The sequence below is a fragment of the Hymenobacter coalescens genome, assembly GCF_054783195.1.
Genome location: NZ_BAAGRA010000014.1, coordinates 113205 through 170875, shown reverse-complemented (window position 1 = coordinate 170875; position 57671 = coordinate 113205). Strand labels below are relative to the sequence as shown.

Annotated in this window: 46 protein-coding genes (2 of these 46 cut by a window edge); 17 read left to right on the top strand and 29 right to left on the bottom strand. The window is 65.1% G+C overall.

Annotated features, from left to right (window positions below; all coding sequences use genetic code 11):
* On the top strand, positions 1-1270 hold the final stretch of the coding sequence (locus tag ACYVKQ_RS09895; protein ID WP_460577994.1) for a S8 family peptidase. It extends 1526 nt beyond the left edge of the window; the window shows 1270 of its 2796 coding nt (coding positions 1527-2796); the start codon falls outside the window, past its left edge; it ends in the stop codon at positions 1268-1270.
* A gap of 190 nt (positions 1271-1460) precedes the next feature.
* Here the strand turns inward: ACYVKQ_RS09895 and ACYVKQ_RS09890 are convergent, their stop codons facing one another.
* Together ACYVKQ_RS09890 and ACYVKQ_RS09885 are read right to left on the bottom strand one after the other, a co-directional pair.
* Complete coding sequence (locus ACYVKQ_RS09890; protein WP_460577993.1) at positions 1461-2771, bottom strand: Y-family DNA polymerase; 1311 nt, start codon at positions 2769-2771, stop codon at positions 1461-1463.
* Between the two features lie 13 nt (positions 2772-2784).
* Complete coding sequence (locus tag ACYVKQ_RS09885; protein WP_460577992.1) at positions 2785-3267, bottom strand: LexA family protein; 483 nt, start codon at positions 3265-3267, stop codon at positions 2785-2787.
* Between the two features lie 292 nt (positions 3268-3559).
* Between ACYVKQ_RS09885 and ACYVKQ_RS09880 the strand changes: the two genes are divergently transcribed.
* Positions 3560-3754 (top strand): hypothetical protein, encoded by a 195-nt coding sequence (locus tag ACYVKQ_RS09880; RefSeq protein WP_460577991.1) that lies wholly within the window; start codon positions 3560-3562, stop codon positions 3752-3754.
* A 143-nt stretch (positions 3755-3897) separates the two neighbouring features.
* On the opposite strand, the gene ACYVKQ_RS09875 is transcribed toward ACYVKQ_RS09880, so the two are convergent.
* Positions 3898-4431, bottom strand: coding sequence for a metal-dependent hydrolase (locus ACYVKQ_RS09875; RefSeq protein WP_460577990.1), 534 nt, complete (start codon positions 4429-4431; stop codon positions 3898-3900).
* A gap of 213 nt (positions 4432-4644) precedes the next feature.
* Between ACYVKQ_RS09875 and ACYVKQ_RS09870 the strand changes: the two genes are divergently transcribed.
* Complete coding sequence (locus tag ACYVKQ_RS09870; RefSeq protein ID WP_460577989.1) at positions 4645-7212, top strand: T9SS type A sorting domain-containing protein; 2568 nt, start codon at positions 4645-4647, stop codon at positions 7210-7212.
* A 116-nt stretch (positions 7213-7328) separates the two neighbouring features.
* Here the strand turns inward: ACYVKQ_RS09870 and ACYVKQ_RS09865 are convergent, their stop codons facing one another.
* Together ACYVKQ_RS09865 and ACYVKQ_RS09860 are read right to left on the bottom strand one after the other, a co-directional pair.
* Positions 7329-8015: a DUF2459 domain-containing protein gene (locus ACYVKQ_RS09865; RefSeq protein ID WP_460577988.1), complete on the bottom strand. Its 687-nt coding sequence runs from the start codon at positions 8013-8015 to the stop codon at positions 7329-7331.
* Between the two features lie 181 nt (positions 8016-8196).
* Positions 8197-11028 carry an MSEP-CTERM sorting domain-containing protein gene (locus ACYVKQ_RS09860; protein ID WP_460577987.1) on the bottom strand — a complete coding sequence of 944 codons (2832 nt, stop codon included), beginning with the start codon at positions 11026-11028 and terminating at the stop codon, positions 8197-8199.
* A gap of 179 nt (positions 11029-11207) precedes the next feature.
* On the opposite strand from ACYVKQ_RS09860, the gene ACYVKQ_RS09855 reads away from it, so the two are divergent.
* A complete protein-coding gene (locus ACYVKQ_RS09855) occupies positions 11208-11618 on the top strand; it encodes a hypothetical protein (protein WP_460577986.1) in 411 nt (136 codons plus the stop codon).
* 175 nt (positions 11619-11793) lie between these two features.
* On the opposite strand, the gene ACYVKQ_RS09850 is transcribed toward ACYVKQ_RS09855, so the two are convergent.
* From ACYVKQ_RS09850 to ACYVKQ_RS09830, 5 genes are all read right to left on the bottom strand, one after another.
* Complete coding sequence (locus ACYVKQ_RS09850; RefSeq protein ID WP_460577985.1) at positions 11794-12045, bottom strand: hypothetical protein; 252 nt, start codon at positions 12043-12045, stop codon at positions 11794-11796.
* 96 nt (positions 12046-12141) lie between these two features.
* Complete coding sequence (locus ACYVKQ_RS09845) at positions 12142-13131, bottom strand: ABC transporter ATP-binding protein (protein ID WP_460577984.1); 990 nt, start codon at positions 13129-13131, stop codon at positions 12142-12144.
* Between the two features lie 54 nt (positions 13132-13185).
* On the bottom strand, positions 13186-14172 hold the full coding sequence (locus ACYVKQ_RS09840) for an XAC2610-related protein (RefSeq protein ID WP_460577983.1): 987 nt from the start codon (positions 14170-14172) through the stop codon (positions 13186-13188).
* A gap of 305 nt (positions 14173-14477) precedes the next feature.
* Entirely contained in the window at positions 14478-15230 is a 753-nt protein-coding gene (locus ACYVKQ_RS09835; RefSeq protein ID WP_460577982.1) for a porin family protein, read from the bottom strand.
* A gap of 109 nt (positions 15231-15339) precedes the next feature.
* Positions 15340-17637, bottom strand: a complete 2298-nt coding sequence (locus ACYVKQ_RS09830) for an aconitate hydratase (protein ID WP_460577981.1) — start codon at positions 17635-17637, stop codon at positions 15340-15342.
* 184 nt (positions 17638-17821) lie between these two features.
* Between ACYVKQ_RS09830 and ACYVKQ_RS09825 the strand changes: the two genes are divergently transcribed.
* Positions 17822-19126 carry a peroxiredoxin family protein gene (locus tag ACYVKQ_RS09825; protein WP_460577980.1) on the top strand — a complete coding sequence of 435 codons (1305 nt, stop codon included), beginning with the start codon at positions 17822-17824 and terminating at the stop codon, positions 19124-19126.
* 178 nt (positions 19127-19304) lie between these two features.
* Here ACYVKQ_RS09825 and ACYVKQ_RS09820 read toward each other — a convergent pair whose 3' ends face one another.
* Positions 19305-19898, bottom strand: coding sequence for a GNAT family N-acetyltransferase (locus ACYVKQ_RS09820; protein ID WP_460577979.1), 594 nt, complete (start codon positions 19896-19898; stop codon positions 19305-19307).
* A gap of 215 nt (positions 19899-20113) precedes the next feature.
* Between ACYVKQ_RS09820 and ACYVKQ_RS09815 the strand changes: the two genes are divergently transcribed.
* On the top strand, positions 20114-20611 hold the full coding sequence (locus tag ACYVKQ_RS09815) for a hypothetical protein (RefSeq protein WP_460577978.1): 498 nt from the start codon (positions 20114-20116) through the stop codon (positions 20609-20611).
* Positions 20612-20776: 165 nt separating this feature from the next.
* Positions 20777-21907 carry an MBL fold metallo-hydrolase gene (locus tag ACYVKQ_RS09810; RefSeq protein WP_460577977.1) on the top strand — a complete coding sequence of 377 codons (1131 nt, stop codon included), beginning with the start codon at positions 20777-20779 and terminating at the stop codon, positions 21905-21907.
* Positions 21908-21988: 81 nt separating this feature from the next.
* Here ACYVKQ_RS09810 and ACYVKQ_RS09805 read toward each other — a convergent pair whose 3' ends face one another.
* Positions 21989-23908: an ATP-binding protein gene (locus tag ACYVKQ_RS09805; protein WP_460577976.1), complete on the bottom strand. Its 1920-nt coding sequence runs from the start codon at positions 23906-23908 to the stop codon at positions 21989-21991.
* 150 nt (positions 23909-24058) lie between these two features.
* On the bottom strand, positions 24059-25450 hold the full coding sequence (locus ACYVKQ_RS09800; protein ID WP_460577975.1) for a cytochrome P450: 1392 nt from the start codon (positions 25448-25450) through the stop codon (positions 24059-24061).
* 208 nt (positions 25451-25658) lie between these two features.
* On the opposite strand from ACYVKQ_RS09800, the gene ACYVKQ_RS09795 reads away from it, so the two are divergent.
* Positions 25659-25973, top strand: a complete 315-nt coding sequence (locus tag ACYVKQ_RS09795) for a hypothetical protein (RefSeq protein ID WP_460577974.1) — start codon at positions 25659-25661, stop codon at positions 25971-25973.
* A 90-nt stretch (positions 25974-26063) separates the two neighbouring features.
* Here the strand turns inward: ACYVKQ_RS09795 and ACYVKQ_RS09790 are convergent, their stop codons facing one another.
* Both ACYVKQ_RS09790 and ACYVKQ_RS09785 read right to left on the bottom strand, forming a co-directional pair.
* Entirely contained in the window at positions 26064-27311 is a 1248-nt protein-coding gene (locus tag ACYVKQ_RS09790) for a serpin family protein (RefSeq protein WP_460577973.1), read from the bottom strand.
* Positions 27312-27486: 175 nt separating this feature from the next.
* Complete coding sequence (locus ACYVKQ_RS09785; protein WP_460577972.1) at positions 27487-28476, bottom strand: polyprenyl synthetase family protein; 990 nt, start codon at positions 28474-28476, stop codon at positions 27487-27489.
* A gap of 208 nt (positions 28477-28684) precedes the next feature.
* Here ACYVKQ_RS09785 and ACYVKQ_RS09780 point away from each other — a divergent pair, with 208 nt between their 5' ends.
* Together ACYVKQ_RS09780 and folK are read left to right on the top strand one after the other, a co-directional pair.
* The gene (locus ACYVKQ_RS09780; protein ID WP_460577971.1) at positions 28685-29554 is read left to right on the top strand and encodes an alpha/beta hydrolase family protein; all 870 of its coding nucleotides are present in this window, start codon (positions 28685-28687) and stop codon (positions 29552-29554) included.
* A gap of 69 nt (positions 29555-29623) precedes the next feature.
* Complete coding sequence (gene folK / locus ACYVKQ_RS09775) at positions 29624-30139, top strand: 2-amino-4-hydroxy-6-hydroxymethyldihydropteridine diphosphokinase (protein ID WP_460577970.1); 516 nt, start codon at positions 29624-29626, stop codon at positions 30137-30139.
* Between the two features lie 20 nt (positions 30140-30159).
* On the opposite strand, the gene ACYVKQ_RS09770 is transcribed toward folK, so the two are convergent.
* From ACYVKQ_RS09770 to ACYVKQ_RS09755, 4 genes are all read right to left on the bottom strand, one after another.
* Positions 30160-31338 (bottom strand): hypothetical protein, encoded by a 1179-nt coding sequence (locus ACYVKQ_RS09770; protein ID WP_460577969.1) that lies wholly within the window; start codon positions 31336-31338, stop codon positions 30160-30162.
* 61 nt (positions 31339-31399) lie between these two features.
* Positions 31400-32284, bottom strand: coding sequence for an ACP S-malonyltransferase (gene fabD, locus ACYVKQ_RS09765; RefSeq protein ID WP_460577968.1), 885 nt, complete (start codon positions 32282-32284; stop codon positions 31400-31402).
* A 113-nt stretch (positions 32285-32397) separates the two neighbouring features.
* Positions 32398-32718 (bottom strand): hypothetical protein, encoded by a 321-nt coding sequence (locus ACYVKQ_RS09760; protein WP_460577967.1) that lies wholly within the window; start codon positions 32716-32718, stop codon positions 32398-32400.
* A gap of 65 nt (positions 32719-32783) precedes the next feature.
* Entirely contained in the window at positions 32784-35648 is a 2865-nt protein-coding gene (locus tag ACYVKQ_RS09755; RefSeq protein ID WP_460577966.1) for a T9SS type B sorting domain-containing protein, read from the bottom strand.
* 247 nt (positions 35649-35895) lie between these two features.
* Here ACYVKQ_RS09755 and ACYVKQ_RS09750 point away from each other — a divergent pair, with 247 nt between their 5' ends.
* The 7 genes from ACYVKQ_RS09750 (at position 35896) to ACYVKQ_RS09720 (ending at position 43453) form a co-directional block, all read left to right on the top strand.
* Complete coding sequence (locus ACYVKQ_RS09750) at positions 35896-36570, top strand: succinate dehydrogenase cytochrome b subunit (RefSeq protein ID WP_460577965.1); 675 nt, start codon at positions 35896-35898, stop codon at positions 36568-36570.
* Positions 36571-36591: 21 nt separating this feature from the next.
* Positions 36592-38526, top strand: coding sequence for a fumarate reductase/succinate dehydrogenase flavoprotein subunit (locus ACYVKQ_RS09745; RefSeq protein WP_460577964.1), 1935 nt, complete (start codon positions 36592-36594; stop codon positions 38524-38526).
* An 87-nt stretch (positions 38527-38613) separates the two neighbouring features.
* Positions 38614-39369, top strand: a complete 756-nt coding sequence (locus ACYVKQ_RS09740) for a succinate dehydrogenase/fumarate reductase iron-sulfur subunit (RefSeq protein ID WP_460675464.1) — start codon at positions 38614-38616, stop codon at positions 39367-39369.
* 142 nt (positions 39370-39511) lie between these two features.
* Complete coding sequence (locus ACYVKQ_RS09735) at positions 39512-40039, top strand: NADPH-dependent FMN reductase (protein ID WP_460577963.1); 528 nt, start codon at positions 39512-39514, stop codon at positions 40037-40039.
* Positions 40040-40358: 319 nt separating this feature from the next.
* Complete coding sequence (locus ACYVKQ_RS09730) at positions 40359-41162, top strand: MbnP family protein (protein ID WP_460577962.1); 804 nt, start codon at positions 40359-40361, stop codon at positions 41160-41162.
* Positions 41163-41175: 13 nt separating this feature from the next.
* The gene (locus ACYVKQ_RS09725) at positions 41176-42234 is read left to right on the top strand and encodes a cytochrome-c peroxidase (RefSeq protein ID WP_460577961.1); all 1059 of its coding nucleotides are present in this window, start codon (positions 41176-41178) and stop codon (positions 42232-42234) included.
* Between the two features lie 238 nt (positions 42235-42472).
* Complete coding sequence (locus tag ACYVKQ_RS09720; protein WP_460577960.1) at positions 42473-43453, top strand: cytochrome-c peroxidase; 981 nt, start codon at positions 42473-42475, stop codon at positions 43451-43453.
* Positions 43454-43536: 83 nt separating this feature from the next.
* On the opposite strand, the gene ftsZ is transcribed toward ACYVKQ_RS09720, so the two are convergent.
* The 10 genes from ftsZ to ACYVKQ_RS09670 form a co-directional block, all read right to left on the bottom strand.
* On the bottom strand, positions 43537-45111 hold the full coding sequence (gene ftsZ / locus ACYVKQ_RS09715) for a cell division protein FtsZ (RefSeq protein ID WP_460577959.1): 1575 nt from the start codon (positions 45109-45111) through the stop codon (positions 43537-43539).
* A gap of 133 nt (positions 45112-45244) precedes the next feature.
* Entirely contained in the window at positions 45245-46627 is a 1383-nt protein-coding gene (gene ftsA / locus ACYVKQ_RS09710; RefSeq protein WP_460577958.1) for a cell division protein FtsA, read from the bottom strand.
* A gap of 84 nt (positions 46628-46711) precedes the next feature.
* Positions 46712-47476 carry a cell division protein FtsQ/DivIB gene (locus ACYVKQ_RS09705; protein ID WP_460577957.1) on the bottom strand — a complete coding sequence of 255 codons (765 nt, stop codon included), beginning with the start codon at positions 47474-47476 and terminating at the stop codon, positions 46712-46714.
* Positions 47460-48902, bottom strand: a complete 1443-nt coding sequence (gene murC / locus ACYVKQ_RS09700; RefSeq protein ID WP_460577956.1) for a UDP-N-acetylmuramate--L-alanine ligase — start codon at positions 48900-48902, stop codon at positions 47460-47462. Before murC ends, ACYVKQ_RS09705 begins: the two co-directional genes overlap by 17 nt.
* Before the next feature lie 25 nt (positions 48903-48927).
* Positions 48928-50079: an undecaprenyldiphospho-muramoylpentapeptide beta-N-acetylglucosaminyltransferase gene (murG, locus tag ACYVKQ_RS09695; RefSeq protein ID WP_460577955.1), complete on the bottom strand. Its 1152-nt coding sequence runs from the start codon at positions 50077-50079 to the stop codon at positions 48928-48930.
* A 66-nt stretch (positions 50080-50145) separates the two neighbouring features.
* Complete coding sequence (locus ACYVKQ_RS09690) at positions 50146-51324, bottom strand: FtsW/RodA/SpoVE family cell cycle protein (RefSeq protein WP_460577954.1); 1179 nt, start codon at positions 51322-51324, stop codon at positions 50146-50148.
* Positions 51325-51403: 79 nt separating this feature from the next.
* Entirely contained in the window at positions 51404-52786 is a 1383-nt protein-coding gene (gene murD / locus ACYVKQ_RS09685) for a Mur ligase family protein (RefSeq protein ID WP_460577953.1), read from the bottom strand.
* A 4-nt stretch (positions 52787-52790) separates the two neighbouring features.
* On the bottom strand, positions 52791-54011 hold the full coding sequence (gene mraY, locus ACYVKQ_RS09680; protein WP_460577952.1) for a phospho-N-acetylmuramoyl-pentapeptide-transferase: 1221 nt from the start codon (positions 54009-54011) through the stop codon (positions 52791-52793).
* A gap of 252 nt (positions 54012-54263) precedes the next feature.
* Positions 54264-55754 (bottom strand): Mur ligase family protein, encoded by a 1491-nt coding sequence (locus tag ACYVKQ_RS09675; RefSeq protein ID WP_460577951.1) that lies wholly within the window; start codon positions 55752-55754, stop codon positions 54264-54266.
* A 32-nt stretch (positions 55755-55786) separates the two neighbouring features.
* Positions 55787-57671: the 3' portion of a penicillin-binding protein gene (locus ACYVKQ_RS09670; protein ID WP_460577950.1), read on the bottom strand. It continues 455 nt past the right edge of the window; 1885 of the gene's 2340 nt are visible here — the last part of the coding sequence; the start codon falls outside the window, past its right edge; its stop codon occupies positions 55787-55789.

The following is a 57671-nucleotide window of genomic DNA, read 5'->3' as shown; positions in this document are numbered from 1 at the left end:
CACGGCCGTAGCCCCGGTGCAGCTGCGCGTGGCGCCCGGCACGCCGCCCAATACCCGGGCCGTGCTGCGCTGCCGCTTCACCGCCGCGGGCGGCTACCAGGACGACCACTTTGTGGTGCTGGAACTGAACCCCGATTACGTGGTGCTCACCGCCGGCGACCTGCACGTGACCGTAACCAGCCGCGGCAACCTTGGCTACGACGGCACCAACAACGAAATCGGCGCCAGCATTACTTACCGCAACTCGCCGGTGCTGCTGTCGGAGGGCGGGCTGCTGGTAGCCACCGGCCCCACCAAAGTGGCCGACCGCCTGCGCGGCGCTCCGCTCTACACCACCGATGCCGACTTCTTCACCCGCCAGGCCATTCGCCTGCGGCCGGTGCTTGCGGGCGAGCAGGCCACCGGGGCCTTTCAGGATTCGCTGCCGAGCCTGACGCGCGGCCGCACCCTCGGCGTGCAGGTGCGGCAGCGGGCCCTGGCCTGGTCGGCCCCCACCGCCGACCGCGACTACGTCATCGTGGAATACACGCTGCGCAATGCTTCGGCCGATACGCTCAAGCCTTTGCACGCCGGCCTGTTCATGGATTGGGACCTGCCCGCCGAAGGGGGCCGCAACGTGGCCGCCTGGGATTCCACGCGCCTGCTGGGCTACGTAGCCGGCGCCCAGCGGCCGGGCCTGTACGCCGGGGTGCGCCTGTTGCGCCCCGGCCTGCGGCCGGCCGCCAGCTACTACGCGCTGAACAACGCCGCGGCGGCCGGTTCCCCTGTTTACCTGGGCGACGGGTTTTCCTCGGCCGAGAAGTTTCTGACCGTGAGCAACGGCACGCGTCAGCGCACGGCCGGCGGCGCGCTGGGCTCCGATGTGTCGCACGTGGTGGGCGCGGCCCTGGGCCGCCTGGCCCCCGGCGACTCCGTCACGGTCACGTTTGCCGTGCTGGCCGCCCCCACACTAGCCCAGCTGCAGGCCGCGGCCGACGCCGCTCAAGCGCGCTACCAATTGGTCCTGCCCAACCGGACGGCCGCCGCCCGGCCCAGCTGGCAGGTCTACCCCAATCCGGCCCGGGCGTTGCTGCGCGTGCAGCTTCCGGCTGGAGCAGCCGGCTCCCAGCTGACGCTGCTTAATGCCCTGGGGCAGGCCGTAGGGCAGTGGCGCCCGACGCAGGCCAACCCGACGCTCGACGTACGCCAGCTGCCAGCCGGGCTATACTTGCTGCAGTGGCAGGCCGCCTCCGGCGAAAGATTCACGCAGCGCGTGTTGCTGGAACGCTAATTCCGGCCGCCCGTGGGCAGCGTGGCCGCTTGGTCGCTCATTTTCTGCTTGGGCCTGGCTTCAGGACGGACACCATGTCCATCCTGAAGCCAGGCCCGCTGCTTAGAGCAGGTTTGGATGTTGCAGAAAATGCAGACGACCTGCTGAGCTTGTCGAGGCAAGACCCGCAACGAAAATTCCCAGTTTGCTCCTAGCAGTTGATGCACCACAGCTTATTCCAGTCAGTGGTGTACGCGGCCGACATCAGCTGTTGGCGGCCACGCCAGCGGCTGTCGTCGGTGCCGGCGGCGGCGTAGCGCACCGTGTTGCGGCCGAAACGGGCATTCAGCGCATCGAGGCGGGCCATCAGCTGCTGGCTTAGCTGCAGCTGCGCGGCGGTTTGCCCAAACAAGCTCAGCTGCGCCTGCCCGGCGGGCTCCACGCCGCTCAGCGTCACGCCGGCCCGGTGGTAGAGCGTGCCCGGTCGCAACAGTTGCCGCAGCCGCCGCAGCGCGGCCCGCGTCAGTTCCCCGGTGTCACTGGTGGCTACGGGCAGCGTCACGACGGCCGTGTGCGTACGCGGCCCGGGGCCGGGTGCGTGCCGGTCGGTGCCCAGCATGACGAGGACGGCGTGCGCGGCCAGGCCGTGGCGCCGCAGCTTCTCGGCGGCGCGCCCCACAAAGGTGGCCACCGCCTCGCACAGCACGTCCTCGGCGCTTTGGGGACGGCCAAACGAGCGGGTGCAGCTCACGCTGTGCCTTGCCCGGGCGGGCTGGCCGGGCTCCAGCGTCAGCTCGGCCGCATCAAAATCCAGGCAGGGCTGCCCGTTCAGCTCCTGCCACAGCCGCACGCCCACCACGCCGCCCAGGTGACGACGAACCCAGCTTTCGGGGGCAGCCGCCAGGTCGGCGGCGGTGTGCAGCCCGGCGGCCTGCAGCTTCGGCCCGTAACGCCGCCCAATGCCCCACACGTCGCCAATGGGCGTCTGCTGCAGGGCGCCGCGGCACTGCTCGGCGGTTTCGAGTACCAGCACCCGTTCTTCCGGCGGCCGCTTGCGGGCCAGGCGGTTGGCCAGCTTCGCCAGCGTTTTGGTGGACGCCACGCCGATGGCCGTGGGAATGCCGACCTGCTGCTGAACCGCCTGCCGAATGCGCTGGGCGTGCGCCGTCAGTCCGTCAGCGGCGCAGTAAGTCATGCCGCTCAGGTTCAGGAAGGCCTCGTCGATGGAATACACGTCGACTTCGGGCGCGAAGTCGCTGAGCACCCGCAGCACCCGCCGCGACATGTCGCCGTAGAGCGCGTAGTTCGAGGAAAACACGCGCACTCCGTGCTGCTGCAGCCGCGCCCGGGCCAGGTGGTACGGCTCGCCCATCTGAAAGCCCAGGGCTTTGGCTTCGTCGGAGCGCGAGATGAGGCAGCCGTCGTTGTTGCTGAGCACCACCACGGGCTGCTCCTGGAGCCGGGGCTGAAAAACCCGCTCGCAGCTCACGTAAAAGTTATTGCAGTCGACCAGCGCAATCATGACCAGGGCGCGCCTACGGGCGTTTGCGGCCGCGGGCCACCTGCGCCAGCGTGCGGCTCAGCCGGGGCCGAAAGGCGTGGATGACGTGCGTGACCACCCCGAAAACAACCAACGTGCTGTCCTCCTGCAGCCGGATGATGGGGTAGCGCGGGTTGTCGGGCTCCAGCCAGGTCTGCGTGCCCTGTCGGCGCAGGCGCTTGACGGTATGTTCCCCGTCGAGCACGGCCACCACGATGCAGCCGTCCTGCGGCACCAGGGCCCGGTCGACGGCAATGATGTCGTCGTGGCGGATGCCGGCGCCGGTCATGGAGTCGCCCGATACCCGGGCCAGGAAGGTGGAGGCCGGATGACTGAACAGCATCTCGTGCAGGTTCAGCGGGGCATCGAGGTGGTCGTCGGCCGGCGAGGGAAACCCGGCGGGCACGGCGCAGGCGAAGAGGGGCAGCGTCAGGCCGGCCCAGTCGGTGCTAACAGAAAATGGGGCAATGCGCGTCATAAAGCGGGCCGGCCCCCACTTGTCCGTTGGCCGACGCCGCTATTTACTAATTTTTTTAGCATTTAGTTTTACAAGGGCGTTTGAAAAGTTCCGTGATGGTTGACTTTTTTTCTATGAACCCCAACTCCATCTTCTTTACATCCCATTAAAACAGAATTAATGGGACGATTTTCTTCTTATTTTTCTACCTAATATTTTTAGTTTATCTGGAATATCCTTATTTTTGGATATGCGCAGAACGAAGAAGAGTCAGCTTCCAACTCCCCTCCCCGTCCAGCAGTATGCCCGTTGCGTGGACGCCACCCGCCGCCCCTCGGACCACATCGGCGACTGGCCTGCCAAAGGCCAGGTATACCCGGTGGAGTACCGCACCAACGCCCGCACCGGCGAGCCGCAGGTGCACGTGCTCGGTTTCTACGCCGAGCGGCCGTACGGGGCTTTTGCCACCCGGCGCTTCGAGCCGCTGGCCGAGGTGTGGCTGAACTAACGCCCCTTTTGCTCCTTGTTCCACGATCCGGCCGCCTTGTGCGGCCTTTTTCTTTGACACGGGCCAAGGAGCGTCAAAGCCCTGGAGCCTGAACGCGGCCGCACACTGACCGCGCCCGCCGCAAAGCCCCCAGCTTGGATTAATCAGTTTGGGCGGCGTGCCCGTACCCCCACGGCGGCGGCCAGGGCCAACAAGGTGGGTAGCCACAGCCAGCGGAATTCGCTTAGCAGCGTGGCGACGCCCCGGGCCGAGAAAAATCCGCCGCCCACGGGCGAAACGCGGACCGGACGCCAGGGAAAGAAAAACCGCTCGGCGCTGAACGGGGCCAGCAGCGCCACGCCCAGGCCACCGCTGGTGAGCATGTCCAGCACGGGGTGCGAGGCCGTGGCCACGGCAAACCACAGGGCCAGCGGCGCCCGCGGCCGGGCGTCGGCGCGGGGCCACACCGCGTAAGCCATCAGCAGGCCGGTGAGCAGGGCAAAAAGCAGGGAGTGCGTGATGCCGCGGTGGCCCCACAGGCTGGCGTAGGGAATGCCGAGTTTGAAGGTCACCGCGTCGAAGTCGGGCAGGATGGCGCACAGCGCGGTAAGGCCCCAGAAACGGGCCGGCAACGCACCGGCGTGCACGATACGGCCGAGGCCGGCCGCCACCAGGGCGTGGGTGAAGATGGTAGGCATAGCGGGTGGCAAGATAGCGGCCGGAGCAAGTGCCCCGGCCCTGTGTGGCCGGCTTGCGAGCTGCGGGGGCAACAAGGCATCGGATGTATTGCTACTTTGCACAGTTGGTGCAGGGCTGCGGCTAAGCCGGAGCTGACGATTATCTTCGAAAGCCTGATCCGCCGTAGCCCGGCCCATAAAGGTTTTTAATCCTTACTCCTCAAATTATTCCCCATGAAGCACGCTTACCTGTTGCGTTTTCTAACGCTCCTGTTGCTGCTCGGGCCGCCCGCCCTGGCGCAAACCCTCGACCCCAGCTTTGCCCCCACCGTCCTCAAGCTGGCCTCGACCAACCCCTTTTACGTGCGAGCCATGCTTCCCCAGCCCGACGGCAAGGTGGTGGTGGCCGGCGGCTATGACTTCGTGAATGGCGTGCTGACCAGCAAAGTGCGGCGCCTCAACGCTGACGGCAGCGTGGACGCGGCCTTTCTGACCCAAACGGGCAGCGGCCCCGACGTGGCGCTGGTGCAAGCCCTAGCGCTTCAGCCCGACGGCAAGATCCTGGTGGGCTCCGTCAACTCGGTGTACTACAACAGCGTGTACGCCCCGGGCCTGGCCCGCCTGAACGCCGACGGCAGCGTGGACGCGGCCTTTAACTCAGGCGGCGTGGGCTTTGAGCCGACCGTGTTTGGCAACACGACGGTTCGCAGCCTGGCGGTGCAGCCCGACGGCCGGATCCTGGTCGGCGGCAGCATGATCCGCTACAATGGGCAGCCGATCAGCAGCTTGGTCCGCCTGAACGCCGACGGCAGCGTGGACAACTCCTTCGTGCTGGGCAGCGGCGTGCAGCTGAACACCGGCCCTGGCACGGTGGACGTCATCCTGGTGCAGGCCGATGGCAAAATCGTCATCGGGGGAACGTTCAACTCGGTCAACGGCACGAGCGTGGGCAACCTGGCTCGCCTCAATACCGATGGGACCCTGGATGCTACGTTCGGCGTGGGCACGGGCGCGGTCCTTGGGGTGGCCGGTGCCGTCCGGGCCATCGTGCAGCAGCCCGATGGCAAGCTGCTGATCGGCGGCTCGTTCAACCAGTTCAACAGCCAGCCCAGCGGCAGCGTGCTGCGCCTGAACCTGAACGGCACTCCGGACAACACATTTCAGGCCGGTGCGCTTAACACGAACGGGGCCGTGTACCAGATGCGGCTGCGCGCCGACGGCAGCGTGCTGCTCATGGGCAACTTCACCAGCTACAACGGCACGCCGCGCGGCGGCGTCGCCAAGGTCAGCGGTACGGGCGCCCTGGACCCCGGCTTCGCCACGGGCGCCGGCATTGGGTCGAGCGGGGGGCAGGTGTACGACCTGATCGAAAGTGCCAACGGCCAGTTTTTGGCCGGCGGTACCTTCGCCAGCTACGACGGCACGCCGCGCACTGGTTTGGCGCGACTCAGCAGCACGGCGACCCTGGACCCGAGCTACAACCCAGTGCTGGAGTTTAAGGGCACCGTCAACACGCTCGCGCCGCTCAGCAATGGGCAGCTGGTGATTAACGGCAGCTTCAGCAGCTTCAACGGCACGGCGGTACCCAACACTGGCGGTCTGCACCTGCTCAACCCGGACGGCACTTACAACTCGGCTATTACCCCGGCCGTGGGCGGCACGTACTTCGTGCAGCCGGATGGGCGCATTTACGTGGGGCGCTACACCGCCTCGAACACCACTTACTCCTACTCGCGCCTGTTGCCCAACGGGGCGCTGGATGCCAGCTTCGCGACGGTAGTCATCACCCTGCCCACCGCCGGCTCCTTCCGCTCGTTGGGGCCGCAGGTGCTGCCCAACGGCAACATCCTGCTCTCGGGCAACTTCACCACCATCAACGGCGTGGCCCGCCCCGGCGTAGCCCAGCTGCTGCCCAACGGCACCCTTGATGCCTTCGTGCCGGCCAGCGCCCCGTGGCAGGCCCTGAACGACGTGCCCCTGCTGACGCCGCTGCCCAACGGCCAGATTCTGGCCAACTGGTCGGATCAGAACATGGGCCGCAGCTACCTGCTGCGCTTCAATGCCAACGGCACCACCGATAACAGCTACTTCGTCAGTCAGCCGACTTTGTTCTCGGTGGCCGGCACGCTGCCCGGCGGCGAAGTGCTGCTCACGGGTACGTTTACCACCTTCGGCGCACTGAACACGCCCAACGGCTTGGTGCGCCTTGGCCGCACAGGCGTCCCCGACCCGGGTTTTTCGGCCGCGGTTGCTCTGCGCACCCTGTACCTGCAGCCCGACGGGCGCATCATCGGGCTGCGGATCAACAACCCCAACCCTGCCGCGGCCCAGTTGGTCCGGCTGAACCCCGACGGCAGCCTGGACACCAGCTTCGGCCCGGTGGCCATTCCCCAAAGCATTTACTCCGGCTCGGTTCTGAACGGTATTGCGCTGCAGCCCACCGACAACAAGATTCTGTTGTGGGGCGGCTTCGCTCGGGTAGCGGGCGAAACCCGCATTGGCCTGGCTCGCCTCACCAACACGCTGCTGGCTACGCGCGGCGGCCGGGCCGCGCTGGCGCTGACGGCTTACCCCAACCCGGCGGCCAACGACGCGACGCTGGAGCTGCCGGCACCCACCACGGCGGCGCGCGGCGGCGCTACGCTGCTGGACCTGCAGGGCCGCGTGGTGCAGCGTTGGTCAGTGCCCGCCGGGCAAACCACGGTGGCCTTGCCGCTCGGCACGGTAGCCCCGGGCCTCTACGTGCTGCGCGTGGAAACGCAGCACGGCCCCGCCCAGCAACGCCTCGCCATCCAGCGCTAAACCCTGGTTATTTTACCTGCTTCGGCCCCGCCAGCTCCCGCCCCCGGGCGCTGGCGGGGCCGACTCGGTTTCACCCTGCGCATGCCGTTTGCGGAGCGGCCGACGCGGGGATGTGCCTACCGGTAATGCCAAAAAATGCCGAAGTCGAACGGCGTCCAGAGGGCAGCGCGCTGGCCGGCGGCCTTCAGGGCAGCGTTGGCCCAGGAGTTACAGGTGTAAAAGAGGTTGTAGGTGCCGCGCGCCTCGTAAAACGCGTCGTAGCGGCCGTAGCTGTGGCCTTCGATGTGGCGCACCCGGCCGTGGGCATCGAGGGCAAAGCTGCGCCGGATAAACGTAATCAGGCGGGCGTACTCGGCGGGGCTCAGCGACAGGCGCACGCAGTCGGGGCCCTCCGCGGGCCGGTGGTGAAAGGTGGTGTGCATGGCCGTGGTGCTCAGCCAGAACATGGCTTCCACGGCCGTCCTCGGCTTTAGCTCGGCCCAGGTGGGCGTGCTCAGGTAAAAGCCTTTGTCGCCCCAGCCGAAGCCGACAAATTCCATGGTGCTGTCGGCGGCGGGCGTGTCGGCGTAGGAAATCAGGCGTCCCCAGTCGAGTTGAGCGGTTCGCACCGGCACCACAATGTCGGTGTGCACGCCGTTGGAGAGGATGTAAGCCTCGATGTCGCCGGGCGCGGGCGCACGGCGCGTTCCGACGGGAATGCGCGAGAGGCCCGCGGCGGCGGCCAGGTACAGGGCTAACGCGCCCAGCAGGCCTCCGCCCGCGTAGGCAACGCCCTTTGCTACTTTTTGGAGAGAGTTTGCCATTCGAAGGCCCACCGATTTTTCGAGGCGGGCTGCGCCTCATACGGACGCAGCCCGGGTTCGGCTGCCGAGCTTGGAACAAAGCCGGGCAGTAACAGCGGCCAGTGGCTGCGGCGGCCCGCATCCCGGCCTTTCCGGCTGGGTTGTCGCTTGCTGGTGCGCTGCAGGCCGTTGGCGGCAGTGCTCAGCGGGCCGCCGGCTTGCGGCGGCGCCGCAGCTGCCGCAGGGCCAGCGCTCCGCCGGTGGCCAGCAGTAGGGAGGCCCCACCGTCGAGGGGTACGGCCGTGGGCGGGGTGTCTTCACCCGCGTCGAGGGCGGCGTTGGCCTGCAGCACTTCGGCTTGCTTGCGGCGCAGGGCGGCTTTCTGGGCTTCGTTTTCCAGCGAGAGGTAAGCGGTTAGCGGCGTCATGATGCCCGACCCGAAGCTGACCTGAATGGCGGCCAAGCGGGCGGTTTCGGCTTTGGCCGGGTGCAGGGCCAGCTCTTGGGTGTAGCCGGCCAGTAGCAGCCCGGCGGCCCAGGCGGTCGGAGCGTCGGCGGGAAAGGTGACGTGGGGTTGGTTGAGCACCACGGCGGGCTGGTCGTCGTCGGGCAGGTAGGCGTGGGGGCGCCCGGCGGCGGGCCAGGCCCGCACCGGCGCCACGGCGCCGGGCGCGGGTGCCGCGGGCCAGGGCAGCTCGGCTTTGTCGGCCAGGGAATGCGGCTGCAGGCCGCCAACAGGCGTCAGCACGTAGTAGGCAGGGCTTTCGGGGTAGGCAGCGGCCAGGTCGGCAAAGTCCTTGTCGAGCACGGCCCGGCCGGAGTCGGTGGTGACGAGCACCAGCACTGGGTAGGTAGCGGCGGGATGCATCTGCTCTTCGACCAGAATCCGGCGGATGGCTCCGGCCGCGTAACAGCCGCCCGCGGCGGGGGCCGCGCGCAGCTGCTGTTGCCAGTCGGCCCCGGCAGGCAGCGGCTGGGCGTAGGCATTGACCAGGGTGAAACGCGGCGGGGCGGCAAGGGGCCGCTGCAGCTGGGTTTGCACGGCCCGGATGAGCTCGGCCCGGTGCGGTTGCTGCCCGGCCGAGGCGTCGAGCAGAAAGTGGTAGTAGGGCCGGCGCCGCACCCGGGGCAGGCGCTGCTTGGCGGCGCGGCTCACGTACACCACCTCGCGGTTCGGGGTGGCCGGTTCGCCCGGTGTCGGGCGCGCAGTGTCGCCGATCTGCACGCGCTGGCCGTCAAAGCTCAGCGTCACCGGTTCCTGGTGCACGAAGCGGATGCCGGTGCGGCGTACTTCGCCCGGCCCCACCGGAAACACGCGCAGGCCGAGGCGGTTGCCGGTGAGGTAGTGCAGGATGCCCGGGTCGCGGTTTTCGTTCTGAATCTGGGCAAACACCCAGGCAGCAGCCTTTTTCTCGGCCAGCACGCCGTGTTCCCGCCGGCCGGCCATATCGAGGTAATAATCCTGCACCCAGCAGCCGGCCGGCAGGCTGAACTCGGTGGCGTACTCCTGGCTGGCCCACTCCGGGACGCCGGCGCCCGTTACCTCCAAATCAACCCAACTGACCCAGGCCGCCTGCTGAGCATCGTACTGGCTGCGGTGGCTGAGGCGCGTGAGCTGGGGCCGCGGCCCGCCGGCCGCCGCCGCCGCGGGGTCGCGCGGGGGCGGCGGGGTGCCGGAGAAAATCTGCTGCAAGCGGTTGAGCTTGTCGTCGGCCAGGGTGAGGTTGTCGAGCACCAGCCAGGTGAAGTAGCGCGAGAGGTAGGGCTGCCCGCTGCCGAACATGTCCTGGCTGCGGTACTTGTGGCGCTGCACTACTTCCAGGGTACTGCCCAGCGCAGCCGCATCCAGGTCGTAGCGGCGGGCATAGTCGGGGGCGTACACGTAAGCCAGGGCCTCGTGCAGGGTGCGGCGGTAGTGCAGGTAGGTAGCCGTGAGGATCAGGGGCAGCACCAGCAGCCCGGCCGCCACGGTGGCCGTGAGGATGCGCCGCGAAAACCGGCCGCGCAGCCCCTCCAGGTCCTGGCCAATCTGCTGCAAATGCACCACCAGCAGCAGCGTGGGGGCCAGCAGCAGAAAGCCCGTGCCGACGAGGATGACGGCCAGCACCGACAGCGGCAGCCAGGGCAGAAACACCACGAAGAAGTACAACGTGTAGGCCAGCAGCGCGCTGCGGGCGGCCAGCAGGGCCAGCTGTGCCCAGCGGCCGGCCGGTGCGGGCAGGCACAGCAGCAGACAGTTCAGCACCGCCAAGCCGTAAAACCAAGGGCTGCCGAAGTCGCCGAACACACCGTGGAAATCACGGCCGTACTGGCCAAACAGCAGGCCGCTGTTGACGGCCAGCCCCAGCACCGGCAATATCCCGGCAATCAGGATTTTCCAGAGCAGCTGGTGTTGCTGCCATCCGCCCGCCCGCCGGCTGACGACGATGAATAGCCCGCGCGTCAGGAAAAACAGAAAGGTTAGCGGCCCGGCCACCACCGTCAGCGCTACCAATACGTTGTCGACCCACTCTCCGTGGTGGAAGGGAAGCAGCGACAGCAGCTGGCCACCCAGAAAAAACGCCAGCGGCACGGCCAGCGCCGCCCCGAAGCTGGGCAGCGCCCGCGCCGGGCGGTCGGGCGGCACGGTGTGCACCACCAGCACCAGCAGCGCGTGCACGGCCGTGGGCATCAGGAAAGTGAAGGCGTACAGGGAGGTTTCGCTGCCCACCATCCAGCGGGGTACCACCGGCGGAAACAGCTTGCCAACCATGCCGTCGAAATACACGAACATGAAGCCCACGCTCAGCAGCAGGGCCAGCAGGCCGTAGAGCCAGTGGAGCGACCGACCGCGCCACTGGCACCAGGCGGCGTAGCCGGCGGGCAGCGCGGCCAGCCCCAGCAAGGCCAGTGCGAGCCAGCGCCACATCTGCTGGCTCTCGGCCGACAGCAGGGAATGGATGACGCTGTACTCCCCGCCCAGCAGCAGGAGCAGCACCACCAGGGGCAGGGAGTTCAGCAGGAATAACCACTTGGAATCAAGCAAACTGCGCATCGGCGAGGCAGGAATAAGGACTGGTGGAGCAACTCAACGGATAAAGCGCAGCAAACATATTACAAAGAGCTTTGCATTTCAAAGCAAAGTAAAAGAAAAATCTCTGCCTCGGTACGCCCGGGCTGCGCCGGGTAGCCCCGGGGGTTTTACCTTTGGCCCCCTCTCCTACTCCGCCATCGATGCAACCCGCAACCGAGCCGATCTACGCTATTCCGGCGTCCTTTCGCCGCATGGAAAACCTGCACATCGTGTTCTGGCTGCTCAAGGACGTGAGCTGGTGCATGGTGTGGAAGCCCCTGGGCCTTGCCATGGTGGTGCCCACGCTGCTGATTGCCGTGGTCATTGCCTGGCGCACCCGTCACCTGGCTGCGGAACTGGCCCACAACCTGGCCATCGTGCTCTGGATTTCGGCCAACTCCTACTGGATGATCAGCGAGTTTTTTCACTTCGATGAAGTGCTGGTCTGGCAGGGCATCACGGGCAAGCACATGGCCCTGTTTCCCTTCGGCGCCGGGCTGCTGGTGCTGGCGTATTACTACCTCATACACAAGCCGCGGGAAGCGCGCACGGAGCAGGTCGTCACGCTGTAGGTCGCGCTCTTTGCTTCAGGGGCAGCCGTGTGTTGCTTCGGTAGGCGCACCGACAGGCCAACGCTGAAGCCGGGCGGCATTCAGCACGGTACGACAGCTAACCGAAGGCTTGGGCAAAAAAAGCGGCCGATTCCTGGGTGGGAACCGGCCGCGGCCGCGTAGCCATAAGCGTGACTCAGGAGTCAGCAACGGTGCCCCGCTCGGGGTCCGGCGCGGCGTCGCCGCCTTCCATGCCGTTGGTCTGGCTGCTGTCGCCGTAGCCGCCGCGCTGGCCGGTGCCGTCGCCCATGTGGCCCTGGGTTGCCTGGGGGCTGGCCGGATCGACGGCGGTAGAGGCAATGTCCGGCGTCTGGGCGGCCGGCTCTTGGCGGCTCTGCGCCTCGTCGGCTTCGTTGGGGGTGCTGTTGGGCTGTGGTTGATCAGGCATGAGGGCGAAAGTGAAAGGGTAAGGACGGGGCCGTCGGCGGCCCCATTCCCCTAGCAGTACGCCGGAAGCCGAGGCAAGTTTGCCCAGCCCTGCGGCTCACACCACCCACACGTCGTCGGCGGCTACCTGCAGGCGCACCGCGGCCCCGGGCAGCAGGCCGCGCACGGTGGTCCGGACGGTGACGCGGCTGCGCGCCAGGCTTACCAGCAGCTCGGAGTAGCTGCCCAGGTACGTGACGGTTTGCACCGTGGCGGCCAGCCCCTGCCCCGGCTCGTTCGTCAGCCGAAAGCTTTCCGGACGCACCAGCAGGCGCTGCTGGCGGCCGGGCGCGGCCAGGCCGGCGTACTGCGCCACGGCCCGGGCGGCGGCTCCGCTCAGCAGGTTGTAGTCGCCAAACAGCCCGGCCACGTACTCGCTCACCGGGCGGCGGTAGATTTGCTCCGGGGTGCCGCGCTGCACGCTGCGCCCCGCCTGCAGCACCAGAATTTCATCGGCCCAGGACAGCGTGTCCAGCGGATCGTGCGAAATCAGCGTGCAGGTAATACCCAGCTCGGCGCTGACGTCGCGGATAACGGCCTTGAGGGTGCGCTTGTGGGCGCTGTCGAGGTTGGAAAAGGGCTCGTCGAGCAGCAGCAGGCGCGGCGCGCCGAGCAACAGGCGCGCCAGGGCAATGCGCTGCCGCTCCCCGCCCGAGAGCTGGCTGGTTTTGCGCGCCAGCAAGTGGTCGATCTGGCACAGCTCGTAGATCTTGGTCGCTTCGCCGGCCGGCAGCTTGTCGGCGTAGCGCAGCACCTGCTCCACGCGCAGAAACTTGGGCAGCTCAAACTGCTGCGAGAGGTAAGCAATGCCCGCGTGGCCGGGCACCAGCTTGTCGTGCGGGCCCCACACCCGCTCTTCTTCAAAATACACCTGGCCCGACGCCGCCTCAGCCAGCCCGGCCACGATTTGCAGCAGCGTGCTTTTGCCTGCGCCGGTTTCGCCGGCCACGGCCAGCTTCTGCCCCCGCTGCTGGGTGAAGCTCACATCGAGGAGCCCGACGATGCCGGCCTCCTCGAAGCTGATGTTGGTGACGCGCAGAAAATCCATACCAGTCGAAAACACGAATCTACGACGGGCAACGGCAGCGCCCCGCGTTGCGGGTTAGGGCTGCGCCTGCAGGTTCTCGAACCGGGCCGTGCGCAGCGGCTGCAGGCTGCCCGTGCGGCCCGCCGCCACGCCCGTCAGGCTCCGCGTTTTGGCCCCGCTGCGGGCCGTCACCGTGAGCCGGCCGGTGGGCGTTTCGCAGATTTCATACTGCGCTGAGCCGTTCTGGAAGCGCAGGCTCAGGCCCGTAGCCGATTGGTGCAGCGTAAACGGCCGGGCGTTTTCGGCACCGGGCGCGGGGTACGTGAATTCCAGGCTGTTGTCGGGGCGCAGCAGCGCGTAGTGCAGCGTGGTCGAATCCAGGGCAAACACAACGACCCGCCGCTTGCTTTCGGCCAGCGCAAACGCGCAGATGATTTCCTCCTCGCCGAGGAGCACCAGCTGCTGCACCGAGGCCATCAGGCGGCGGCCGTTCCAGGTCTGCTGGGTTTCGGTCAGGAAGGGCCAGTGCTCATGGTCCTGCTTGAATCGGCTGACTAGAAACGGCACGTTGCCGCGCACCGCGTACTCCTCAAGGGTATAGCCCCAAGCCCCGCTGCGCTGCGTGCTCAGCCGCTGGCGCTTGGCGTCTACTTGGAACAGCTCGCATTCGGCTAGTTGGGTAAACGGCTCGCTGTGCGCGAAGCCGGTGGGCGTGGCCAGGTACACCTGGTACGTGGTGTTGCCGTGGCAGCCGTTGCGCCCGTCCTCCAGGGCCAGGTCCTTGCGCCCATCGAAGTTGAAGTCCTCGTGGATGATCAGGCTTTGCTCCCGGCAGGCCACGCGCTGCCGGGGCGAAGCCGGCACCCGGTCGTCGGGACCGAAATACAGCGGGTCCGCGTCAACCTTGAGCAGCTGTCGGCCTGTTGCTTTATCGTACACGGCTATCGAGCCGGGGTTAGACACCTCTGTGGGCTGCTCGATGCGGATTCTCGCGTAGTACTGCGGCGAAAAGTCATCAATGAGGTATTCGCGCTGGGCCTGGGCGGTAAAGGAAACTAGCAATAATAACAAAGCTACATAGCGGCGCATAGCAATAAGTTAGCGGGCCGTTTCGGCGCAAAGAACGTGCAGTAACAATAGTACAATAGAACACGGCAGCAGCTACTATTCTATCGAGCCCCCGGCGCCTTTCGTTCGGTGGTAAGCTTTTCGCCGAACCCGATTACCCAACATCCGCGCGCAGAAGGTGATGGTGCCTTGCCTGATGCGCAACGTGCTCGGCACGACGTTTTTTGCTCTTTCAGAAACGCAAACCCGACCGCCTCCCTGCTCGGGAAGCAGCCGGGTTTCCACCCGTTCGGCTCGGCCTACGGCTTGGTGCCGAGCAGCAGGTACGTGGCCGTTAGCTGCAGGCCGCGCAGCTTGTACGACGGGCCTTCCATCCTAAAATTTGGCCCCATGTACGGGTAGGTTGGCCCCAGGTCGCGCAGGCTGCGGGTGTAGCCCAGCTGCACGAGCAGACGCTGGTGGCGGTAGCCCAGGCCGGCCTGCACGCCCGCGTCCCAGGGGCGCACGTAGAGGCGCCCCCGCTCCCGGTCTTCTTCGTACACGTCGGCCGCGCGAACCTTGCGGCTGCCGTCGCCGGCGTAGACCAGCGGCGCGCCGTCCCACATCATCACGTTCACGTCGTCGTAGCGGAAGCGCCCGCCCAGCAGCCGGCTCACGTAGCCGCCGCCGAACACCTGCAGGCCCTGGCCGTCGGCGCGCAGGTGGTACACCAGGTTGACGGGCACCGTCAGGTAGTCGAACCGGTACCGCTGCCGCGAGCGGACGTACAGCATGTTGGTGAAGCGGGTATCGGGCTGGTAGTCATCGTCGACGCGGATGCCTTTCTGCGCAAACAGCCCCGAAGCCTGCAGCCCCCAGTGCCGCCAGCCCAGGCTGACCGCCGCCCCGGCCTGCCCGTTCAGGGCTAGCTTGGTATCGTAGGTGCGGCCCATGTGGTGGTAGTCGCCCAGGCCCACGTGCAGCCCCAGCTGCGGCCCGGCTTCGAAGCGCAGCTGCCCGTAAGCACTAGCGGATGCTAACCACGCAAAAGATAAAGCGAAGTAGTATTTCATACTTCGAAGATACCCCAACTGGTCCGACGGTGGCAGTAGGCCAACATTAAACCGGCCGCCTCCCTTGCGGGAAGCGGCCGGTTTGCAATGCATGCTTGCAACGTCAGAATTACTTCTGCGACATCATGCTGGCGTCGGTCTGCTGCTGCAGGCGGATCAGGTTCAGCGCCGAGCCGGCCTTGAACCACTCGATCTGGCCCTCGTTGTAGGTGTGGTTCACCGTGATGAGGTCCGTGTCGCCGTCGGCGTGGTGCAGGCGGATCTGCAGGGGCTTGCCGGGGGCAAACGCCGTCAGGCCGATGATGTCGAGCGTGTCGCCCTCTTCGATCAGGTCGTAGTCGGCCTTGTTGGCAAAGGTCAGGGCCAGCATGCCCTGCTTCTTCAGGTTCGTCTCGTGGATACGGGCGAAGCTCTTCACCAGGATGGCGCGCACGCCCAGGTGGCGCGGCTCCATGGCGGCGTGCTCACGCGAGGAGCCTTCGCCGTAGTTCTCGTCGCCTACCACGATGGTGCCGATGCCCATCGACTTGTAGTTGCGGGCTACCTGCGGCACGGAGTTGTAGGTGTCGCCCTGGCTCACGAAGTCGCGCACCTTGTTGGCTTCCCCGTTGAAGCAGTTGATGGCCCCGATCAACATGTTGTTGGAGATGTTGTCGAGGTGGCCGCGGTACTTCAGCCACGGGCCGGCCATGGAGATGTGGTCGGTGGTGCACTTGCCCTGGGCTTTGATCAGCAGGCGCAGGCCCATCAGATCGGTGCCTTCCCAAGGCTTGAAGGGCTCCAGCAGCTCCAGGCGGTCGGAGTTCGGGTCCACGATTACCTGCACCGAAGAGCTGTCTTCGGCTGGTGCCTGGTAGCCGGCGTCTTCCACGGCGTAGCCCTGCGGGGGCATGTCCACGCCGCGGGGCTCGTCGAGCTTCACCTGCTGGCCGTCCTTGTTGGTCAGGGTGTCGGTCAGCGGGTTGAAGGTCAAGTCACCGGCAATGGCGAAGGCCGTCACGATTTCGGGCGAGGCCACGAAAGCGTGCGTGTTCGGGTTGCCGTCGTTGCGCTTGGCGAAGTTGCGGTTGAACGAGGTGATGATGGAGTTGCGGCGCTTGGGATCATCGGTGTGGCGGGCCCACTGGCCGATGCACGGCCCGCAGGCGTTGGCCAGCACCACGCCGCCCATCTGGGCGAAGGTGTCGAGCAGACCGTCGCGCTGCACGGTGTAGCGCACCAGCTCCGAGCCGGGCGTCACGGTGAACTCCGCATTCACGGCCAGTCCTTTCGATACAGCTTGCTCGGCAATGGAAGCGGCGCGGGTGATGTCCTCGTACGACGAGTTCGTGCACGAGCCGATCAGGCCTACTTCCAACTTTTCGGGCCAGCCGTGCTCTTTGACGGCCGCCGCGAACTGCGAAATCGGCCAGGCAGCGTCCGGCGTGAAGGGGCCGTTTACGTGCGGCTCCAGCTCGGAGAGGTTGATTTCGATCAGCTGGTCGTAGTAGGTAGCCGGGTCGGCGTACACTTCCGGGTCGGGGCGCAGGTGCGCGGCCACGGCGTTGGCGGCTTCGGCAATGTCCTGGCGGCCGGTGCCGGCCAGGTAGGTCACCATCGACTGGTCGAAGGCGAATACCGAGGTGGTAGCCCCGATTTCGGCGCCCATGTTGCAGATGGTGGCCTTGCCGGTGCACGACATGTTCTCCGACCCCTCGCCGAAGTACTCCACGATGGCGCCGGTGCCGCCTTTCACCGTCAGGATGCCGGCCACTTTCAGAATCACGTCCTTCGGCGAGGCCCAGCCCGACAGCTTGCCGGTCAGCTTCACGCCGATGAGTTTGGGGAATTTCAGCTCCCAGGCCATGCCGGCCATGACGTCCACGGCATCAGCGCCGCCGACGCCGATGGCCAGCATGCCGAGGCCGCCCGCGTTCGGGGTGTGCGAGTCGGTGCCGATCATCATGCCGCCGGGGAAGGCGTAGTTTTCGAGCACCACTTGGTGGATGATGCCGGCGCCGGGCTTCCAGAAGCCGATGCCGTATTTGTTCGACACCGAAGCCAAGAAGTCATATACCTCCTTGTTTTCGGTGTTGGCAATGGCCAGATCTTCTTCCGCGCCTTCTTTGGCCTGAATCAGGTGGTCGCAGTGCACGGTGGAGGGCACCGAAACCTGGGCTTTGCCGGCCTGCATGAACTGCAGCAGGGCCATCTGGGCGGTGGCGTCCTGCATGGCCACGCGGTCGGGGGCGAAGTCAACGTAGGAAACGCCGCGCTCGAATGCTTGGCCGGGCGCGCCGTTGTAGAGGTGGGCGTATAGGATTTTTTCGGCCAGCGTGAGGGGGCGGCCCACTACGCGGCGGGCTGCTTCTACTCGCTCGCCCAGACCGTTGTACACGGTCTTGATCATTTCCAGGTCAAACGCCATGGGATATCAGCGGGAAAAGGGTGACAAAACCAAGCCTAGAATGGCTAAGGCGCAAATATAGGCCCCCACTCACCGGCCGGCAAACTTTATATTCGCCGCGGAGTTGTACGCGGGTTCGGCCACTGGGGTCGGCCACGGACTGTACTTTTTCGGGTCTTTTTGCGCCCATCTACCTTAGTAACAGATGACTTTTCCTTTCGTTTCGGGCCGCCTGCTCCTGGGCAGCGCCGCCCTGCTGACTACGCTGCTGACGGCCTGCAACTCAGGTGGTGACAAAAATGCCACCGCCTCCGAAGGCGACGCGGCCACGGCGGCTGGCACGGCCCTGACGGCCGGCACCTGGCGCGGCGTGCTGTCGGCCCAAGGCCAGGAAATCCCGTTTTTATTCGACGTGGCCACCGACGGCGGCAAGCCCACGGTGACGCTGCGCAACGGCGAGGAACGGCTGAAACTGGACGAAATAACCACCGCCGGCGACTCGACTACCATTCGCCTGGGCGTGTTCGACGCGGCGCTGGTGTTGTACGCGCACGGCTCGAATCTGGAAGGGGCCTGGGTGAAATACGACGCCAAGGAACCGTACCGGGTGCGTTTTGACGCCCGCCAAGGCCAGACGATCAAGCGGATATTCGGGGCAATCGAGGAGGGCACGGAAACCCAGTCGTTTGGGGGAACTTGGAACGTCACTTTCAAGGGCGAGGATGGGGAAACGTACCCCGCGGTGGGCGTGTTTACACAAGCGGGCACCGACATAACGGGTACTTTCCTGACCTCCACCGGCGACTACCGTTACTTGGCTGGCAACGTGGGCGGCCGCACGATGAAGTTGTCGACTTTTGATGGCAGCCACGCCTTCCTGTTCACCGCTGAAAAGCAACCCGATGGCACGCTGAAAGGCCACTTCTACAGCGGCAAATCGGGCCACGAAACCTGGACGGCCAAGCTGGACCCCAACGCCAAGCTGCCCGACGCCAACGCCCTCACCGGCCTGAAGCCCGGCCAGAAGCGGCTGGACTTCAAATTCCCGAACATCTACGAGGGCGGCAGCATCTCCCCTACCGACCCCAAGTACAAGGGCAAAGTGGTGGTGGTGCAGGTGCTGGGCTCCTGGTGCCCGAACTGCATGGACGAGACGAACTTTCTGGCGCCGTGGTACGAGAAGAACAAGCAGCGCGGGGTGGAAATCATCGGCCTCGGCTTTGAGCGCACGCCCGACCAGAAAGTAGCGGCCCAGAAGCTGCTGAAGATGAAAGAGCGCCTGAACGTGGGCTACGACCTGGCCGTGGCCGGCATGGCTAGCAAGGACTCGGCCAGCAAGGCGCTGCCCCAGCTGGCCAAGGTGTTGGCCTTCCCCACCACCATCTTCCTCGACAAGAAAGGCGAAGTACGCAAGGTGCACACCGGCTTCTCGGGCCCCGGCACCGGCAAATACTACGAGCAGGAAGTAGCTGAATTCAACAAGACCATCGACCAACTCCTGGCGGAATAGCCCCAGCCACCTGTATACCTCACCCCCCGGCCCCCTCTCCCGTAGAGAGGAGGAGCCAGCCATCAGCCACAACGGCGGGGCCGCCGAACGAGAGTTCGGCGGCCCCGCTTTTTTCTGTACCCTCGAAGCTACGTGAGCCGGCGGCGCAGGGTGAGCCGCAGCCGCAGTCTTGCCGACGTCAGGCTCCCCTCTCCGCCGGCGAGGGGCCGGGGGTGAGGCCCCTTGGCCGCTCCAGCAGCACTATTTCCTGGCCGTGGTACGGGCTGCGGGCAAACTCCTGGTACCCAAACTTGCGGGCCAGGCGCAGAGAGGCTTCGTTGTCGGGGTCGATGATGCAGGTGGTGCGGGCCGCGGGCAGGTGCGCATCGGCCCAGGCCAGAGCCGCCGTGAGGGCCTGGCTGGCGTAGCCACGGCCGTGCACGCGGGGCGTCAGCACCCAGCCGGCTTCGGGCACGCCCTTGATGGAGGGCGTCAGGTCGCGCTGGTAATCGAAGAAGCCCACGCCCCCGATGAACCGGCCCGTGCTTTTCTCTTCCACCGCCCAGCTGCCGTAGCCCATCATGCTCCAGCACCCAAGCTGGGCCAGCAAACGGCGCCATACGGTTTCTTCGTCCTGCGGCTCGTTGCCGAGGTAGCGGTAAAAGGCCGGGTCCTGGTGCATGGCGGCGGCCTCGGTCAGGTCATCGGGCTGGGGGCCGCGCAGGATTAGGTCCGGCGTTTCCAGGCGGGGAATGGCAGGCGCGGCGTTGGTCGTTAGAAGGAGGAGTTGCATGCGGCAAAATAGCAAATGCCTCCGGCCAGCCAATCGGGGCGGGCCACACGGGCTTGGGAATGGGCGAGCAAAGGCGGCGGTTGGTCGGTTTTTTGGGCCCGCTGATAGAGAACCGCTGCCGGACCACCGCAATGCGGCCCCGGACTTGCAAGCAAGCCGGCAAGGATGCCGCATCCGGTCAACCATTGGAAACCACCCTCTTCCCTACCCCAACCATGAAAAAGCAACTCTTCAGCCTCGCCCTGATTCTCGGCCTCAGCGTTTCCTTCGCCGGCGCCTCCTTTGCCGCCGACGACCACGACGGCAAACGCGCCGCCCGCCGCGAAGTGCGCCAGGGCGGCGACCATGACCGCAAAGACCAGGACCGCAAGGACCGCGGCCAGCGCGGCGCCCAGAAACGCCAGCAGCGCAGTGAACAGCTGGCCAAGGACCTGGGCCTGAACAGCAAGCAGAAAGCCAAAGTCGAGCAAATCTTCCAGGAGCAGCACCAGCAGATGCAGGCCCTGCGCGGCCGCTCGGGCAACGACCGCAGCCAGCAGCTGAGCGACGCCAAGCGCATTCACCAGGACACCGACAAAAAGCTCAAAAGCGCGCTGACCAAAAAGCAGTACGCGCAGTTTGAAGCCAAGCGCCAGGAACGCCGCCAGCAGATGAGCCAGCGGCGCGGCGAGCGGCTCGGCACCGACCGCCGCGACTTCGGCGGCCGCAGCTAAGCGCCTGCTGCCGGATTTGGCCATACGCCCGGCCCGCTATGCGGGCCGGGCGTTTTTTTGTACCACTGGCTCCCAACCACGGCTGCCCCCTTAAGGTATTGGTGGTACTGGCCCGACTACCACACCAGAGCCCCGGCCCCCGGCGCCTGCCCCACTCCCCTGCGTATGCACAAACCGCTGCAATTCTTCGGCCGGCTGGCGGCCGGTTTCGTCACCGTCCTGCTGCTGGCGGGGGTGGCTTTTGCCAACCTGAGCCCGGAACTGGGCGGCAAGCCCACCAAAGCCGAGCGGGCCGCCTACGCCCGCTCGGGCCACTACCGCGACGGGGAGTTTCAGAACCTGGTGCCCACGAAGCTGATGACCGGCGACGGCAGCACGTTGCGCATGCTGTGGCAATTCATCTTTGACAAGACACCCAACGCCAAGCCGCCCGGCCCGCTGCCCCTGCAGCGGCTCGACTCCCTCAGCATCACCCGCAAAACGCCCGATCTGGTGCGCGTCACGTGGTTTGGGCACTCGGCCAGCCTGGTGGAAATAGCCGGCCAGAACGTGCTGCTCGACCCAATGCTGAGCGTGGACATGGGGCCGATTTCGTGGGTGACGCCCAACCGCTACAACCCGCAGCTGGCCATTACCGCCGAGCAACTGCCGCCCGTTGCGGCGGTGGTGATTTCGCACGACCACTACGACCACCTCGACTACCAGACCATCCGCCGGCTGAAGGACAAAACGGCCCATTTCATCGTGCCGCTGGGCGTGGGGGCGCACCTGCGCGCTTGGGAAGTGTCCCCCACGAAGATCCACGAGCTGGACTGGGGCGACTCATTGCAGCTGCCCGGCGGCTTGACCATCGTCAGTACGCCGGCGCGGCACTTCTCGGGCCGGGGCCTGACCAACCGCAACTCCACTTCCTGGAGCTCGTGGGTGCTGAAAACGCCCGCCCGCCGCGTGTTCTACAGCGGCGACGGCGGCTACGGCCCTCATTTCGCCGCCATCGGCCGGCAGCACGGCCCCTTCGACCTGGCCCTGATGGAGTGCGGGCAGTACGACGCGCACTGGGCCGAGATTCACATGATGCCCGAGCAAACCGTGCAGGCCACGCTCGACTTGCGGGCCCGCGTGCTGCAGCCCGTGCATTGGGGCGCTTTCACCGAAGCCCACCACGCCTGGAACGACCCCGTACGCCGGGCCTGGGCGGCGGCGGCCCGGGCGCAACTGCCCATCACCACGCCCCGGCTGGGGCAGCCCGTGACGCTGGGCGCCGGGCCCTTGCCGCAGGAGCAGTGGTGGCAATGAAGAAGGAAGCTACGCCCGCCTACTGGCCGGGTTACGCCCATTGTTCATTACCAATTGCTCACTGATCATTCCTCCTTACCTCTACCCCAGCAGCCCCGCCAGCTTACCGTACAGCTCGGCTTCCTCGAAAGGTTTGGCTACGTAGTCGTTCATGCCGGCGGCCAGGTACTGCTCCGTGTCGCTCTGAAAGACGTTAGCCGTCAGGGCCAGGATGGGCACCTGCGCCCGCCGCACGTCGGGCAAGTCCCGAATGGTGGCGGTGGCTTCGAGGCCGTTCATGCCCGGCATCTGAATGTCCATCAGAATGGCGTCGTAGTGGTGTTGCGCCACCAGCGCCAAACCTTCGGGACCGTCCTCGGCCTCGTCGAGCTCGGCGCCCCACTCCTCCAGGAGCATGCGCGCCACCAGGCGGTTGATGTCGTTGTCTTCGATCAGCAACACGCGCTTGCCGCGCAGGGCGCCGGTGTCGTAAGCGGCGGCGGGGGCAGCCGGCTCCGGCGCTGGTGCCGAAGCCGCCCGGGGCAACGTCAGGCGGACGGTAAAGGTGCTGCCCTTGCCCAGTTCGCTCTGCACGGTCAGCTCGCCGCCCATCTGCTTCACCAGTGCCCGGCTGATGGTCAGGCCCAGGCCCGTGCCCCCAAAGTGCCGGGAAGTATCGGCGTAGGCCTGGGTGAAGTTGTCGAAGATGCGCTCCAGCTTGTCGGGGGCAATGCCGACGCCGGTGTCGCTGAACCGGAACTCGATGGTCAGCGCGTCGGCGGTTTCGGCCAGCTGGTAGCCTCCGGCCGTGATCTGTCCGCCCGCGGGCGTGAACTTGATGGCGTTGCTGAACAGGTTGAGGATGATCTGGCCGAGCCGGTGCGGGTCGCCGATAACCTGGGGATTCGGGCACGACTCGTGCAAGCGAATGGCCTCCACGTGAATGCCTTTTTCCTCGGCCTGCACAAACAGGGGCTGGGCTGCCTGGTAGAGGACTTCGCACACGTCGAAGGGCTCGTGGGCCAGTTCCAGCTTGCCGGAGCTGATCTTGGCCATGTCCAGCACATCGTTGATAACGCCGAGCAGGTGCTGGCCCGAACTGCGGATGATGCCCAGCAACTCCTGCTGGCGGGCATTGAGCGGGCTCTTGGCGAGTTGATTGGCCATACCCAGTACGCCGTTGAGCGGGGTACGAATCTCGTGGCTCATGTTGGCCAGGAAGTTCTCGCGGGCTTTGGCCGCCGCCGTGGCCGCTTCGGTGGCGCGCTTGAGCTCGGTCACGTCGGTGCTCACGCCCAACACGTGCGCCGTGCCTTCGCCCCACCGCAGCGGCTGCTTGATGGTGTGCAGGCAGCGGGTTTCGCCGCTGGGCAGCACCAGCTCATCCTCCATGGTGATCTGTCGGCCCGTAGCCAGCACCTCGGCATCGACGGCAGCATAGCCCGCCAGTTGCTGGGCCAGTCGGGCGGCCACCGCCGGCGTGAGCGGCGCGGCCGCAAATTGCTCACTGAGGGCGCGGGTTGCGGCGTTCTGGAAAACGTAGGTACCGGCCGCGTCGCGCACGTACACCAAAAAGGGCACGGCGTCGAGCACCTGTTGGGTAAAGGCCTGCTGGGCGGCCTGCTCGCGTTGCGCGGCCAGCAGCGCGGTTTGCTCCGTCAGGTACATGTTCACGTATTGCTCGGCCGGAAACGGCACCAGCCGCGCCGCGAAATACCGGCCGCCCACGTGCAGCACGCGCTCCATTTCCTGGCCGGTGGCCAGCGCGTCCATGGCCCAGCCAAAGGCCTGCTCCCGGCCGGCGGCCAGTTGCCCGGGGCTCAGCGCGGCGGCCAGCAGCTCGGCGGCCGGGTTGGCGTACAGACGCCGCTGGTTCGGCCCCAGGCGGTACACCGGGTTAGGGTTCTGCGCCGGAATCCGGGCCAGGGCCAGCTGTTCGTTCAGGGCTGCGCGCAGGGCCAAGATTTCAGCGTGGGCTTCGGGCAGCGTGGGGGGCAGGGGCGCGGCGGAGTCAGCAGTCATACGGCAACGGGAAACAGGCACAACGCAGACCGGCAGCGGACTTGGAGGCTAGCTTCAGACCGCCAAATTTCGGGCTTTCAGGGCGTTTGCCCAAACGCCCTGAAAGCCGCGTGGCCTTTGGGCCACCCGAGCGGGCGCTCCTCGCCGCCGCTACGGCGCCGGACGCACCCGAAACCGCAGCCGAATTTCGGCCCGGGGGCGCAGCGTGATGAGCGGCCGCAGCTGCACGGCGGGCTGCTCCAGCCACTCCACGTCGAAGCGGCGCAGCGTTTCGAGGAGCACCAGCTGCATTTCGGCCAGCGCAAACTGGTGCCCGATGCAGAGGCGCGGCCCGCCGCCGAAGGGCAGGTAAGCGTACGGCTCGCGCACCTGCTCCGGGCCGAAGCGGGCGGGCCGGAAGGCTTCGGGCTCGGGCCAGAGCCGGGGCGCGTGGTGCAGGCCGTAGAGAAACGCCGAAATCAGCGTGCCTTTGGGCAACGGCAGCCCGTTGTACGCATCGTCTTCCGCCGCCACGCGGTCTACTATCCAGGCCGGCGGGTACAGCCGCAGGGTTTCCTGCACCACCTGCAGCGCGTACGGCAGGTTGGGCAGATCGGCGAACGTGGGGCTGCGCGTACCCAGCACGGCCTGCATTTCGGCGCGCAGCTTCGTGACTTCCGCCGGGTGCCGGGCCAGCAGGTACCACAGCCACGAGAGGGCGTTGGCGGCGGTTTCGTGGCCGGCCACCAGCAGAATGGCGGCCTCGTCGAGCACCTGCTCGTCGGTCATGGCCTCGCCGGTGTCCTCGTAGCGGGCGTCGAGCAGCATCTGCAGCAGGTCGTCGGGCGCGGCGGCGGGTGCCGCACCCGGCTGTTTGCGCCTCCGGATGTAGCCGCGCACCAGCTCGCGCAGCTCCGCCGCCAGCGCGTCGTGGCGGCGAAACTGCCCCGTGACGCCCAGCCAGGGCCGCAGGTAGGGCTGGCGCACCGTGCGCACGTAAAAGGCCTGGATATCCGTGAGCAATTGGGCCATGCGCTGCAACTCGGCCTCCGCCATGCCGGTGCTGAACACGGAACGGGCAATGATGCGGAAGGCCGTGGCGGTCATCAGCTCGTGCACGGCCACTTCCGCGCAGCCACCCGCCGCGCGGGCCCGCTCGGCCACAGGCGCCAGGCACTCGCCGATAACGGCCAGCATCAGCTGGGTGAGGCTGGCAATGCGCTGCCGGTGAAAGCCGGGCTGGATCAGCCGGCGCTGCTGCAGCCAGTAGCTGCCCTCGGAGGTGAGCAGGCCGTGGCCGAGGTAGCGCGCCACCCCGTGCGAGAGTTCCGACTTGGGGTAGTTGCGGTGGTTGCGCTGCAGGATGTGCTGGATCAGGCCCGGGTCGCGGGTGAGCAAGGTGGGCCGCACGCCGCCCAGGTGCAGCCCGATGGTGTCGCCGTACGCATCCAGGTACTCGGTGAGGATCGGAATGGGGTTGGCGGCCAACGCCCAGGAGTTGCGGAACGAATGCATCCGCGGCACGCGGGGCAGCACCGCGGCGAAATCGGCAGCAGCAGGCATAAGGGACAGGTCAGTGTGCGCCCAAAATACACTCCGGACCGCCAACGCGCGCAAAGCCCGCCCGCCCCCCCCCCGGGATAAGGCGTACGCAGGTCACTTTTTGGTGCGCCGCTCGTACCAAGAAGCACGGACGGCTCGTCGGCACTGGCAGCCGGTGCCCCGTCCGCGCATCCGCGTTCATTCCTTCCTCAACCAAACCGCCTTCCCTATGTGGATTCAGCAGAAAACCAACGAACCCGCCCCGCTTAGCGACCTGCAAGGCCACACCGTGGGCCTCAAATTCGAGTGCAACGAGTGCCATACCGAAGTATTCACCGATCTGATCGGTATTCCGCCGGCCGACCACCTGGCCAATTCCACGGAAGACGACGGGCAATTCGAAAAAGAAGAAGTGAAGTGCCCCGGCTGCGACATGACGCACCAGATTACCGTGAAGAGCACCTTCGACGGGGTCACCTTCGACGTGTCGGACGTCGCGCCGAACAGCGTCAGCTACCAGATTCCGCCGGCCGAGCAGCGCTAACGCCCAGCGTCTTGCCCAACACCAACCGCCCCGGCGGCGCCTCTGTGGAGGTGCCGCCGGGGCGGTTGGTGTTGCCGGCACGCTGATCGGCTACGGGTTGGTCAGCTGTCCGATAAAGAGGATGGCATTGCTCGACTTCTCGCGGATCATAAACACGAACGGCCGATCGAAGCGGATAGTCGGGGGCATAGATGTGGTGACGACGCCCACCGACGTGGCGGCCGCGGCTTCGGTCCCGTCCTCGTTCACGTCCAGGTACGTTTTGTGGAGCACTTCGCTGATGGCCAGCCGGTTTTGGCCCACGAGCATGCGGCTGAAATCGGCTTGCGGCGTGAAGGCCACGCCCATGCCCAGCTGCTCCAGGGTCTGGTTGAGCTTGACCTCGTACTCCAGCTTGAACTTGGGCAGGAACAGCATCAGGTTGCTGGGGGCCGCGCCCGCCAGCCAGGTGTTCAGGTTCGGGCGGCTCAGCTCGCGCATCACGTCCGCGAGGGTGGCGCTGCCCTGGGGCTGCACCAGCGTCATGCTGTACTGGCGGTTGCCGTAGGGCAGGTCCACCACTTGCTTGGTGGCATCCTGGTAAAGCGAATACTGCCCGTTGCGCAGCACCATCATGTCTACCGGCCGGGTAGCGCCGCTGGGCAGGGAGAAGGGGGCCGGGCGCGTCTGCTGCTTGTCGAAACCGGTGGTCCAGCTGCCCTTGAAGTAAATGGCGTTGATCAGAAACAGCACGTGCGAGGGCGTCACGGTCTTCACCAGGTCCCGGATTTTGCCGTTGGTTCGCTCCTCCACCCAAGTATTGATGGTGTTTTTGGCGGCCGCCGGGTTGCCCATGAAGTCCAGGCCCTGCACCTTCGCGTCGAAATAGGTGGTGTTGCGCTGCACAAAGGGCGCCTGCAGCTGGTACTGCTGCCCGTGCCAGAGGCTGTTGGCCGAGACAAACGTCACCTTCTTGTCGACGTTGCTGAGCAGCTGCACCAGGCTCTGGTACGAAGTGTTGATTTCGTCGTCGGTGAGGGGCGAGAAGCCCAGCGCCTCGCGCATGGCCGTTTTGGTGGTGCCATCGGCGCCGTTGTAGGCCATGGTCAGCGCGGCCGACACGCTCAGCGGGGAGATGAACACGTTGTCGGCGGGCGCCTGGGCCTGCAGGCGGGCGAAAGAGCGAAACGCGAAGTCGTTGGCGCTGCCCACCGTCTGGATTTCCTGGGTGGTCAGCGGCCGCAGGTTGGGGGTGTTGTCGGCATTGTCGGCCGGCGAGGCCACTTCCTTCTGGCAGGCGGCAAACAGCACCGCGCTGGCGACGGCCACGGTCGCTGTTTTGATAAAGGTGAGCTTCATAGCGGGACTGAAAAATGGTGATGGGTTTAATTCAAAGCCGCTGGCCTAGGCCGGCCTTCCATCACACGAGTCCAAAGTCGCCGCTGCGGTTGCAACTCACCCAGCCGCCCGGGGCGCTACAGCCCGCCCCGGCAGGCCAACCACCTCACAATCAATATAAAAAATTACCTATACCCTATTTTTCCCGCTCGATGGTGTAATCGATGAGCTGCTCCAACGAGACGCGGGCCGGCGAAGCCGGAAAAGTGTGCAGAATGGTCACGGCCTCGTCGCGGAACTGCTTCATGCGCTCAATGGCGTACTCCAGCCCGCCCGATTTCTTCACGAACTCAATGACGGCCTGCACGCGGTCGGCGCGGCCGTCGTTGTTCTGCACGTTGAAGATGACGCGGCGCTTCTGCAGCCACGAGGCCTGCTGCAGGGCGTAAATCAGCGGCAGCGTCATCTTTTTCTCCTTGATGTCGATGCCCACGGGCTTGCCGATTTCGGCCGTGCCGAAGTCGAACAGGTCGTCCTTAATCTGAAAGGCCATGCCCACTTTCTCGCCAAAGAGGCGGGCGCGCTCCACCATTTCCTTGGAAGCTCCGGCCGAGGAAGCACCCACGGCCGTGCAGGACGCAATCAGCGAGGCGGTTTTCTGGCGGATGATGTCGAAGTACACGTCCTCGGTGATGTCGAGGCGGCGGGCCTTCTCGATCTGCAGCAGCTCGCCTTCGCTCAGCTCGCGCACGGCGTTGTTGACGATTTTGAGCAGCTGAAAGTCGTCGTTTTCCAGCGCCAGGGCCATGCCGCGGGAAAGCAGGTAGTCGCCCACGAGCACGGCAATCTTGTTTTTCCAGAGCGCGTTGATGGAAAAAAAGCCGCGCCGGTAGTTGCTCTCGTCCACCACGTCGTCGTGCACCAGCGTGGCCGTGTGCAGCAGCTCGATGAGGGCCGCGCCGCGAAAAGTAGCCTCGGGCAGAGCGGCCGTGGGGTCGGGGCTGGCCGTGTGGGCGGTCAGAAACACGAACATCGGGCGCAGCTGCTTGCCTTTGCGCTTCACGATGTAGCCCATGATTTTGTCCAGCAGCAGCACCCGCGTTTGCATGGACTGGCGGAATTTGAGTTCAAACTCCTGCATCTCGGCCGCTATCGGGGCCTGTATATCGTCCAGCGAATATTTCATGCGGTGGTTAAGCGCGCAATGATACGCAGGCGGCGGCAGTTTTCGTTGCGCGGGCCCGGGTTTGCTGCCGGGGGATGCGTAGTTTAGGCGCCCCCACCCAGCCGCCTTCTACGCGTCCAGCGGGGCCCGCGCCGGCGCCTTCGGCCGCCCGCCGGTACAAACCGCCGGCCGCGCGGCTTGTTGCATATTTGGCCCCTACCCTACTGCCATGCCTGCTGCTACTCCCACCCGGCTCGATTTTGTGCTGACCGCGGCCCACCATACCCGCGCCTTTGCCGCCGACGCCCGCCTTGTGCCCGATGGCCGCCCCAAGCCGGTGGTGGTGTTTGTGCACGGCTTCAAGGGCTTCAAGGACTGGGGCCACTTCAACGTGCTGGCCGACTTTTTTGCCGCCCGCGGCTTCGTGTTCGTTAAGCTCGACCTCTCCCACAACGGCGTGGTCATCGGCGGCAGCGGCGACCTGGAAGACCTCGACGCCTTCGGCCGCAACAACTTCAGCATCGAGCTCGACGACATCGGCTGCCTGCTCGACGCGCTGCACCAGCCTGATGGCACGCCCATCCCGCCGGCCGAAATGGACGTGAACCGGTTGTTCCTGACCGGCCACAGCCGCGGCGGTGGGCTGGTGATGCTCAAAGCCGCCGAAGACGCCCGCGTGCGGGCCGTAGCCGCCTGGGCGCCGATTACCAACGTCAACCCCGGCTGGCCTGAGGCCCTGATGCAGCAGTGGCAGCAAAGCGGCGTGCTGCACGTGGAAAACGCCCGCACCAAGCAGCAGTTGCCGCTTTACTTCCAGATCGTGGAGGACTTTCACCGGAACCGCCGCCGCCTCGACATTCCCCACAACCTGCGCCGCCGCGTGCGGCAGCCCCTACTCATCATCCACGGCGACCAGGACGAAACGCTGCCCGTGGACAAGGTACGCCTGCTGCAGGAAGCCAAGCCCGACGCCGAATTGCACATCCTGCCCGAGGCCGGCCACATGTTCGGCGGCGCCCACCCCTGGGCCGAGCCGGAACTGCCGCCCCTGGCCCGTGAGGTAGCCGAGCGGACCGCGGCGTTTTTCGAGCGGGTGTAGGCCCGCTGGCTTCTCTGCGTGGGGCCGCTATCTTGCCCCGACTTTTCACCCGCCTCTCCGCTGCCTGCCATGAAGCCCCACCACGCTTTCGCCCACACCGCCTACCTGCTGCTCGGCTCCAACCTGGGCGAGCGGGTCGTTACGCTGCACCGCGCGCTGCTGGCGCTGGCCGAGCAGGCCGGCAAGATCGTGGCCGTGTCGGGGGTGTACGAAACGGCGGCCTGGGGCAACGAAGGCCAGCCCAGCTTCCTGAACCAGGCCGTGCGCCTCGGCACCGACCTCACCCCACAACAGCTGCTTGACGTGTGCCAACGCGTGGAAGCGGAGCTGGGCCGGGAGCGGCTGGAACCCTGGGGCCCGCGCACCCTGGACGTCGACATTCTCCTCTACGACGACCTGGTGCTGGAATCCGAGCACCTGACCATTCCGCACCCGCGCCTGCCGGAGCGCATGTTTGCCCTGGTGCCCCTGGCCGATATTGCCACCACCTTGGTGCACCCGAAACTGCAGAAAAGTGTGGCCGATCTGCTCGCCGACTGCCCTGACCGGCTGCCGGTCGAGCCCTGGCTCGGCGACTTGATGTAGCCGATTAGGTCAACCCGGGCTCAGCGGCGTTCAGCAACGGGCTGCACAGGCATGTGTCGGCTGAAGTGCGCAACGCGCACCGCCCGCGCCGCCGGATAGGCCAGCCAGCAGGCCAGCGCCACCACCACCCAGCGCCGCGACGCCAGCCCCGTCACGCCGTGGCCCAGCAGCAGCAGGAAAGGGCCGTACACCACGGCTGCGTAGCGCTCCACGTCGTACACGTTGCCGCCCGCGCGGCTCATCACCGTGGTGCCGATGTGGCTCAGCAGGTACACCACCACCACCACGCCCAGCAGCCGCACGAACGGCTGCCGGCCGCGCCAGGCGGCCAACATCAACCCCAGCAGCAGCAGCGGCAGCAGCAGCTCAAACCCCCAGTGCTTGGGCCAGCCGGCCTGCTGCACCGGCACCAGCCAGCGCGTGAGCACGTAGCCGTAGTCGCCGAGGGTTTCGCGCAGGCCTTGCCACCCGCGGCTGCGGTACAGCTCGGGCTGCGCGGCGGCCTGTTGCGCGTGCCACAGCCATGCCCCGATGCCCGCCCCGCCCACGGCCAGGTGCAGCAGCCAGCCTCGCCAGTGCCGGCGGCATTCGGCCGGATAGGCCAGCACCAGTCCGCAGGCCACGCCCACCAGCAGAAACAGGCCCGACGTGCGTTGTAGCGGCAGCAACAGCCCCCAAACGGTAGCCCAGGCCAGCCAGCTGATCCGCTTGGTGCGCAGGTAGTGGTACAGGGCCAGCGCGTACAGCCCGAACAGCGCCTGAAACACGGCCTCCGACCAGAAAAACTTAGCCGTAATTATCCACGGCGCGGCCAGCGCCAGCGCCAGCACCAGCCAGTTTTTCACCGCGCGGCCGGGCAGGAGCTGCCCCCCCAGGTAGCCCCAGGTCCAGAGGCAGGTCAGCGTGCTCAGGACGTGCAGCCCGGTGGCCCAGAGGCGGACGTGCGGAATACCCGCAGCCAGCAGCACCGGGTACAGCGGCCCCCACGACGCATAGGCCGTCCCGTCGGGGTTCAGGAGTTGGCCCGACCGCGCGAAGCTGCGCGCCGCTGCCAGGTAGTACCGCGAGTCGGCGGTGCTGGCCAGGCCGGGCAGCAAAGCGTACAGCAGCAGGCCCAGCAGCAGCCCCGAGGCCACCGCCAGTCCCGTGCGGGGGCCGGGCCATGTTTGCCAGAAGCGACGGGGACGGGCGGGGTTCATGGGCGGGTATGCAAAGAGCCGGCTCGCGCCGGCTCTTGTACTGATACGTTGGCTCAGGCGGTTACTGGGCCGAGCTGGTAGTTGCTTGCGGAGCAATTTTCTTCACCAGCCCCTGCAACACCTTACCGGGGCCGCACTCCACAAATTCGGTGGCGCCGTCGGCACTCATGCGCTGTACCGACTGCGTCCAGCGTACCGGCGCCGTCAGCTGGCGGATGAGGTTCTGCTGAATCTCCGCGGGGTCGGTGTGCGGGGCCGCGTCCACGTTCTGGTACACGGCGCAGCGCCCGGCGCTGAAGGTGGTGCGCCCGATGGCCTCGGCCAGCGCCGCTTCCGCCGACTGCATCAGCGGGGAGTGGAAGGCGCCGCCCACCGGCAGCGGCAGGGCACGCTTGGCCCCGGCGGCCTTCAGGGCTTCGCAGGCCTGCTCGATGCCGGCCTTGGAGCCGCTGATAACGAGCTGGCCGGGGCAGTTGTAGTTGGCCGCCACCACCACGCTACCGGCCTGGCTGATTTCCTGGCAGATGCGCTCCACCACCGCGTCGTCGAGGCCGAGGATGGCAGCCATGGTGCCGGGCTGCTCCTCGCACGCGGCCTGCATGGCCTGGGCGCGGCGCGACACGAGGGCCAGCGCGTCTTCGAAGCGGAGCACGCCGGCCGCTACCAGGGCCGAGAACTCGCCGAGCGAGTGGCCGGCTACCATGTCGGGCTGCAGGCCGGGCGTGGCCACAAACTGCGCTACCGAGTGCAGAAAGATGGCCGGCTGCGTGACGTCGGTGCGGCGCAGGTCCTCGTCGGAGCCCGTAAACATGATGTCGGTAAGCGAGAAGCCCAAGATATCGTTGGCCTGCACCATCAGGCGCTGGGCTTCGGGGTGCTGCTCGTACAGCTCGCGGCCCATGCCGGTGAACTGGCTGCCCTGGCCGGGAAATACTACTGCTTTCATCAGGAAGGAAGTCGGTGGGAGAATGCGTTGCGGAATCAGAGGGCCTGGCGCGGTGCCAAACGGGCCGCAAGGTGCGCAATCGGGCTCTTATGCGCAAAATGGCGGCCACCGGTTTACCGCAGCGGCACCCACTGGGCCTGCCCCGTGCGCTTGTCCACCGCCACCAGCACGCTCGGCGGTTTCACGTTGGCCCGCCGGCGGATGTACACCTGCCACCAAGCAGGCTCCTCGTATACCGTCACTTCATCGAGCCGCAGTTGCCGAACGGCGCTGCTATCCTGGGCTACCCAGCGCAGCGCAATGGCCCGGGCCTCGGCGGCCGTCTTTACCTGCGCTTCGGCCAACGGCACCGCCAGCGGCACCACCTGCGGCGGCCGCAGGGCGCAGCTGCCCACCAGCCCGGCCGCTAGCAGCAGCATTCTGATTTTCAGCATGGCGCCAAGCTAAACAAAAAGGGCCGTCGCATCCGACAGCCCTTTTTCCTGGGTGGTATCTGCGCTTAGCGCACCACTTCTATCCAGCCTTTGTACGATTTGGTGGTTCGCTTAAGATCGGCAAACTCGACATCCAGCAGGTAGTAATACGTGCCAGACGAAGCCTTGGCGCCCGTGTCGCGGCCGCCGCTTTCGTTGCGGCCGGCACCGCCACCGTCCCACAGCGTGAGGTCGGGCGAGGCAATGCCCTCGTACACCTTGGTGCCCCAGCGGTTGAAGATCTGCACCTTGACGCGGGTGACGGGCGACGCCGAAATCGGGCGGAAAGTGTCGTTCTTCCCGTCGCTGTTGGGTGTGAAGACGTTCGGCAGCAAGAAGAACTGGCAGTTGTCCTGGCACTCCACGTTGCTTTGTACGCTGCTGTTGCCGAGCGAATCGACGGCCACCACGGCGTAGCAGCCCGCGGCCGAGGCCAGGTTGCTGTGCACGAAGCTGCGCACCGGTGTCCGGCCGATTTCCGTCAGCGGGCCGTCCTGCGTGGGGCTGTAAAGCACCCGGTAGAAGGCGATGTTGCGGCCGCAGTCCGCCGGCGTATTACCCAGCGTCCAGCTCAGGCGGTTGGTGTAGAGCAGGTTCTGGCCGCGCAGCGGCGACAGCTGCGCCACCGCGGCCAAACTGTCGCAGTTGATGGCCCGCAGCGTGAGCACCGGCGGGCACGGAATCGAAGCCAGGTTGACGCAACGCACTTGACTTAGGTTCACCAAGTTGCTGGGCAGGTTGGGGGCCCCGTAGGTACCCGTGGTCTGCACGTAGTAGCAATACGTCTGGTTTTTGCGCAGCGAAGGGCTGCGGTCGGTAAACGTACCGCCGGTGCGCGTAGCCACGGTGTCGCCCAGCAGCACGAAGGTGGTGCTGCCCGGGTCGCGGCGGTAAATGCGGGTGCGCTGTTGGCTGTTGTCCCAGGGCACGTTGTACGTCCAGGTGAGTTTGATGGTGTTGCCCACCGAATTGGCCGCCCCGTTGAGCCGCACGCTGCTGGCCGGGCCGGAGTTTTCGGTAATCACCGCCGAGTTCGGCTGCGTCGAAACGTTGCTGAAAAACTCCAGCCGGTAGGTATACGCCTTGGTCTCCGTGTCGAGGTTGGTATCGACGTGCACCGTATCAGCTAGGTTGGTAATGGTACGCACCAGCGTGTAAGCGTTGGTGGCTGGGCTCTGGCCCTCGGCGCGGTACAGGCGATACCCCACCGGCGGATTGAAGCCGGTGCTGCTCACAGGGCGGGTCCACTTCACCGTAATCTGGCCGGTGGCCGCGTCGGTGCGGTCCACGGTCACGTTCGTGAACAGAGCGGCCCGGCCCAACAGGGTCACGCAGGCTTCCTGCGAGGCAATGCTGGCTCCGCCCGCCGGGCGCGGAAACTCGGCGTAGATGCGGTAGCAGTAGGTCTTGCCCCGGTCCAGCCCACGGCCGCCGTTGTCGTCGAGGAAGCTCTGCAGGTTCGCTCCCACTTCGCCGATCTGGGTGTAGCCCGCACTGGCCGGAATGCCCGTCACGCAGGGTCCCGGAGTGAAACCCGAAGGGTTTTCCTTGCGAAAAATGAGGATCCGTGAGGCGTTCTGGCAGAAATACCGGTCCCAGGTGAGCTGCACGGTGCTACCGGCCGCAGTAGCCCGCAGGTTGGTTGGCGGCGGCCCCACCACCGTTACCCGCCAGGGCCGCTCATCGATGAGCGAAGCCCCAGAGGTCGGTTGGTCTTCGGCCTTGAAAACAATGATTTTGGGCTCTGTCCCCACATCGGAACAGCTCGTGGCCCAGTTGAAGCGCGCCACGGCCCGGCCCGGTTGGTTAACCGTTTGCACGAAAGTAGCAGGCGGGAATACGCCCCCGAAAGCCGTCAGGCGAATGTTATTACCGTCGGTATCGGTAGCCGTCACGTTGCGCGTGATGGTGGTTCCGGCCACCACGCAGGTATCCCGCGGGATAAACACGGTGGGCCGGACGTTGGGCGTGGCAAAGACGGTAATCTGCATATCACGCAGCACCTCCCCGATTCGGCGCCGGCCCCCGAAAGCGTCGCGCCGCCATTCTTCCACCACGAAAGCCACGTTGTAATCACCCAGCAGAATAGGGGCGTTCCACACGAGTTGCCCGTCCTGCACGTTCAGGTCCAGAATGGCCGGATTGCCCGGCACCGCGGCCGGCGGTCCGGCATACGGTACCTGCACGCCCCCGCGCGACACGCTCTGGTCTTGCGGGAAGGCGTAGCCCGGCAAGTTTACCGGGTTGGGGCTGTTGCCCGCACTGATGGTGCCCTGCACGCCGCGCGGCTCCCATTGGCAGATGCGCAACTTATACGCCAGCGAGTCGCCGTCGGCGTCGGAGGCGGCGGGGTTGTGGAGGAATACCTGGTTGGCAGCAGCCCGGTCAATGGCCGGCGCATTGAGCACCGGCGAGCGGTTCACGCCCAGCACGGGGTCGATGGTAATCTGGGTGTAGATGTAGAAATTGCGCTGGTCCGACAACGGCACGTTGCGAATGCCGGTGGCCCGGTTCTCGCCCACGAAGCTCACGTTGTAGCGGCCCGGCGCGTTGTACGTGTGCTCGAAATAGTACACGTTCCGGTTTACGTTGTTACCGAGGTTGACACCGCTGCCGCCCTGCCGAAACACGGTGACATTGGTGCCATCCCCAAAGAAGATAACCTCGTCGTTTTTGGCGTCGGCCGCCGACGTGCGGTCGGTATAGGTGACCATCTTGAAAAAGATGCGCAACGGGTTGCGCGCGGGCGTCGTGTCGCTCTTGGCCTGGATGTCGCCCGCCCGGATGTGCGTAGCCCAGGCCGACGGAACGACCAACAGGCTCAGCCCCAGTAAGAACGCCAGACCGACCATGCCCCGGAGGACCCGGCCGCGGAGTAATGAAAATGTCATACAGCTAGACGGTTAGTATGCGTCGGCAAAAGCAAGTGAATGCGCAGGAATGTCGGATGCTAACCTAACAATAACCGTACGCAAACGGTTGTTTAGGCGGCACCAGCAGTGTAACGGCAAGCGCGCCGGGCTGGTTCACCCGTCAGCCAGCGGATTTTCAGGCCCTAAGAAGTGAATTGTTTCGTTGCGGGGCGGCCCGTACCTTTGACCGATACAACCGTCCTTTTTCTCACCCTTCCGTTCCCCTATGAGTTGGCTTAGCAACGCGCTTACCAGCAGCATTGGCCGCAAAATCATCATGGCCGTCACGGGCCTGTTCCTGTGTTCGTTCCTGGTGATTCACTTAGTCGGCAACCTCCAGTTGTTTAAGAACGACGGCGGTGCCGCTTTTAATATCTACTCCCATTTTATGGGAACGAATCCCGTCATCCGGACCATTGAATGGGTACTGGTAGCGGGTTTCGTGTTTCATATCTACGAGTCCATCATGCTCACGCGGCGCAACAAAGCGGCGCGCGGCGCGCAGGGCTACATAGTCAACCACAACGAGCAGAACTCGCCCTGGCAGTCGCGCAACATGGGCATCCTGGGCACCATCATTCTGATCTTCCTGCTGATTCACCTCTACAACTTTTTCTACCGGGCCCGCTTCGGCGACCTGGACCCGGACATCAACAACAACGACGACCTCTACACGCTGGTCGTCAGCTCCTTTCACCAGTGGTGGTACGTGCTGCTGTACGTGCTGGCGCAGGTGGCGCTGTGCTACCACCTGATCCACGGCTTCAAGAGCGCGTTCCAGACGCTGGGCCTGACCCACCGCAAGTACACGCCCTTCATCACGTACTTCGGCTACGCCTTCTCGATCATCGTCTGCGCCGGCTTTGCCGCCATGCCGCTGTACTTCTTCTTCCTTAAGTAATCCACCCCAGTTGCACCTCATATGAAGCTGGAAGCGAAAATTCCCGAAGGGCCGTTGGCCGAAAAATGGGAGAAGCACAAGTTTAACGTCAAGCTCGTCAACCCCGCCAACAAGCGGAAGTACGACGTCATCGTGGTGGGCACCGGCCTGGCCGGCGCTTCGGCCGCCGCCTCCTTGGCTGAGCTGGGCTACAACGTGAAGGCTTTCTCCTTTCACGACTCGCCCCGCCGCGCGCACTCCATTGCGGCGCAGGGTGGCATCAACGCCGCCAAGAACTACCAGAACGACGGCGACTCGGTGTACCGCCTGTTCTACGACACGGTAAAAGGTGGTGACTACCGCGCCCGCGAAGCCAACGTGTACCGCCTCGCGCAGGTATCGGTGAACATCATCGACCAGTGCGTGGCGCAGGGCGTGCCCTTTGCCCGCGAGTACGGCGGGCTGCTGGCCAACCGCTCCTTCGGCGGGGCCCAGGTAAGCCGCACGTTCTACGCCCGCGGCCAAACGGGGCAGCAGCTGCTGCTGGGGGCTTACTCGGCCCTTTCGCGCCAGATTGCCTACGGCAAGGTGAAGATGTACAACCGCACCGAGATGCTGGATCTGGTGGTCGTCGACGGGCAGGCCCGCGGCATCATCACCCGCAACCTCATCACGGGCGAAATTCAGCAGCACGCGGCCCACGCGGTGGTGCTGGCTACGGGCGGCTACGGCAACGTGTTCTACCTGAGCACCAACGCCAAGTACAGCAACGCTACGGCGGCCTGGCGCGCCCACAAAAAAGGCGCCCTGTTTGCCAACCCCTGCTTCACGCAGATTCACCCCACCTGCATCCCGGTATCGGGCGACTACCAGTCGAAGCTGACGCTGATGTCGGAGTCGCTGCGCAACGACGGCCGCGTGTGGGTGCCCAAGACGGTGGAAATGGCCGAGCGCCTGCGCCGCGGCGACATCCACGTGAATGACATCCCGGAGGACGAGCGCGACTACTTCCTGGAGCGCAAGTACCCGGCCTTCGGCAACCTGGTGCCGCGCGACGTGGCCTCGCGCAACGCCAAGATGATGTGCGACGAAGGACGCGGTGTGGGCCAGTCGGGCTTGGCCGTGTTCTTGGACTTCAGCGAAATCATCCAGCGCATTGGCGTGGAGGGCGTGAGCCAGAAGTACGGCAACCTGTTTGCCATGTACGAGAAGATTACCGACGAGAATCCCTACAAGCAGCCCATGCGCATCTACCCGGCCGTGCACTACACCATGGGCGGCCTGTGGGTGGATTACAACCTGCAGACCACCGTGCCCGGCCTCTACGCCACCGGTGAGTGCAACTTCTCCGACCACGGTGCCAACCGCCTCGGCGCTTCGGCCCTGATGCAGGGCCTAGCCGACGGCTATTTCGTGATTCCCTACACCATTGGGGACTACCTGGCCCAAACGCCGCCCAAGCCGGTCACGACCGACCACCCGGCCTTCCAGGAAGCGGAAACCAAGGTGCGCACCCAGATCCAGAAATTCCTGAGCATCAACGGCACGCGCACCCCGGACGACTTCCACAAGGCCCTGGGCCACCTCATGTGGGAATACTGCGGCATGGCCCGCACGGCCGAAGGACTGCAACACGCCAAGCGCGAGATTCAGAAGCTGCGCCAGGAGTTTTGGCAGGACCTGAAGGTGGTCGGCCTGAACGAGGAGCTGAACCAGACCTTGGAGAAAGCCGGCCGCGTAGCCGACTTCCTGGAGCTGGGCGAACTGATGGTCGACGACGCTTATAACCGCAACGAAAGCTGCGGCGGCCATTTCCGCGAGGAATACCAGACGCCCGAAGGGGAAGCCCTGCGCGACGACGAGAACTACGCTTACGTCGCCGCTTGGGAATACCGCGGCGACAACGTGCCGGAAGTGCTGCACAAGGAAGATCTGGTCTTCGAAAACGTGAAGCTCACCCAGCGCAGCTACAAGTAATCAACCACGGAACTATGGGGTGCGGGCTGGTCCCGCACGCCTAACTCATACAAACCAATGGCTGGAAGTAACCCCAACGCCAAACCCATGAACCTCACGCTGAAGGTGTGGCGGCAGAAAAACCGCAATGCCCAAGGCAACATCGTGGATTACCAGGTACGTGACATTTCGCCCGAGATGTCGTTTCTGGAAATGCTGGACGTGCTGAACGAGGACCTGCTGCGCAAGGGCGAAGAGCCCGTTGCCTTCGACCACGACTGCCGCGAAGGCATCTGCGGCTCGTGCAACCTCTTCATCAACGGCCGCGCCCACGGCCCGGAGCCGGGCACGACCACCTGCCAGCTGCACATGCGCAAGTTCTCCGACGGTGACACCATCACCATCGAGCCTTGGCGCGCTGAGGCTTTCCCGGTCAACAAGGACCTGTCGGTGGACCGCTCGGCCTTCGACCGTATTATCCAAGCGGGCGGCTACGTGTCGATCAACACCGGCGGCGTGCCCGACGCCAACGAAATTCCGATTCCGAAGTCGATTGCCGATCAGGCCTTCGACGCGGCTACCTGTATCGGCTGCGGCGCTTGCGTGGCGGCTTGCAAAAACGCTTCGGCCATGCTGTTCGTTTCGGCCAAGGTGTCGCAGCTCGCGCTGCTGCCCCAGGGCCAGGTGGAACGCAAACAGCGCGTGGAGAACATGGTAGCGCAGATGGACAAGGAAGGCTTCGGAGCCTGCACCAACATCGGCTCCTGCGCCGCGGAGTGCCCGGTGGGCATTTCGCTGGAGAACATTGCCATCCTGAACCGCGAATTCCTGGCCGCCAAGGCTACGTCGAATAACCTTGTCTAGGGTTTAGCGGTTAGACCGTCGACCAGAAAGCGAGCCGGCCTGCCGGTTCGCTTTTTTGTTGGTGCTCCGCTCGGGCATTGAGCAGTAAGAACCTCGCGACGGCTTCTTCCTGCCTGTTGATTTTGCCTTATTTCCAAGCCTAATGATTACCATCGTTGCCGGAACCAACCGCCGTAATTCGCGCGCCCGCCGCATCAGCGACCTGTACGCCGCGCAGCTGCGCGAATTCGGAGCCCAAGCCCAGATTCTGGACTTAACGGATCTGCCGGCCGACTTTACCGTGACGGCTCTGTACGACAATGCCGGCAGCCACCCCGCGTTCAACCAGCTGGTAGACTTGGCCAGCGGAGCCGAAAAGCTGGTGTTCGTGGTGCCGGAGTACAACTGCTCCTACCCCGGCGTGCTCAAGGCCTTCATCGACGGGTTGCCTTACCCCGGGGGCATCCGCAACAAAAAAGCCGCGCTGGTAGGTCTATCCTCGGGTGCGCAGGGCGGCTTGCTGGCCCTGAGCCACCTCTCCGACGTGCTGATGTACCTGGGCACGGCTGTGCTGCCGTTACGCGTGCGCCTGCCCAACATCGAAGCCAGCCTCACGACCACCGGCGAGCTGCACAACCCGCTGTTTGAACAGCTGTTGCGGGAACAAGCCGAACAGTTTCTGCAGTTCTAACTTCGGCGCCAATAATCGAGCGGCGCCGAATCGGGTCAAGGAGATGGAACAACGCTTCGATGCTATATTTAAGACGGCGCACGGGCTTCACCTCAAACCTGACCTTCATTTCTGCGGCTTCCGCGGAGGACTTGGTGAAACGGCGCGGAAGTTTTCCGCGGAGGCCTCCGCGTTTCACTAAGCCGGAGCCCGGACCTTCTGGTTGCCGGGCATCCACTGATACTGCCCATCGGCTTTCTTCCGCCCAGTGCCGGGCGGCCCTAAGTGTCCACCACCCACCTCTCCGCTTATGCGCTTTCCTACGCTATCCGCAGTTGTCTTGAGGCTTCTGCTCGGCGCGGTTGCCCTCGGTGTTGCTGCCTGCGACGATGACGACGAGCAAAAGACAACGGCGCCGCCCGTAGTCAATCCGCCGGTGGTGCCGCCACCGCCGGCCAACGCCACGGGCAAGCTGGCGCTGGAGTTTGAGCACGTGGTCGGTAGCCAGGCGCTGGCTTTCGGTCCAAGCTACAGCACGCTTGAGGGAGAGCAATTCGCAGTCAGCAAATTCAATTACTACGTTTCCAACATCAAGCTCACCAAAGCCGACGGCACCGAGTGGGCCGAGCCGGAAAGCTACCACTTGGTGAAGCATTCCGAGCCCGCGTCGCAGCGCTTTCAGCTCAGCGACGTTCCCACCGGTGACTACCGCAAGCTCACCTTTACCATCGGCGTCGACAGCGCCCGCAACGTGGCCGGCGCGCAGACCGGGGCGCTGGACCCGCTCAACGATATGTTCTGGAGCTGGAGCTCCGGCTACGTGTTCCTGAAGCTGGAAGGCACCTCGCCGCAAGCCACCACCGGCCGTATTACGTACCACATCGGCGGCTTCCGCGCCCCTCACAACACTATTCGCACCGTAGTCCCGGCGCTACCCGGCGGCGTAACGGCCCTGCCAGTGTGCGCCGATAAAACGGGGCAGGTATTCCTGAAAGCCGACCTGCAGAAGGTATTTACCGGCCCGGCTACCATTCGTATCGCGCAGCTCTCGAACACGGGGCACAGCTCCGACCCGAACTCGGTGAAGCTGGCTAATAACTACGCCGCGGGCATGTTCCGCATTGACCGCGTCCAAAGCAACTAGTCTGCTGCCGACAATGAAACCAACCTCCTGGGTGCTTCCGTTGGCTGCCGCGCTGGCGGGCTTACTCCTGGTTGGTTGTCGCCCCGACGCGGATATGCTGCCCCCGTCGGATGCCATCCCTGGCAGCGCGCTGCCAGGCAATTTTCCGGCGCCGGTGTACGCGCTGGACCAGAACCCGCCGAACCGGGCGGCCTTCGAGCTAGGCCGCCAGTTATTCTACGACCCACGCCTCTCCGGGGACAACACTGTATCCTGCGGGTCCTGCCATGAACAGGCAGCGGCCTTTGCCCACACGGGCCGAGCGCTAAGCCCGGGCGTGCAGGGGCGCTTGGGCGCGCGCAACGCCCCGGCGCTGCAGAACCTGCGCTGGCGGCGCACGCTGCTCTGGGACGGGGGCGTGGCGCACCTGGAATTGTTGCCACTGGCGCCGCTCACCAACTCCGCGGAGATGGACGAGACGCTGCCCGGCGTGCTGGCCAAGCTCAACGCCGATGCTGCCTACCGCCGCCGCTTCGCGCAGGCATACGGCCCCGGCCCTATCACCTCGCAACAGTTTTTGCGCGCCCTGGCCCAGTTCATGGCCGGTTTCACCTCCGCCGACAGCCGCTACGACCGTTACGCGCGCGGCGAGGCCGGCGGCGTGCTCGACGCTTCGGAACAACGCGGGCTGGCCCTGTTCCGCGCCCGCTGCGCCGGCTGCCACGCCACGGACCTGTTCACCGACGAGTCGTTCCGCAACAACGGACTGGACGCGCGCTTCCCGGCCGACTCGGGCCGCGCGCACATCACCGGCCGGCCAGGCGAGCGGGGCCTGTTTAAGGTGCCCAGCCTGCGCAACGTAGCCCGCACCGCCCCCTACATGCACGACGGGCGCTTCCCAACCCTGCAGCGGGTGTTCGACCACTACGCCCACGGCGTAGTTGACTCCCCCACGCTCGACCCGCTGCTGCGCCGCCGCGACGGCACGCTGGGCATCCCGCTCACGGCCCGCGAGCAGACCGACCTGCTGGCCTTTCTGGCTACGCTTACCGATGAGACTTTCCTGACCAACCCGCAGTTGGCGCCACCTTAAAAGCGCGGCAGGCATTGCCCAACTTGCCTTGCTGAACTAGCGCCCCAATGGCGTGGTTCTCCTACAGAACCCGTACTTTCAGCCGCTTCACGCCTTTCAACTCCGCCGCTTCGTGCTCTACTCTACTCTCCTACGCCGGTATTGGCACCTTGGTACGGCCTGTCTGATTTTGCTGGCAGCAGCCTGCAAACCCGATAAAGACGTGGTGGAAGCATTTGGGCCGGCTACCCCGCTGTCGATGCCCCCGCCGCCAAGCGGCTGGCCGGCAGCCCAGCGCATGCCCGCCGACAACCCGCTCACGGAGGAGGGCGTAGCCCTGGGCCGGCAGCTGTTTTACGAAAAGCAACTTTCCGCCGACGGGCGGATATCGTGCGGCTCCTGCCACCAGCAGAGCAAATCCTTTTCTGATGGCCGTGCCCTAGCCATGGGCATACGCGGGCAACAGCATCGCCGCAACAGCATGGCCCTGGTGAACCTGGCCTGGGACGCGAGCTTCAACTGGGACGGCTCATCCGTCCAGCTTGAGGAGCAGGCCCGCATTCCGCTGGAAAATCCCATTGAGATGCACCAGTCGCTGGCCGTCAGTGCGGCGAAGCTGCAGCAGATGCCGAACTATCCCAAGCTGTTCGGCCAAGCATTTGGCTCGTCCAAAATCACCGAGGAGAATATTCTGAAGGCACTGGCGCAGTTTGAACGCACCCTGGTTTCCTATAACTCCAAGTACGACCGGTCCCGGCGCCTGGAGGTGATGCTCTCCCCCGACGAGCAGGCCGGACAGACCCTGTTCAACACCCACTCGGCCGGACGCATCAGCGGGGCGGAGTGCTTTCATTGCCACGTGCCGCCCTCGTTTGCCGGCATTCGGGAGTTCAAGAACAACGGCATGGACCTCGCGCCCTTCGCCGACCCGGGCCGGGGCGGCGTGACGGGCCAGGCGGCAGACTTGGGCAAGTTCAAAATACCCACCCTTCGCAACATTGCCCTGACCGGCCCTTATATGCACGACGGCCGCTTCCAAACCCTGGAGGAGGTGCTCGACCACTACAGCGACCATGTGCAGCTCACCGGCTCCGACCCCATTCTGCTGAGCAACGCCAACAACCCCGACGGCCGCATTATGCTCTCCCCCACCCAGAAGCGCCAGATTATTGCTTTTCTGCACACGCTCACGGATACCTCGTTTACCACGGACCCGAAATTCTCCGAGCCACGACCTTAATCAGAATCGTCAAATTGATATCAACGCAAGAGGGCCCGCTCAGCTAATCTGAGCGGGCCCTCTTGCGTGAAGCAGTAAGCTGCTTAGTCCACGTTGTCGTGCAGGAAGCGGTTATCGCCCAGCAGCTCGTTGTCGTCGGAGAGGTTGAAGCGCGAGATGTTGCGCTCTGAAGAGGGCTGCACCTGCTCCAGCTTCACCTGCCGGCGCAAGTAAGCCGGTACTTCCAACTGCTCCTTTACCGCGTCGTTGGTCAGGCCGTTGCTCAGCTCCATCAGTCGGCGGCGGCGCTCCTCGGCCCGTGCATCGAGCGAAGGACGAGCTGGCGCAGCGTGAGGCGCTTCGGGGGCCACCGTAGGCTGGGGTTGCTGCACGGCTTGCAGTGGCTCCGGTGCCGAAGGAGCCGGGTACACCACGGGCGGCACAAAGGGCGAGGGCGACTGTTCCAGATCGAAGCGGGCCTGAGGCTGCTCGGGCTGTACCGGCGGCACCACAGGCTGGTACTCGGCGCTGGGTACCGGGGCGGCCACCGGAGCCGGCGGTACCACCACGGCTTGGGCGGCCGGACGCACAGCTACCGGGTCGTGCCGGTCTTTGTCGAACAGGTTGATCTGCGGGTCGGCTACCACGGCGGCCACCTCGGGCTTGCTCGGCTCCGCGTCGCGGAAGCCGCCCATGATGGAGATGCTGTGCGTGTCGCGGGCAAAACCGGTGGCAATAACCGTTACGCGGATGCTCTGGCCCAGCGTGCCGTCGATGCCGTGGCCGAAAATCACTTCGGCATCCTGCCCGGCTTTGGCCTGGATGTACTCCGTGATTTCCGTCAGCTCGTCCATTTCCAGCTCGGCCTGGTCGCCCGACATGATGCTGAGCAGGATTTTCTGCGCGCCGTGAATGTCGGTGTTGTTCAGCAGTGGCGAAGCCAGGGCCTCTTCAGCGGCGCGGCGGGCGCGGTTCTCGCCTTCGGTAATGCTCGAGCCCATCACAGCCGCGCCGGAGTCCTTCATGACGGTTTTCACGTCTTCGAAGTCCACGTTCACGTCGGCCGTCACGGTGATGATTTCGGCAATGGACTTGGCGGCGGTGCTCAGCACGTTGTCAGCCTTAGCGAAAGCCGAGCGGATGGGCAGGTTGCCGTACATCTCGCGCAGCTTGTCGTTGAGGATGACCAGCACCGTGTCGCAGTTGTCGCTCAAGTCGCGGATACCCATTTCAGCCTGTTGGCGCTTCTTGCGGCCCTCGAACAGGAAGGGCGCCGTCACGATGCCCACCGTCAAGATACCCAGCTCCTTGGCCACTTTGGCAATAACCGGCGCGGCGCCTGTGCCGGTGCCGCCGCCCATGCCAGCCGTGATGAACACCATTTTGGTGCCGTTGCTGAGCAGCTCGCGGATCTGCTCGCGGCTCTCGATGGCGGCTTGCTTGCCCCGCTCGGGGTTGGCGCCTGCGCCAAGTCCCTCGGTCAGGTCGACGCCAATCTGCAGTCTATTCGGCACGGTGGAGCTCTGCAACGCCTGCTTGTCGGTGTTGCAGATGACGAATTCCACGTCCTTGATGCCCTGCGAGAACATGTGGTTGACGGCGTTGGAGCCGCCGCCGCCCACGCCAATCACCTTGATGATGGACTTGCTCTGGGGCGTGATATCAAATTTAAAATCCATATGGCGGGAGGGTCAGATGGCTAGCAAAATGGCCGGGGCAACAAAAAGTCAAACGGTTAAATGGCTGGGAGTTCGGGAGCAACAGCTCGACAGGAGAACGGCCAACCATTTAACCACTTGACAATTTAGCCATTTAGTACTGTTTATCGTCGAAATCGTCGATGAGCAGGCCCTTGGTGCGGCTCAGAATGTCGCGGAAGAAGCCGGCGGCCTTGCTCGGCTGCTTGGGCTGCTCCGGCTTGGCCGGCTGCGCTTGCGGCTGGCTCTGCGGGGTCGAAGTCGGCTGCGTGTTCTGCCGCGAAGGTGCCTCGTGGGGGCGCGTCATGGTGTACTCGTCGTACTGCTGACGGCCGCCGCGGTCGTCCAGGGAGCGGTAGCCGGCCAGCACCAGGCCCACCGTGGTGGCGTACATCGGCGACTTGACGGCCTCGATGCGCGACTTGCCCAGGTGCTCGTTGGGGTAGCCGATGCGGGTGTCCATGCCGGTGATGTACTCGGTGAGTTGCACCAGGTTCTGCAGCTGCGAGCCGCCGCCGGTCAGCACGATGCCGGCTGCGAGGCTTTTCTCGAAGCCGGTGCGCTGAATTTCGGCGTACACCAGCTCCAGGATTTCCTCCATGCGGGCCTCGATGATGTAAGCTAGATTCTTGAGGCTGATTTCCTTGGGTGCCCGGTCGCGCAGGCCGGGGATGCTCACGATTTCGTACTCAGAGGCTTCCTCGGCAATGGCCTTGCCGAACTTCACTTTCAGCTGCTCGGCCTGGTTTTGCATGACCAGGCAGCCCTGCTTGATGTCGGAGGTGATGATGTTGCCGCCGAAGGGCAGTACCGCCGCGTGGCGGATGATGCCGTCCTTGAAAATGGCCAGGTCGGTGGTGCCGCCGCCGATGTCAATCAGTGCGACGCCGGCTTCCTTTTCCTCGTCCGACAGCACCGACATGGAGGATGCCAGCGGCTCCAGAATCAGGTTGTCGATTTCCAGGCCGGCTTTGGTGACGCACTTGTTGATGTTGTTGATGGCCGTGCTCTGGGCGGTGATGATGTGGAAGTTACCTTCCAGGCGCACCCCCGACATGCCCACCGGGTCCATGATGTTTTCCTCGTAATCCACCTTGTAATCCTGGGGCATTACGTGGATGATTTCGGAGCCGGGCGGCGTCACCAAACGGTACATATCGTTGGTGAGACGCATCACGTCCTCCTGGGTAATTTCCGAGTCCTGCGAAGCCCGGGTAATCGACCCGTTGTGCTGCAGCGACTTGATGTGCTGGCCGGCAATGCCCACGTTGACAATGCCGATATTAATTCCCGACTGCTCTTCCGCCTGCCGGATGGCTCGTTTGATGGCGTCAACGGTTTTGTCGATATTCGACACGATGCCGCGCACTACCCCTTCCGACACGGCCTTGCCCATGCCGAGAATTTCGAGTTTTCCGAACTCATTTTTGCGGCCCACCAAGGCGCAGATTTTGGTGGTTCCAATGTCGAGGCCGACGACGATTTTATCTTGTTGCATGGGGTGAGGCTGGCAGTGGAGAGGTGTTCGGGGAGTGCGGGAAGGGGAGAAAATGCAGAAACCCAGCGCAATTCAACGCTGGTGTTATTCGCAAATTATTTGGTTCTGGAATTCCACATTGACGCGGTGATAGGTGTCCCATCCTAAAGCTGGCGGAATTTGGCGGTAAAATACCATTAGTTTGGCAAATTTTTCCGAAATATTCTCCGGATATCCAAATTCCACACGCTGGTCACCGACTTGTTGAGTGAAAATTATTTTACCGTTCGGGGACAAAAATACTTCAGCAATCTGAGCCCGCCAGAACGGATGCTCGTCTACGTAACGCAAAAAATCAAGATACCGGCTGCCGGTAGAATCTTGAAAAAATTGAGCATTTAATGGCGTTCCTCCAACTCGAGCAATGGGCACTACCCGCGCCGAATAAAGCGCCGACAACGGCAGCGGTTGGCCATCGGCGTCGAGGTACTTATCGAGGGCGGCGTCGGGGTGCACGAGGCGGGCAATGGGACGGTTCTGGCGTACGTCGGCGTGCAGGTTACCGCCCAGGTCGCGGTACACCTGCGCGTCCTTCACGAAGGGGTGGGTTTTCAGCCGGCCTTCCAGGGCGCGCAAATCCAGGTCCTGCTGATCGGCCCCGCGGAGCTGCTGGTTGCCGTTGCGTGTGAGCAGGGCCGTCACCTGCTGCTCGCTGATGAAGAAGTTGTTGAACTCGTTGCTGATCGTGACGATGACCGCGCCTACCGGGCGCGCGGCCTGGCGCACGGAGGCAAAGACGGTCAGGGCCGTCAGCAAAAGCAAACAGCCGATACCAAAAAGTACATTTTTAGCCTTACGCTTCAGCGCCATACCACTTGTTTCGTAAGATTTTCTTCAATTCCGGCACCAGCTGATCAATGTCGCCGGCCCCTACCGTGGCCACGACTTCGAACTCGTCGTCGGCGTACACTTCGGCCTGCAGCACCTGCTCCTTGGAGAGCAGGGCCTTGCGCGGGCTCGTGAGCCGGTCGAAGATGAGCTGTGAGCTGACGCCCTCAATCGGCAATTCGCGGGCCGGGTAGATGGGCAGCAGCAGCACCTCGTCGGCCAGGCTCAGGCTTTGGGCAAAGCCCTCGGCAAAGTCGCGGGTGCGGGTGAAGAGGTGGGGCTGAAAGATGACGCGCAGCTTCTTGCCCGGGTAGAGCGCCCGCACGGAGCGCAGAAACGCCTCGATTTCGCGGGGGTGGTGGGCGTAATCGTCGAGGTAGGCCCGCTTCTCCCCTTGCGTGACGACAAACTCAAAACGCCGGTTAACGCCGCGGTACGCCGCCACGGCCGCGGGCAGCTGCTCCCAGCCCAGCCCGACGAGGTGCGCGGCGGCGGCGGCGGCCAGCATGTTCTCGACGTTGTGAAAGCCCGGAACGGGCAGTTCCAGGCTGGCCACGTGCGCCGCCTCCAGCGCCGGTGCCACCAGCTCGAAGCGGAAAGTGTGGCCGTGGGCGTGAATGGCGGCGGCGTGCAGGTCCGGGCCCTGCTCGGGCGTGAGGCCGTAGCGCAGCACCCGTACGCCCGGTGCCACAGCCTCGGCCACGCTCGGGTCGGCGGTGTGGTTGAGCAGCAGCGTGCCGCCGGGCTTGATCTGCCCCACGAACTGCCGGAACGACTCCACCAGCGCCGATTGCTCGCCGTAGATGTCGAGGTGGTCGGCGTCGGTGCTGGTGACGATGGCCACGTCCGGGTGCAGGGTCAGAAAGCTGCGGTCGTACTCGTCGGCTTCCACCACCACGGGCACTTCAGCCCCCGCGCCGGCCGGGGGCAGCAGCAGGTTCGAGCCCAGGTTCACGGAAATACCGCCCAGGAAAGCGGCGGCCGGCACGCCGGCGTGGTGCAGCAGGTGCGCTACCATGCTGCTGGTTGTCGTCTTGCCGTGGGTACCGGCCACGGCCACCGTACGGCGACCCGCGGTCAGCAGGCCCAGCACCTGGCTGCGCTTGCGGATGTCGTAGCCCTGCTCGCGCAGCCAAGCCCACTCGCGGTGGTCCTGGGGCATAGCGGGCGTCAGAATTACCAGCGTCTTGTCCCGGTTCACGCGCACCTCCGTGGGAATGTTGCCGGGGTCGTCGGCGTAATGCACGTGAATGCCTTCGGCGGCCAGCGCCTCGGTGAGCGGGGTGCGGGTCTTGTCGTAGCCCCACACGATGTGGCCATTGGCCCGGAACCAGCGCGCCAGGGCCGACATGCCGATGCCGCCGATGCCGAGGAAGTAGACGTAGGGAAACTGGGCGACTGGGTTCACGGAAGGAGTAGCTGAGGCGTACAAATCAGGAGTTCCGGGTGCGTTGGCGGTCGATGAGGGCCTCCAGCTCGTCGACGATGGTGCTGGTGGCGGCGGGGCGGGCCAAGGGCTGGAGGTTGCGCCGCAGCTCGGCCTGCCGGGCCGGGTCGCCTAGCAAATCCAGCGCCACATCGTAGAGGCGTTGCGCAGCGTCGGCATCCGTTACCAAGATAGCCGCGTTGCGCGAGGAAAGCGCCTGCGCATTTTTGGTTTGGTGGTCTTCGGCCACGTTGGGCGAGGGCACCAGCACGCAGGGCTTGCCCGTCAGGCACAGCTCCGATACCGACAGCGCCCCGGCGCGGCTGACCACCACGTCGGCAGCGGCGTAGGCCAGGTCCATGCGCCGGATGAATTCCAGCGCGTGCAGGCCGTGGGCCCGGAAGCCGGCGGCCTGTTGCTCGGCCGTGGGGAAGTAGAGCTTGCCGGTTTGCCAAAGTAGCTGCACCCCGGCCTGCTGCAGGCGGGGCAGCGCGGCCGCCGTAGCCTGATTCAGGGTGCGGGCGCCGAGGCTGCCACCGATAACCAGCAGCACCGGCTTATCGGGGTCGAGGCCAAAGAACCGCAGCGCTTCGGCCCGGTCGCCGCCGGCAATTTCGCGGCGCACGGGGTTGCCCGTCAGCACCAGCCGCTCGGCCGGGAAAAACTTCTCCATGCCTTCGTACGCCACGCAGATGCGGTCGACGCGGCGGGCCAGCAGCTTGTTGACGAGGCCGGCGTAGGAATTCTGCTCCTGAATCAGGGCGGGCACGGCGCGTGAGGTGGCCGCCAGCAGCACCGGGGCCGAGGCGTAGCCGCCCACGCCCACCACCGCATCGGGGCGAAACTGTTCGACCAGCTTGCCGGCCTGGCGCACCGATTGAAACACCTTGAGCGGAAACAGCAGGTTTTCGGGCGTGAGGCGGCGCTGCAGGCCGCTGATGTTCAGGCCCACGATGCGGTAGCCGGCCTCGGGCACGCGGGTCATTTCCATGCGGCCGTTGGCGCCCACAAACAGGATGTCGGCGTCGGGGCGGCGACGCTGCAGTTCGTTGGCAATGGCTACGGCCGGGAAAATGTGCCCGCCCGTGCCGCCGCCACTGATGATGACGCGGCAGGAGGCGTTCGGGTTAGGCTCGATATGGGGGGCCGATGTGGGCATGTAGTAGTTTAGCAACAGGTTCCTGCGGAGGAACGCAAAGGATTTGGCCGGGGCCGGGCGGTTCTCTTAAGCCAGCGCGGTTTGCTTGGGAATGCGCGGCTCGTCTTCCGGCTCGCCCACCATGGGGCGGATTTCCCGCTCCCCGCGGCTCACGCTCAGGATGATGCCGATGCTGATACCGGTGAAAATCAGGGAGGTGCCGCCCATGCTCAGCATCGGCAGCGGCAGACCGGTAATCGGCCCCAGGCCCACGGCTACGCCCATGTTCACCATGGCCTGCAGCACCAGGCTGAAGCAGAGGCCCGCCGAAAGCAGCCCCCCGAAGGCCCCGTAACTGCGCATCACCGTCAGCAGCCCCCGGTAGAGGAAAGCCAGGTAAAGGAACAGCACGAGGACGCCGCCGGCCATGCCGTATTCCTCGATGATGATGGCGTAGATGAAGTCGGAGTACGGGTGCGGCAGGATGTTGCGCTCGGTGCTGTTGCCCGGGCCCTTGCCCAGCGGCCCGCCGCCGGCAATGGCAATCATGGAGTGCTCCAGCTGAAACGGCAGCGGCTTCGACTTATCGGTGAAGGACTCGATGCGCTTTTTCACCGTGCCCAGGCGCTGGCCCACGGCCAGGGCCGTGCCCCCGATGGTCACGCCGATGAGCACCATCAGCAGCATGTGCTTGATGGGCACCCGGCCGATAAACATCAGCAGCAGGCAGGTAAAGAACAGCAGCAGGGCCGTGGAGGCGTTCGAGAGGATGATGATGCCGCAGATGACGCCCACCCACAGCATCACCGGCAGCAGCGTGGTGGTGAAGTTTTCGATGTACTGCTGCCGCCGGCTGAGCATGCTGGCCAGGTGCGAAATCAGCGCCAGTTTGGCTAAGTCGGAGGGCTGGAAGGTCTGGTTGATAACCGGAATGGTCAGCCAGCGCGAGGCCTCGTTGATGTTCGACCCCATGAAGTAGGTAAAAATCAGCAGCGGCACCGAAATCAGCAGCGCGTAAAGCGAGAGGCGCGAGTAGTGCCGGTAATCGATGCGGTGCGCCAGCCAAGCGAAGAACAGCCCGACGAAGATCAGGCCGGTGTGCTTGATGAGGAAGTACTCGGTGTTGCCGCCCATCTTCTTGTAAGCCAGTGTGCCCGTAGCCGAGTACACCACCGCAATGGAGATAAACGAGAACATCAGCACGATGGCCCAGAGCACCGGGTCACCCTTCAGGTTATTCCGCAGCCAGAGTTTGACGGGTTCCATGGCGGTGAGGTTGTGAGATGGTGAAATGGGAAGTTGATGGGCAACGAAACGGCTACGTCAGAACGGCAAACTCACCATTTCACGATTTCACCAACTCACTGACCGCCTGGGCAAATTGCCGGCCGCGGTCCTCGTAATTTTTGAATAGGTCGAAGGAGGCGCAGGCGGGCGAGAGCAGCACCACGTCGCCGGGGCGGGCGGCGGCGGCGGCGCGGCGCACGGCCTCGCGCACGTCCTGGGTTTCCTCCACCTGCGGCACCACGTTGCCAAAAGCCGCGCGGAGCTTGGCGTTGTCCACGCCGAGGCAGATCAGGGCTTTTACTTTCTCTTTCGCCAGCGGCACCAGTGTGCTGTAGTCGTTGCCCTTGTCGGTACCGCCCGCAATCCAGATCAGCGGGGCTTTCACACCGTCCAGGGCGTACCAGGCGGCCTCCACGTTGGTGGCCTTGGAGTCGTTGATAAACTTCACGCCGCCTATCTCGCCCACCGGCTGCAGGCGGTGCTCGGCATTGCTGAAGGTAGGCAGCGCCGCTTCTATTTGCGCAATGGACAACCCCGCCACACGCGCCGCCAGGATGGCCGCGGCCTGGTTCTGCCGGTTGTGCTGCCCGATGAGCGGCGAGCGGGCAATGCTGATTTCCTCCCGGCCCTCGTCCTGCACCTGCGGAATGTCGAGGCGCAGCGTGGTTTCCGACACGAAGCGAGCCGCGCAGTGAATGTCAGGCCGGCGGTGCAGGCTGAAAGGCAGGTCATTCGTATCGACGAACACCGACTGGTATTCCTGCTGAATGACACGGTCGTCGGCGTTGTAGATGAAGTAGGAGTTGCTGTCCAGGTTGCGGGTGATGCGCAGCTTGGCCTGGGCGTATTCCTCCAGGCTGTAGTGGTAGCGGTCGAGGTGGTCGGGCGTGATGTTGAGCAGCACGGCCACAGTGGGCGTGTAATCGTAGGTATCGTCGAGCTGAAAGGAACTCAGCTCCAATACGTACCAATCAAACTGGTCTTCCATCACCTGCTCGGCGAAGCTGTGCCCCACGTTGCCGGCCAGGCCCACCTTGTAGCCGGCTTCCCGCAGCAGGTGGTAGGTCAGCAGCGTAGTGGTGGTTTTGCCGTTGGTGCCCGTAATGCCAATGCTCCGGGCCCGGGTGTAGCGGCTGGCCAGGTCGATTTCGGAAATGACGCGGATGCCTTTCGCCCGTACGGCCTGCATCACCGGCGCTGTTGAAGGAATGCCGGGGCTTTTCACGATTTCGTCGGCTGCCAGGATTTCGTCCAGCGTGTGGGTGCCTTCTTCGAAGCGGATGCCCGCCTTCTCCAACTTCGCCTTATACGCCGGCTTGAGCGCGCCGCCGTCGGACACGAACACGTCGTAGCCCTTGGCCTGCGCGAGCAGCGCCGCGCCCACCCCGCTTTCGCCGGAGCCGAGCACCACCAGTTTTTTGCCTTCGCCCGAAGTCGTCATGAGGTTAGCGCAGTTTGAGGGTTACCAGGGTCAGCACGGCCAGCATGATGCCCACAATCCAGAAGCGCGACACGATTTTGGACTCGTGGTAGCCCAGCTTCTGGTAGTGGTGGTGCAGCGGCGACATGCGCAGCAGGCGGCGGCCCTCGCCGTACTTGCGGCGGGTGTACTTGAAGTAGCTCACCTGCACAATCACCGAGAGGTTTTCGATCAGAAACACCCCGCAGAGCACCGGAATCAGCAGCTCCTTGCGCACGATCAGGGCCAGCACGGCGATGATGCCGCCGATGGCCAGGGAGCCGGTGTCGCCCATGAAGACCTGCGCCGGGTACGAGTTGTACCAGAGGAAGCCCACGCAGGCCCCCACAAAGGCGGTACAGAAAATCGTCAGTTCGCCCACGTTCGGAATGAACATGATGTCGAGGTAGTCGGCCAGTACGGCGTTGCCCGACACGAAGGCGAAGATGCCCAGCGTGGTGCCGATGATGGCCGAGGTGCCGGCCGCCAGCCCGTCGAGGCCGTCGGTGATGTTGGCCCCGTTCGACACCGCCGTGATGATGAAAATCACGATGGGGATGTAGAAGAAGGCGTAGTACTCGTTGAAAAAGTCCCCGGCCGTGGCAAACAGGTCGCCGTAGTTCAATTCGTTGTTTTTGGCGAAGGGAATGGTGGTAATCATCAGCTTCACGTCCTGGTACACCTTGCTGGCGTCCACGGCCGAAAACTGCCCGTTGGGCAGCAAATACTGGCGCACCGTCACGTCGTGGCTGAAAAACAGCACCCAGCCCACCGTCAGGCCCAGCCCGATCTGGCCCAGCATCTTGAAGCGGCCGGCCAGCCCTTCCTTGTCCTTCTTGACCACCTTAATGTAGTCGTCGACGAAGCCGATCAGGCCCAGCCACACCGTGCTGAGCAGCATCAGGATGACGTAGATGTTGTCGAGCTTGGCGAAAAGCAGCGTGGGCACCAGGATGGCCAGCAGGATAATGAGGCCGCCCATCGTCGGGGTGCCCTTCTTTTCCATCTGCCCAGCCAGGCCCAGGTCGCGGATGCCCTCCCCGATTTGTTTGCGCCGCAGCACGGCAATCAGCTGCTTGCCGAACAGCTGCGCGATGATGAGCGACGTGACCACGGCCATGGCCGCGCGGAACGAGGTGTACTGAAAGACCCCCGTGCCGGGCACGTTGTAATGGCGGTGCAAAAAGTCGAAGAGGTAGTAGAGCATCGGTCAGGGCAGGTGCGGTGCCGGTTCAGGCACCAGGAAGCCGCAAAATTTCGGCTTTTTCGGCAGCGGTCAAACGTTGCGTTTGTAGTGATTTTGTGCTATTCCGGCAGTCTTAGAACTACACCATCAGCTCGTCATGTCGAGCTTGTCGAGACATCTCGCGTGCTGATGCCGGGTAGTGACTTCAACGAGGGAATTGCTATCCGGCGAGATGCCCCGACTGCGCTCGACATGACGTTCTATGTTGATTCGTTATAAACTCAGCAGCTCATAGGCTTCCTGCAGCACTTCCCGGTCGTCGAAAGCCGTGCGTTGCCCCTGGATTTCCTGGTAGTTCTCGTGGCCCTTGCCGGCCACCAGCACGATGTCGCCGGGGCGGGCCAGGGCGCAGGCCGTTTTGATGGCTTCGCGACGGTCGGGCACGGTGAGGTACTTGCCTGCGTCGGTGGGGCGCACGCCGGCCTGCATCTGCCGCAGAATCTCGTTCGGGTCCTCGAAGCGAGGGTTGTCGGAGGTGAGCACGGCGCGGTCGGACAGGCGGCAGGCCAAATCGGCCATGATGGGACGCTTGGCCCCGTCGCGGTTGCCGCCGCAGCCCACCACCGTGATGACAGCCTGCTCGGGCCGGCGGATTTCGGCAATGGTCTGCAGCACGTTTTCCAGCGCGTCGGGCGTGTGGGCGTAGTCGACGATGCCCACCACGCGCTTGCGCGGCGACACCACCGGCTCGAAGCGCCCCGGCGCCGAAGTCAGCCCCGACAGCACGGTAAGCGTTTCTTCGGGCTCCTCGCCCAGCAGCACGGCGGCGCCGTACACGGCCAGCAGGTTGTAGGCGTTGAACACGCCAATCAGGCGGAACTGCACCTCGTGGCCGTCCACCTCCAGCTGCAGACCTTCCACCCCGTTTTCAATCAGGCGCCCGCGCACGGTGGCCTGCCCGCGCAGGGAGTACGAGGCTTTCTTGGCCTTAGTGTTCTGCAGCATCACCGCCCCGCGCTTGTCGTCAGCGTTGGTGAGGGCGAAGGCGCCGGCCGGCAGCATGTCGAAAAAGCCCTTCTTGGCCTTCAGGTAGGCGTCGAAAGTGCCGTGGTAATCGAGGTGGTCGTGGGTGAGGTTGCTGAAGATGCCGCCGGCGAAGTGCAGCCCGGTTACGCGGTGCTGCACCACGGCGTGCGAGCTGACCTCCATGAAGGCGTGCGTGCAGCGGGCGGCCACCATGCGCGCCAGCAGCTCGTTGAGCCGGATGGCGTCGGGCGTGGTGTGCGTAGCCGGGATGACGTCTTCCCCGATCTGGTTTTGCACCGTCGAGAGCAGGCCGGCCTTGTAGCCGCGGGCCGAAAACAACTTGTGCAGCAAGGTTACGGTGGTGGTTTTACCGTTGGTGCCCGTCACGCCCACCAGCTTGAGCTGCTTGGAGGGGTGCCCGTAAAACGCGGCCGCCATGTGGCCCATGGCCTCGGCGCTGTCCTTCACCAGCACGTAGGTCACGCCCGGGTCCAGGTCATCGGGCAGCGCCTCACACACCACCACGGCCGCGCCCTGGGCCACGGCCTTCGGAATGAACTGGTGCCCATCGGCCTGCGCGCCGCGCAGGGCAAAAAACGCCGCGCCGGGCACCGCCTGCCGCGAGTCGAGCGTGAGGCTGGTGATGGTCACGTCGGACGTGCCGCGCTGGTCCAGGGCGTTGACGGCCGTGAGCAGTTCGGGCAGCAGGTGCGAGGGGGCGGAGGACGAAGAAGTCAAGGGCTAAAACGAGGAAAGTCAGCGAAAAAGAATTAGGCCCGGCGGCCGGAGCGGCCCGCATTGGGCTGGACCGCGGCCGAGCGGGGCTTGGCCGGCTTTTGGCCGGGAAACAGCTCGTCGGGCCGCGTAATCGGCTGGCCGGTGGGCGACACCGGCTCGGGAATCACCGTCGGTTCGGGAGCTACCGTGGGCTTGGGCGGGGCGTAGGGCAGCACCGGCACGGCGGCCTTGGCCACCACGGTCGGGTCCTTCAGCTCCAGCATGACCACGGCGCCGCGCTGCACCGGCGTACCGGCCGGCACCGACTGCCGGGCCACGCGGCCCGTGCCCACGGTGCGAACGCGCAGGCCGCGGTTTTCGAGCATGTACAGCGCGTCGCGGCGGCTCAGGCCGGCCACGCTGGGCATGCGGCCCCGGCGCAGTGGCAGCGGCTGCCACTGCAGCGCCCGGATGCCCTGCTGAGTATCGGCGCGCACCCAGTCGTCGGCGGAAGTGCCGGCGGAGTGGTTGCTCACCCCCAGGCGGCTGCACACCAGCTGCAGGTCTTCCTGCATGCCCACGTGGGCGGCGGGCACCAGGGCCTTGCGCCGCGGGGCCCGCGCCAGCAAGGGGCGCTGGCTAGCCTGGTCGCGGGCCATGGCCTTGTCGGCCACTTCGCGGAACACCGGCGCGGCCACGTCGGCACCGTAGATGCGGCCGTTCTTGGGCGAGTCCACCACCACGATGCACGAGTACTTGGGCTTATCGGCCGGGAAGTAGCCGCAGAAGGAGGTGGAGTAGGTTTTGGTGTAGCGGCCGTTCTTGAACTTCCAGGCCGTGCCCGTTTTGCCGGCGATGCTGAAGTCGGGCGTGCGGATGCCGCGGGCCGTGCCGTTGGTCACCACGCCTTCCATCATGGCCTTCACCTTGGCCAGCGTCGCGTCGGAGCAGATTTTGGGGTTGAGCACCTTGGTTTCGTAGCGCTCCAGCACCTGGTCGGCCTGCTTGATTTCCTTCACGATGATGGGCTGCACCTTCACCCCGCCGTTGGCCACGGCGTTGTAGAAGGCCAGCGTCTGCAGCGGGGCCAGCTTCAGCTCGTAGCCGATGCTCATCGTCGAGAGCGACGTGCGGCTCCACGAGCGGTCCGTGGGGTCCTTCACGTAGGGCTTGGCCTCGCCCGACATCTGGAAGCCGAGCGGCTGGTGCAGCCCGAACTTCTTGAGGTAGTCGGTGTAGTCGCTGGGCTTGTTCATGAAGTGGTCGTTCACCAGCTTGGCCACCCCAATGTTGGAGGACTTCTCGAACACCTGCTGCACGGAAATCTTGCCGTACGGGTGCGAGTCGGTCTTCACGGCGCCGGCAATCTTCATGGAGCCCGAGCGGCCGGTGTTGACGGTGTCGTTCAGGTCCAGGTCGGGATTGTCCTCAAACAAAGCCATCATGGAAGCCAGCTTGAAGGTGGAGCCCGGCTCGGTACGGCCCTGGTCGGCAATGGCGTAGTTGTAGTCCTCGCGGTACACGCCGTCGGCCACCTTGCCCAGGTTGGCCACGGCCTTGATTTCGCCGGTCTTCACCTCCATCAAAATCACCGTGCCGTACTGCGCGTTGTTGTCCATCAGGCTGCGCAGCAGGGCATTTTCGGCCACGTCCTGCAGGTTGATGTCCAGCGTGGTTTTGATGTCGTAGCCGGCCTGCGGCTTGATTTCGGTGCCGTCGTACACGGGCTTCAGGCCGCCGGGCAGGCGCTCAAACAGCGCTTCGCCGTCTTTGCCGGCCAGCTCCTTGTTAAAGGTATACTCCAGGCCCGCGCCGTGCTTCTCCTCGTTTACGAAGCCGATGGTACGCTGGGCCAGCCCGCCGAAGGGCCGAAAACGCTTGTCGACCTTTTCGAAGATGACGCCGCCCTTATTTTTGCCGGTTCGGAAGATGGGCCAG

What these genes read in the sequence shown, in the direction of transcription:
- ACYVKQ_RS09890 (WP_460577993.1), bottom strand. Translation starts at nt 2,771, where the DNA reads ATGATTGCGCTGGTCGACTGCAATAACTTTTACGTGAGCTGCGAGCGG.
- ACYVKQ_RS09885 (WP_460577992.1), bottom strand. Translation starts at nt 3,267, where the DNA reads ATGACGCGCATTGCCCCATTTTCTGTTAGCACCGACTGGGCCGGCCTG.
- ACYVKQ_RS09875 (WP_460577990.1), bottom strand. Translation starts at nt 4,431, where the DNA reads ATGCCTACCATCTTCACCCACGCCCTGGTGGCGGCCGGCCTCGGCCGT.
- ACYVKQ_RS09870 (WP_460577989.1), top strand. Translation starts at nt 4,645, where the DNA reads ATGAAGCACGCTTACCTGTTGCGTTTTCTAACGCTCCTGTTGCTGCTC.
- ACYVKQ_RS09865 (WP_460577988.1), bottom strand. Translation starts at nt 8,015, where the DNA reads ATGGCAAACTCTCTCCAAAAAGTAGCAAAGGGCGTTGCCTACGCGGGC.
- ACYVKQ_RS09860 (WP_460577987.1), bottom strand. Translation starts at nt 11,028, where the DNA reads ATGCGCAGTTTGCTTGATTCCAAGTGGTTATTCCTGCTGAACTCCCTG.
- ACYVKQ_RS09855 (WP_460577986.1), top strand. Translation starts at nt 11,208, where the DNA reads ATGCAACCCGCAACCGAGCCGATCTACGCTATTCCGGCGTCCTTTCGC.
- ACYVKQ_RS09850 (WP_460577985.1), bottom strand. Translation starts at nt 12,045, where the DNA reads ATGCCTGATCAACCACAGCCCAACAGCACCCCCAACGAAGCCGACGAG.
- ACYVKQ_RS09845 (WP_460577984.1), bottom strand. Translation starts at nt 13,131, where the DNA reads ATGGATTTTCTGCGCGTCACCAACATCAGCTTCGAGGAGGCCGGCATC.
- ACYVKQ_RS09835 (WP_460577982.1), bottom strand. Translation starts at nt 15,230, where the DNA reads ATGAAATACTACTTCGCTTTATCTTTTGCGTGGTTAGCATCCGCTAGT.
- ACYVKQ_RS09830 (WP_460577981.1), bottom strand. Translation starts at nt 17,637, where the DNA reads ATGGCGTTTGACCTGGAAATGATCAAGACCGTGTACAACGGTCTGGGC.
- ACYVKQ_RS09825 (WP_460577980.1), top strand. Translation starts at nt 17,822, where the DNA reads ATGACTTTTCCTTTCGTTTCGGGCCGCCTGCTCCTGGGCAGCGCCGCC.
- ACYVKQ_RS09820 (WP_460577979.1), bottom strand. Translation starts at nt 19,898, where the DNA reads ATGCAACTCCTCCTTCTAACGACCAACGCCGCGCCTGCCATTCCCCGC.
- ACYVKQ_RS09815 (WP_460577978.1), top strand. Translation starts at nt 20,114, where the DNA reads ATGAAAAAGCAACTCTTCAGCCTCGCCCTGATTCTCGGCCTCAGCGTT.
- ACYVKQ_RS09810 (WP_460577977.1), top strand. Translation starts at nt 20,777, where the DNA reads ATGCACAAACCGCTGCAATTCTTCGGCCGGCTGGCGGCCGGTTTCGTC.
- ACYVKQ_RS09805 (WP_460577976.1), bottom strand. Translation starts at nt 23,908, where the DNA reads ATGACTGCTGACTCCGCCGCGCCCCTGCCCCCCACGCTGCCCGAAGCC.
- ACYVKQ_RS09800 (WP_460577975.1), bottom strand. Translation starts at nt 25,450, where the DNA reads ATGCCTGCTGCTGCCGATTTCGCCGCGGTGCTGCCCCGCGTGCCGCGG.
- ACYVKQ_RS09795 (WP_460577974.1), top strand. Translation starts at nt 25,659, where the DNA reads ATGTGGATTCAGCAGAAAACCAACGAACCCGCCCCGCTTAGCGACCTG.
- ACYVKQ_RS09790 (WP_460577973.1), bottom strand. Translation starts at nt 27,311, where the DNA reads ATGAAGCTCACCTTTATCAAAACAGCGACCGTGGCCGTCGCCAGCGCG.
- ACYVKQ_RS09785 (WP_460577972.1), bottom strand. Translation starts at nt 28,476, where the DNA reads ATGAAATATTCGCTGGACGATATACAGGCCCCGATAGCGGCCGAGATG.
- ACYVKQ_RS09780 (WP_460577971.1), top strand. Translation starts at nt 28,685, where the DNA reads ATGCCTGCTGCTACTCCCACCCGGCTCGATTTTGTGCTGACCGCGGCC.
- folK (WP_460577970.1), top strand. Translation starts at nt 29,624, where the DNA reads ATGAAGCCCCACCACGCTTTCGCCCACACCGCCTACCTGCTGCTCGGC.
- ACYVKQ_RS09770 (WP_460577969.1), bottom strand. Translation starts at nt 31,338, where the DNA reads ATGAACCCCGCCCGTCCCCGTCGCTTCTGGCAAACATGGCCCGGCCCC.
- fabD (WP_460577968.1), bottom strand. Translation starts at nt 32,284, where the DNA reads ATGAAAGCAGTAGTATTTCCCGGCCAGGGCAGCCAGTTCACCGGCATG.
- ACYVKQ_RS09760 (WP_460577967.1), bottom strand. Translation starts at nt 32,718, where the DNA reads ATGCTGAAAATCAGAATGCTGCTGCTAGCGGCCGGGCTGGTGGGCAGC.
- ACYVKQ_RS09755 (WP_460577966.1), bottom strand. Translation starts at nt 35,648, where the DNA reads ATGACATTTTCATTACTCCGCGGCCGGGTCCTCCGGGGCATGGTCGGT.
- ACYVKQ_RS09750 (WP_460577965.1), top strand. Translation starts at nt 35,896, where the DNA reads ATGAGTTGGCTTAGCAACGCGCTTACCAGCAGCATTGGCCGCAAAATC.
- ACYVKQ_RS09745 (WP_460577964.1), top strand. Translation starts at nt 36,592, where the DNA reads ATGAAGCTGGAAGCGAAAATTCCCGAAGGGCCGTTGGCCGAAAAATGG.
- ACYVKQ_RS09740 (WP_460675464.1), top strand. Translation starts at nt 38,614, where the DNA reads ATGAACCTCACGCTGAAGGTGTGGCGGCAGAAAAACCGCAATGCCCAA.
- ACYVKQ_RS09735 (WP_460577963.1), top strand. Translation starts at nt 39,512, where the DNA reads ATGATTACCATCGTTGCCGGAACCAACCGCCGTAATTCGCGCGCCCGC.
- ACYVKQ_RS09725 (WP_460577961.1), top strand. Translation starts at nt 41,176, where the DNA reads ATGAAACCAACCTCCTGGGTGCTTCCGTTGGCTGCCGCGCTGGCGGGC.
- ACYVKQ_RS09720 (WP_460577960.1), top strand. Translation starts at nt 42,473, where the DNA reads ATGCCCCCGCCGCCAAGCGGCTGGCCGGCAGCCCAGCGCATGCCCGCC.
- ftsZ (WP_460577959.1), bottom strand. Translation starts at nt 45,111, where the DNA reads ATGGATTTTAAATTTGATATCACGCCCCAGAGCAAGTCCATCATCAAG.
- ftsA (WP_460577958.1), bottom strand. Translation starts at nt 46,627, where the DNA reads ATGCAACAAGATAAAATCGTCGTCGGCCTCGACATTGGAACCACCAAA.
- ACYVKQ_RS09705 (WP_460577957.1), bottom strand. Translation starts at nt 47,476, where the DNA reads ATGGCGCTGAAGCGTAAGGCTAAAAATGTACTTTTTGGTATCGGCTGT.
- murG (WP_460577955.1), bottom strand. Translation starts at nt 50,079, where the DNA reads ATGCCCACATCGGCCCCCCATATCGAGCCTAACCCGAACGCCTCCTGC.
- ACYVKQ_RS09690 (WP_460577954.1), bottom strand. Translation starts at nt 51,324, where the DNA reads ATGGAACCCGTCAAACTCTGGCTGCGGAATAACCTGAAGGGTGACCCG.
- murD (WP_460577953.1), bottom strand. Translation starts at nt 52,786, where the DNA reads ATGACGACTTCGGGCGAAGGCAAAAAACTGGTGGTGCTCGGCTCCGGC.
- mraY (WP_460577952.1), bottom strand. Translation starts at nt 54,011, where the DNA reads ATGCTCTACTACCTCTTCGACTTTTTGCACCGCCATTACAACGTGCCC.